The sequence below is a fragment of the Micromonospora sp. NPDC005161 genome (assembly GCF_053599855.1).
Window position 1 is genome coordinate 56,415 of sequence record NZ_JBSFYQ010000021.1, and the last position, 56,647, is coordinate 113,061.

The 56,647-nt window shown below is 71.4% G+C and carries 51 protein-coding genes and 2 pseudogenes (2 of these 53 only partly in view); 28 read left to right on the plus strand and 25 right to left on the minus strand.

Annotation, left to right across the window (positions count from 1 at the left end; all coding sequences use genetic code 11):
• The 7 genes from ACWD5O_RS20665 to ACWD5O_RS20695 form a co-directional block, all read right to left on the minus strand.
• On the minus strand, positions 1–259 hold the start of the coding sequence (locus ACWD5O_RS20665) for a sugar ABC transporter permease (RefSeq protein ID WP_387327798.1). 1,004 nt of this gene lie to the left of the window's left edge; 259 of the gene's 1,263 nt are visible here — the first part of the coding sequence; the start codon lies at positions 257–259; the stop codon falls past the left edge of the window.
• Positions 256–1,080, minus strand: a complete 825-nt coding sequence (locus ACWD5O_RS20670; RefSeq protein WP_354964731.1) for an ATP-binding cassette domain-containing protein — start codon at positions 1,078–1,080, stop codon at positions 256–258. The genes ACWD5O_RS20665 and ACWD5O_RS20670 overlap by 4 nt, the downstream gene beginning before the upstream one ends.
• Before the next feature lie 115 nt (positions 1,081–1,195).
• Positions 1,196–2,290, minus strand: coding sequence for a sugar ABC transporter substrate-binding protein (locus ACWD5O_RS20675; protein WP_354964730.1), 1,095 nt, complete (start codon positions 2,288–2,290; stop codon positions 1,196–1,198).
• Positions 2,291–2,468: 178 nt separating this feature from the next.
• Positions 2,469–2,948: a Cys-tRNA(Pro) deacylase gene (gene ybaK, locus ACWD5O_RS20680; protein ID WP_450086260.1), complete on the minus strand. Its 480-nt coding sequence runs from the start codon at positions 2,946–2,948 to the stop codon at positions 2,469–2,471.
• A gap of 10 nt (positions 2,949–2,958) precedes the next feature.
• A complete protein-coding gene (locus tag ACWD5O_RS20685; protein WP_354964728.1) occupies positions 2,959–4,161 on the minus strand; it encodes a THUMP-like domain-containing protein in 1,203 nt (400 codons plus the stop codon).
• Between the two features lie 43 nt (positions 4,162–4,204).
• Entirely contained in the window at positions 4,205–4,393 is a 189-nt protein-coding gene (locus ACWD5O_RS20690; RefSeq protein ID WP_387327793.1) for a DUF397 domain-containing protein, read from the minus strand.
• On the minus strand, positions 4,384–5,184 hold the full coding sequence (locus tag ACWD5O_RS20695) for a helix-turn-helix domain-containing protein (protein WP_450086261.1): 801 nt from the start codon (positions 5,182–5,184) through the stop codon (positions 4,384–4,386). Before ACWD5O_RS20695 ends, ACWD5O_RS20690 begins: the two co-directional genes overlap by 10 nt.
• Before the next feature lie 336 nt (positions 5,185–5,520).
• Between ACWD5O_RS20695 and groES the strand changes: the two genes are divergently transcribed.
• From groES to ACWD5O_RS20715, 4 genes are all read left to right on the plus strand, one after another.
• Positions 5,521–5,835, plus strand: coding sequence for a co-chaperone GroES (groES, locus tag ACWD5O_RS20700; RefSeq protein WP_084757526.1), 315 nt, complete (start codon positions 5,521–5,523; stop codon positions 5,833–5,835).
• 70 nt (positions 5,836–5,905) lie between these two features.
• Positions 5,906–7,540 (plus strand): chaperonin GroEL, encoded by a 1,635-nt coding sequence (gene groL, locus ACWD5O_RS20705; protein WP_450086262.1) that lies wholly within the window; start codon positions 5,906–5,908, stop codon positions 7,538–7,540.
• A 124-nt stretch (positions 7,541–7,664) separates the two neighbouring features.
• Positions 7,665–9,428, plus strand: coding sequence for a molybdopterin-dependent oxidoreductase (locus tag ACWD5O_RS20710; protein WP_450086263.1), 1,764 nt, complete (start codon positions 7,665–7,667; stop codon positions 9,426–9,428).
• Between the two features lie 61 nt (positions 9,429–9,489).
• Entirely contained in the window at positions 9,490–10,659 is a 1,170-nt protein-coding gene (locus tag ACWD5O_RS20715) for a low temperature requirement protein A (RefSeq protein WP_354964725.1), read from the plus strand.
• A gap of 121 nt (positions 10,660–10,780) precedes the next feature.
• On the opposite strand, the gene ACWD5O_RS20720 is transcribed toward ACWD5O_RS20715, so the two are convergent.
• The 3 genes from ACWD5O_RS20720 to ACWD5O_RS20730 all read right to left on the minus strand — a co-directional run bounded on the left by ACWD5O_RS20720 (position 10,781) and on the right by ACWD5O_RS20730 (position 13,098).
• On the minus strand, positions 10,781–11,524 hold the full coding sequence (locus ACWD5O_RS20720; RefSeq protein ID WP_354964724.1) for an SDR family NAD(P)-dependent oxidoreductase: 744 nt from the start codon (positions 11,522–11,524) through the stop codon (positions 10,781–10,783).
• Between the two features lie 156 nt (positions 11,525–11,680).
• On the minus strand, positions 11,681–12,580 hold the full coding sequence (locus tag ACWD5O_RS20725; RefSeq protein WP_450086264.1) for a LysR substrate-binding domain-containing protein: 900 nt from the start codon (positions 12,578–12,580) through the stop codon (positions 11,681–11,683).
• A gap of 134 nt (positions 12,581–12,714) precedes the next feature.
• Complete coding sequence (locus ACWD5O_RS20730; RefSeq protein ID WP_354964722.1) at positions 12,715–13,098, minus strand: WhiB family transcriptional regulator; 384 nt, start codon at positions 13,096–13,098, stop codon at positions 12,715–12,717.
• A 252-nt stretch (positions 13,099–13,350) separates the two neighbouring features.
• Here ACWD5O_RS20730 and ACWD5O_RS20735 point away from each other — a divergent pair, with 252 nt between their 5' ends.
• Positions 13,351–14,160: a helix-turn-helix transcriptional regulator gene (locus ACWD5O_RS20735; protein ID WP_354964721.1), complete on the plus strand. Its 810-nt coding sequence runs from the start codon at positions 13,351–13,353 to the stop codon at positions 14,158–14,160.
• 141 nt (positions 14,161–14,301) lie between these two features.
• On the opposite strand, the gene ACWD5O_RS20740 is transcribed toward ACWD5O_RS20735, so the two are convergent.
• Positions 14,302–14,718, minus strand: a complete 417-nt coding sequence (locus ACWD5O_RS20740; protein WP_354964720.1) for a DUF5319 domain-containing protein — start codon at positions 14,716–14,718, stop codon at positions 14,302–14,304.
• A 185-nt stretch (positions 14,719–14,903) separates the two neighbouring features.
• On the opposite strand from ACWD5O_RS20740, the gene guaB reads away from it, so the two are divergent.
• Both guaB and ACWD5O_RS20750 read left to right on the plus strand, forming a co-directional pair.
• Positions 14,904–16,466, plus strand: a complete 1,563-nt coding sequence (guaB, locus tag ACWD5O_RS20745; protein WP_354964719.1) for an IMP dehydrogenase — start codon at positions 14,904–14,906, stop codon at positions 16,464–16,466.
• 27 nt (positions 16,467–16,493) lie between these two features.
• Positions 16,494–17,612 carry a GuaB3 family IMP dehydrogenase-related protein gene (locus ACWD5O_RS20750; RefSeq protein ID WP_354964718.1) on the plus strand — a complete coding sequence of 373 codons (1,119 nt, stop codon included), beginning with the start codon at positions 16,494–16,496 and terminating at the stop codon, positions 17,610–17,612.
• Positions 17,613–17,713: 101 nt separating this feature from the next.
• Here the strand turns inward: ACWD5O_RS20750 and ACWD5O_RS20755 are convergent, their stop codons facing one another.
• Entirely contained in the window at positions 17,714–18,835 is a 1,122-nt protein-coding gene (locus tag ACWD5O_RS20755; RefSeq protein WP_450086265.1) for a sugar phosphate isomerase/epimerase family protein, read from the minus strand.
• 392 nt (positions 18,836–19,227) lie between these two features.
• Here ACWD5O_RS20755 and ACWD5O_RS20760 point away from each other — a divergent pair, with 392 nt between their 5' ends.
• Positions 19,228–20,649 (plus strand): M1 family metallopeptidase, encoded by a 1,422-nt coding sequence (locus tag ACWD5O_RS20760; RefSeq protein ID WP_354964716.1) that lies wholly within the window; start codon positions 19,228–19,230, stop codon positions 20,647–20,649.
• A gap of 104 nt (positions 20,650–20,753) precedes the next feature.
• A complete protein-coding gene (locus tag ACWD5O_RS20765) occupies positions 20,754–22,211 on the plus strand; it encodes a M1 family metallopeptidase (protein ID WP_450086266.1) in 1,458 nt (485 codons plus the stop codon).
• A 46-nt stretch (positions 22,212–22,257) separates the two neighbouring features.
• On the opposite strand, the gene ACWD5O_RS20770 is transcribed toward ACWD5O_RS20765, so the two are convergent.
• Positions 22,258–23,376, minus strand: a complete 1,119-nt coding sequence (locus ACWD5O_RS20770; protein ID WP_354964714.1) for an LCP family protein — start codon at positions 23,374–23,376, stop codon at positions 22,258–22,260.
• A gap of 146 nt (positions 23,377–23,522) precedes the next feature.
• On the opposite strand from ACWD5O_RS20770, the gene ACWD5O_RS20775 reads away from it, so the two are divergent.
• Together ACWD5O_RS20775 and guaA are read left to right on the plus strand one after the other, a co-directional pair.
• Positions 23,523–25,220, plus strand: a complete 1,698-nt coding sequence (locus ACWD5O_RS20775) for an FAD-dependent oxidoreductase (protein WP_450086267.1) — start codon at positions 23,523–23,525, stop codon at positions 25,218–25,220.
• Positions 25,221–25,291: 71 nt separating this feature from the next.
• Positions 25,292–26,848, plus strand: coding sequence for a glutamine-hydrolyzing GMP synthase (guaA, locus tag ACWD5O_RS20780; protein WP_354964712.1), 1,557 nt, complete (start codon positions 25,292–25,294; stop codon positions 26,846–26,848).
• 7 nt (positions 26,849–26,855) lie between these two features.
• On the opposite strand, the gene ACWD5O_RS20785 is transcribed toward guaA, so the two are convergent.
• Positions 26,856–27,197, minus strand: a complete 342-nt coding sequence (locus tag ACWD5O_RS20785) for a PspC domain-containing protein (RefSeq protein ID WP_450086268.1) — start codon at positions 27,195–27,197, stop codon at positions 26,856–26,858.
• Positions 27,198–27,340: 143 nt separating this feature from the next.
• Between ACWD5O_RS20785 and ACWD5O_RS20790 the strand changes: the two genes are divergently transcribed.
• The 3 genes from ACWD5O_RS20790 to ACWD5O_RS20800 all read left to right on the plus strand — a co-directional run bounded on the left by ACWD5O_RS20790 (position 27,341) and on the right by ACWD5O_RS20800 (position 30,638).
• Complete coding sequence (locus tag ACWD5O_RS20790; protein WP_354964710.1) at positions 27,341–28,291, plus strand: NUDIX hydrolase; 951 nt, start codon at positions 27,341–27,343, stop codon at positions 28,289–28,291.
• A 158-nt stretch (positions 28,292–28,449) separates the two neighbouring features.
• Positions 28,450–29,355: an NUDIX hydrolase gene (locus ACWD5O_RS20795; protein ID WP_354964882.1), complete on the plus strand. Its 906-nt coding sequence runs from the start codon at positions 28,450–28,452 to the stop codon at positions 29,353–29,355.
• A gap of 344 nt (positions 29,356–29,699) precedes the next feature.
• Positions 29,700–30,638 (plus strand): CDP-alcohol phosphatidyltransferase family protein, encoded by a 939-nt coding sequence (locus ACWD5O_RS20800; protein WP_354964881.1) that lies wholly within the window; start codon positions 29,700–29,702, stop codon positions 30,636–30,638.
• 64 nt (positions 30,639–30,702) lie between these two features.
• Here the strand turns inward: ACWD5O_RS20800 and ACWD5O_RS20805 are convergent, their stop codons facing one another.
• The 3 genes and pseudogenes from ACWD5O_RS20805 to ACWD5O_RS20815 form a co-directional block, all read right to left on the minus strand.
• Positions 30,703–31,956, minus strand: coding sequence for a phosphatidylserine decarboxylase (locus ACWD5O_RS20805; RefSeq protein ID WP_450086269.1), 1,254 nt, complete (start codon positions 31,954–31,956; stop codon positions 30,703–30,705).
• A gap of 520 nt (positions 31,957–32,476) precedes the next feature.
• Positions 32,477–32,725: pseudogene (locus tag ACWD5O_RS20810) on the minus strand (hypothetical protein); the annotation flags it as partial.
• Positions 32,722–34,593: a PspC domain-containing protein gene (locus ACWD5O_RS20815; protein ID WP_450086270.1), complete on the minus strand. Its 1,872-nt coding sequence runs from the start codon at positions 34,591–34,593 to the stop codon at positions 32,722–32,724. The gene ACWD5O_RS20815 and the pseudogene ACWD5O_RS20810, both read right to left, overlap by 4 nt.
• 158 nt (positions 34,594–34,751) lie before the next feature.
• Between ACWD5O_RS20815 and ACWD5O_RS20820 the strand changes: the two genes are divergently transcribed.
• Together ACWD5O_RS20820 and ACWD5O_RS20825 are read left to right on the plus strand one after the other, a co-directional pair.
• Positions 34,752–36,017: a PspC domain-containing protein gene (locus ACWD5O_RS20820; protein WP_354964880.1), complete on the plus strand. Its 1,266-nt coding sequence runs from the start codon at positions 34,752–34,754 to the stop codon at positions 36,015–36,017.
• Between the two features lie 2 nt (positions 36,018–36,019).
• Positions 36,020–36,706: a response regulator gene (locus ACWD5O_RS20825; protein ID WP_172899192.1), complete on the plus strand. Its 687-nt coding sequence runs from the start codon at positions 36,020–36,022 to the stop codon at positions 36,704–36,706.
• On the opposite strand, the gene ACWD5O_RS20830 is transcribed toward ACWD5O_RS20825, so the two are convergent.
• Positions 36,664–36,927 carry a PIG-L family deacetylase gene (locus ACWD5O_RS20830; RefSeq protein WP_354964707.1) on the minus strand — a complete coding sequence of 88 codons (264 nt, stop codon included), beginning with the start codon at positions 36,925–36,927 and terminating at the stop codon, positions 36,664–36,666. The genes ACWD5O_RS20825 and ACWD5O_RS20830 overlap by 43 nt on opposite strands.
• A 432-nt stretch (positions 36,928–37,359) precedes the next feature.
• Here ACWD5O_RS20830 and ACWD5O_RS20835 point away from each other — a divergent pair, with 432 nt between their 5' ends.
• From ACWD5O_RS20835 to ACWD5O_RS20855, 5 genes are all read left to right on the plus strand, one after another.
• Positions 37,360–38,997 carry a peptide ABC transporter substrate-binding protein gene (locus ACWD5O_RS20835; RefSeq protein WP_354964706.1) on the plus strand — a complete coding sequence of 546 codons (1,638 nt, stop codon included), beginning with the start codon at positions 37,360–37,362 and terminating at the stop codon, positions 38,995–38,997.
• Positions 38,998–39,145: 148 nt separating this feature from the next.
• Entirely contained in the window at positions 39,146–40,072 is a 927-nt protein-coding gene (locus tag ACWD5O_RS20840; protein ID WP_354964705.1) for an ABC transporter permease, read from the plus strand.
• Positions 40,065–41,033 (plus strand): ABC transporter permease, encoded by a 969-nt coding sequence (locus ACWD5O_RS20845; protein WP_354964704.1) that lies wholly within the window; start codon positions 40,065–40,067, stop codon positions 41,031–41,033. The genes ACWD5O_RS20840 and ACWD5O_RS20845 overlap by 8 nt, the downstream gene beginning before the upstream one ends.
• Positions 41,034–41,059: 26 nt before the next feature.
• Positions 41,060–42,088 (plus strand): ABC transporter ATP-binding protein, encoded by a 1,029-nt coding sequence (locus ACWD5O_RS20850; RefSeq protein WP_354964879.1) that lies wholly within the window; start codon positions 41,060–41,062, stop codon positions 42,086–42,088.
• Complete coding sequence (locus ACWD5O_RS20855) at positions 42,081–43,097, plus strand: ABC transporter ATP-binding protein (RefSeq protein ID WP_354964703.1); 1,017 nt, start codon at positions 42,081–42,083, stop codon at positions 43,095–43,097. The genes ACWD5O_RS20850 and ACWD5O_RS20855 overlap by 8 nt, the downstream gene beginning before the upstream one ends.
• Positions 43,098–43,258: 161 nt before the next feature.
• On the opposite strand, the gene ACWD5O_RS20860 is transcribed toward ACWD5O_RS20855, so the two are convergent.
• Positions 43,259–43,564: a chorismate mutase gene (locus ACWD5O_RS20860; protein ID WP_450086279.1), complete on the minus strand. Its 306-nt coding sequence runs from the start codon at positions 43,562–43,564 to the stop codon at positions 43,259–43,261.
• Positions 43,565–44,021: 457 nt separating this feature from the next.
• Here ACWD5O_RS20860 and pcrA point away from each other — a divergent pair, with 457 nt between their 5' ends.
• Positions 44,022–46,427 (plus strand): DNA helicase PcrA, encoded by a 2,406-nt coding sequence (pcrA, locus tag ACWD5O_RS20865; protein ID WP_450086271.1) that lies wholly within the window; start codon positions 44,022–44,024, stop codon positions 46,425–46,427.
• A gap of 579 nt (positions 46,428–47,006) precedes the next feature.
• Here the strand turns inward: pcrA and ACWD5O_RS20870 are convergent.
• The 3 genes and pseudogenes from ACWD5O_RS20870 to ACWD5O_RS20880 form a co-directional block, all read right to left on the minus strand.
• On the minus strand, positions 47,007–47,960 hold the full coding sequence (locus tag ACWD5O_RS20870) for a D-2-hydroxyacid dehydrogenase family protein (RefSeq protein ID WP_450086272.1): 954 nt from the start codon (positions 47,958–47,960) through the stop codon (positions 47,007–47,009).
• A gap of 472 nt (positions 47,961–48,432) precedes the next feature.
• A complete protein-coding gene (locus ACWD5O_RS20875) occupies positions 48,433–49,635 on the minus strand; it encodes an ABC transporter permease (RefSeq protein WP_450086273.1) in 1,203 nt (400 codons plus the stop codon).
• Positions 49,632–50,036 (minus strand): annotated as a pseudogene (locus ACWD5O_RS20880) (ABC transporter ATP-binding protein); the annotation flags it as partial. The gene ACWD5O_RS20875 and the pseudogene ACWD5O_RS20880, both read right to left, overlap by 4 nt.
• Positions 50,037–50,070: 34 nt before the next feature.
• Here ACWD5O_RS20880 and ACWD5O_RS20885 point away from each other — a divergent pair.
• Positions 50,071–50,190, plus strand: coding sequence for a hypothetical protein (locus tag ACWD5O_RS20885; RefSeq protein WP_449935092.1), 120 nt, complete (start codon positions 50,071–50,073; stop codon positions 50,188–50,190).
• 172 nt (positions 50,191–50,362) lie between these two features.
• Here the strand turns inward: ACWD5O_RS20885 and ACWD5O_RS20890 are convergent, their stop codons facing one another.
• Positions 50,363–51,130, minus strand: coding sequence for a M23 family metallopeptidase (locus tag ACWD5O_RS20890; RefSeq protein WP_354964693.1), 768 nt, complete (start codon positions 51,128–51,130; stop codon positions 50,363–50,365).
• 294 nt (positions 51,131–51,424) lie between these two features.
• Positions 51,425–52,111, minus strand: a complete 687-nt coding sequence (locus ACWD5O_RS20895; protein WP_450086274.1) for a M23 family metallopeptidase — start codon at positions 52,109–52,111, stop codon at positions 51,425–51,427.
• Between the two features lie 448 nt (positions 52,112–52,559).
• On the opposite strand from ACWD5O_RS20895, the gene ACWD5O_RS20900 reads away from it, so the two are divergent.
• The 4 genes from ACWD5O_RS20900 to ACWD5O_RS20915 all read left to right on the plus strand — a co-directional run bounded on the left by ACWD5O_RS20900 (position 52,560) and on the right by ACWD5O_RS20915 (position 55,762).
• Positions 52,560–52,964: a cobalamin B12-binding domain-containing protein gene (locus ACWD5O_RS20900; RefSeq protein ID WP_074314422.1), complete on the plus strand. Its 405-nt coding sequence runs from the start codon at positions 52,560–52,562 to the stop codon at positions 52,962–52,964.
• A 431-nt stretch (positions 52,965–53,395) separates the two neighbouring features.
• On the plus strand, positions 53,396–54,574 hold the full coding sequence (sucC, locus tag ACWD5O_RS20905; RefSeq protein WP_354964691.1) for an ADP-forming succinate--CoA ligase subunit beta: 1,179 nt from the start codon (positions 53,396–53,398) through the stop codon (positions 54,572–54,574).
• A 2-nt stretch (positions 54,575–54,576) separates the two neighbouring features.
• On the plus strand, positions 54,577–55,464 hold the full coding sequence (gene sucD / locus ACWD5O_RS20910) for a succinate--CoA ligase subunit alpha (RefSeq protein ID WP_354964690.1): 888 nt from the start codon (positions 54,577–54,579) through the stop codon (positions 55,462–55,464).
• A 67-nt stretch (positions 55,465–55,531) separates the two neighbouring features.
• Positions 55,532–55,762, plus strand: a complete 231-nt coding sequence (locus tag ACWD5O_RS20915; protein WP_354964689.1) for a GNAT family N-acetyltransferase — start codon at positions 55,532–55,534, stop codon at positions 55,760–55,762.
• A gap of 9 nt (positions 55,763–55,771) precedes the next feature.
• On the opposite strand, the gene ACWD5O_RS20920 is transcribed toward ACWD5O_RS20915, so the two are convergent.
• Positions 55,772–56,038 (minus strand): DUF4190 domain-containing protein, encoded by a 267-nt coding sequence (locus tag ACWD5O_RS20920; RefSeq protein WP_354964688.1) that lies wholly within the window; start codon positions 56,036–56,038, stop codon positions 55,772–55,774.
• Between the two features lie 201 nt (positions 56,039–56,239).
• Here ACWD5O_RS20920 and ACWD5O_RS20925 point away from each other — a divergent pair, with 201 nt between their 5' ends.
• Positions 56,240–56,647 carry the beginning of a cell division protein PerM gene (locus tag ACWD5O_RS20925; protein ID WP_450086275.1) on the plus strand. Its footprint extends 882 nt past the window's final position, so only the first 408 of its 1,290 coding nucleotides appear in the window; the start codon lies at positions 56,240–56,242; its stop codon lies off the right edge, out of view.

Below are 56,647 nucleotides of genomic sequence, written 5' to 3' on the forward strand. Positions count from 1 at the left end.
GCACGAAGACCAGACCCATCGCGATCAGCGTGACCGCCGCGCCCTGGGTGAAGAGGTTGGCGAAGTTGCCGGCCGACAGGAACGACGACGGCCGCATGACCGCGAAGACGGTGCAGAGCACGATCAGGCCCAGCACGGCCGGTAGCGCGCCGACGTCGCCACCGCGTACCCGGCTCCAGTAGTTGCGGACGTGGCCCCCGACGGTCGGCGCCGGTGTGACGGCCGCGGGGCCGCCCTTCCGCACGGCGGTGGTGGTCATCGGTCGCCTCCTGAGTTCGAGTCGGCCGGCTGTGCGCCGTTGCCGTTGCCGCCTGTGCCCGCGTCGGTGGCGAGGCCGAGCCCGCCCGAGCGCCCGGCCGTGATCAGTTCGACCACCTGGGCGTGGGTGATGTCGGTGGTCTTCACCTGGGCGACCATCTGGCCGAGGTACAGCGCGGCGACCCGGTCGGAGACGGCGAAGACGTCGTTCATGTTGTGCGAGATGAGCACCACGGCCAGGCCGTTGTCGGCGAGACGGCGGACCAGTTCGAGCACCTGGGCGGTCTGTGCCACACCCAGCGCCGCGGTCGGCTCGTCGAGGATGACCAGCCTGCTGTTCCACAGCACCGCCTTGGCGATGGCCACGGTCTGGCGCTGACCGCCGGAGAGGCTGGAGACGTGTTGGCGGAGCGAGGTGACGGTGCGGATGGAGAGCCCGGCCAGCGTCTCGGCGGCGAGTTGTTCCATTGTCGGTTCGTCCAGCACGATGCCGCTGCGCTTCTCCCGGCCGAGGAACATGTTCTGCACGATGTCGAGGTTGTCGCAGAGCGCCAGGTCCTGGTAGACGACCTCGATGCCGAGCGCGGCGGCGTCGCGCGGGTTGCCGATGTGCACCGGTTCGCCGTTGAACAGGAACTCGCCGGCGTCGGTGGGGTGGATGCCGCTGATGCACTTCACCAGGGTCGACTTGCCAGCGCCGTTGTCGCCGACCAGTGCGGTCACCTCGCCCGGGTGGACGGTGAGGGCGACGTCGCGGAGCACCTGGACGGGACCGAAGCTCTTGTCGATCCCGCGTACTTCCAGCAGGGGGGTCGCGGACACGGGGGGTCTCCTTCTCAAGGGAGGTCGGGGCCCGTCCGGCGGGCGCCGCCCGGCACGGGAGGGGTGCTCCCGTGCCGGGCGGCGATGGTCGTCCCGGCGGGTACTGCGGAGTCGGTCAGCTGATGCCGGCGTCGGCGCAGAGCTTGGCGTACGTCCCGGAGCAGACCTCTTCCTTGGTCACGTAGCCGTCGGCGATGACGTCCTTGACGTTCTCCTTGTAGATGGCCTTGGGGGTGAGCAGCACCGAGGGGACGTCCCGGCCGCCCTCCGGGTCCTTCACCGTCTGGCCGGTCTCCTTCTTCTCACCCTTGGCGAGCGCGACGGCCAGGTCGGAGGCGGCCTTGGCCTCTTCCCGGACCGCCTTGTAGACAGTCATGCACTGGTCGCCGGCGAGGATGTTCTGCAGGCCCTCCGGGGTGGCGTCCTGCCCGGTCACCGGCACCTTGCCGTTGAGCTTGTTCTTCTTCAGCACGGAGATGGCCGCGTTGCCGAGACCGTCGTTGGCGGCCAGCACGCCGTCGATCTTGCCGTTGGCCTTGGTGAGCTGCTGCTCGAAGATCGTGGCGGCCTGCGCGTTGTCCCAGGCCGGTACGGCGTCCTCCGGGCCCTTGGTGTATTCCTTGGCGTCGAACTTCGGCTTGAGCACCGAGTCGTAGCCGTTCTTGAACAGGGTGGCGTTGTTGTCGGTGGGGGAGCCGTTGAGGTACGCCACGACCGGGTTCTTGGCGCTCTGGTCGGTCAGGCACTTGACCAGACCTTCGCCCTGGAGCTTGCCGACGGTCTCGTTGTCGAAGCTGACGTAGTACTGGGCCGAGCCGCCCAGGGTCAGCCGGTCGTAGTCGATGGTGGCGACGCCCTGCGACTTGGCCTTGTCGAGCACGGCCTTGCCGGTGCCGGAGTCCAGGTTGACGATCATCAGGGCGGTGACGCCGCTGGTGATCATCTGGTCGGCGATGGTCTGGAAGGCGGTCTTGTCGTTCTGGGCGTTCTGGATGTCGTACTGGACGCCGGCGGCCTTGAACGCCTCTTCCAGGAACCGACGGTCCGCGCTCTCCCAGCGGGCGGAGGACTTGCTGTCCGGAAGGATGACGCCGATCTTGGGGGTCTTGGCGGAGCTGGCCTGGTCGTCGCCGGAGTCGCCGCCACAGGCGGTCATGCTGCCGGTCGTGAGCAGGCCCACGGCGGCGATGGTGAGGAGCCCCTTACGCATGTGCAGGGTCCTTTCGGGGTGGGGGAAGGTGTTCTTTTGTTGTGCCCGGCAACGTATTGCGCCCCGCGCACGGTTCACAAGACCGGCGGAGCGTCAAGTTTGTTGGGAGCGATAACAATTCAGCAACGCGACTGTCACTCCCTGATCATCCAGGGGAAATGACCATGGACGGCAGCCGTCAGCGGGCCTGCAAAGCCGCCGTGCGCGCCTCGGTCAACGCCACCAGATCCGTCGCGGCCACTTCGAGTTGCAGACCGCGCCGGCCAGCGGAGACATAGATCGTCGGCAGGCCCAGCGCGGAGTCGTCCAGCACGGTCGGCAGTCGCCGGCGCTGCCCGAGCGGGCTGATCCCGCCCCGCACGTAGCCGGTCGCCCGCTCGGCGACCGCCCGCTCGGCCAGCGTCGCCCGCTTGCCGCCGACCGCCGCCGCCAGCGCCTTGAGGTCCAGCTCGCCGGTGACCGGTACGACCGCGACGGTGAGCGCGCCGTCGACCTCGGTCACCAGCGACTTGAACACCCGCTCCGGGGGTACGCCGAGCGCCGCCGCCACCAGCGCGCCGTAGTTCGGCGCGTCCGGCGACACCCGGTACGGGTGGGTGCGATGCGCGATCCCGCGCTTGACCAGCAGTGCCGTTGCCGGAGTGCCCTGTCCCGCCACGTCAGCGAACCTAGTCGACCGGCTGACAGATCAGAACGGTCGGTGCCCCGGCGACCCGGGTGAGCACCAGGCTCGCCGCCGCGTCACCGGTCAACCGCAGGTCCCGCCGGAGCTGCTCCGGAGTGAGCGCGGAACCCCGCTTGAGGATCTCCACCCGCCCGACCCGGCGGTCCCGCAGCAGGGCCCGCAGGCGCTTGAGCGAGAACGGCAGCACGTCGGTCACCTCCAGGCAGCGCGCGTACGGGGTGCGGGTCGGGTGATCGGCGTAGAGGTAGGCGATGCTCGGGTCGCCGAGGGTGGCGTCCAGCTCGCCGGCCAGCTCGGCGACGAGGTGCGCGCGGACCACCGCGGCGTCCGGGTCGTACAGGTAGCGGCGCGTCGGGCCGACCGGAGCCTCGGCGGCGCCCGAGCCGGTGAGCTCGTGGCGGCGGGTCTCGTCGCCGTCCGCTCCCTGCCGGTAGAGCGTGGCGCGGCGGGGCACCTCCGCCAGCTCGCCGCACCAGAGCGCGGCCTCGACCAGGTCGCCGTCCACGCCGACCCACTCGGCCTCCGCGCCCGCCGGGATGAGCGCGTGATCCAGGCCCGGCGCCACCTTGACGACGGTGCGTGGCACCCGCTCGGCGAGCCCGGTGACGAAGTCCCACGGCGGCGAGTAGGCGCGCGGGTCGAAGATCCGCCGCCCGGTGCCGGCCCGGCGACGGGCCGGGTCGCAGAAGACCCCGTCGACCCGGGAGACGTCGAACGTGGTGGCGTCGCCGCACTCGACCGTGAACAGCTCGGCCAGCCCGTGCGCCGCGGCGTTGGCGGCGGCCATCGCGGCGGTCACCGGATCGGCCTCCACCCCGTACACCCGGATGCCGGCGCGGGCCGCGGCGAGCGCGTCGGCACCGAGCCCGCAGCCGAGGTCGGCCAGGGTACGCACGCCGGCCGCGCGCAGCCGGGCGGCCCGGCGGTCGGCGACCACCCGGCGGGTGGCCTGCTCCAGCCCGGCGCGGGTGAGGAACATCCCGGCGGCGGCCGGGCCGAACTTGCCGACCGCCCGATGGCGCAGCTCGGCCTGGGTCAGTGCCGCCGAGGCCAGTGCCGGCGGCACACCGGTCGCGCGCAGGGCCGACGCCGCGACCAGCGGGTCACCGCCGGCCAGCCCGGCCGCCGCCGCGAGCGCGGCCGACCCCTCGGGGGTACGCAGCGCCGCCAACTGGTCGAGATCCACCCGAGCATTGTCCCGGGCCGACCGGACTGGCCGGACAGTGGTGTCAGTCGGTGGGCGTGGCGGCGACGAAGGCCCGCCAGCTCGCCGGGGGGAAGGTGAGCGCCGGCCCGGCCGGGTCCTTGCTGTCGCGCACGGCGACCACGCCGGGCAGGTTGTCGGCGACCTCGACACAGGCGCCGCCGTTGCTGTTGCTGCGGGAGGACTTGCGCCAGGTGGCGTGGGTCAGGTCCATGTCTGCACCACTTCCTCGATCAGCCGGGCGGACTGCCGGCATGGCAGCGCCTCGCCGGTCACAGTCTCCCAGCGCCGCTCCAGGGCGGCAACGTCGTTCGGGCTGTCCACGGTCTGCCCCCGGAGCTGGTTGTCCAGGTGGGCCAGCTCGGCCCCGTTCTGGAGCCGGGCCAGGATGAACGGGCCGTTGAGCCCGACATGCCAGGGAGCGTCGGCCGGCACGACCCGGACCTGCACGTTCGGCTCGGTGCCCACAGCCAGCAAATGCTGTAGCTGCTCGCGCATGGTCTCCCGGTCGCCGAGTTGCCGGCGCAGCGTGTGCTCCTCCAGCACCGCGACGAGGTGCGGACGCGGCTCGGCGGCCAGCAGGGACTGCCGGGCGAGCCGGGCGACCACCCGCGTCTCCACCTCGTCGGCGGTCAGCTCGCCGCCCACGCCGAGCATCGCCCGCGCGTACCCCTCGGTCTGGAGCAGGCCGGGGATCACCGTCGGGTCGTACCAGCGCAGCGCCGCCGCCTCCCGCTCATTCTCGTCCCACGGGCGGAACCAGTCCGGCGCGGCGTGGAAGCGGATCAGCTCCAGCATGCCGACGAAGAGACCGCCGGTGTCCAGGGTCGAGTCGATGCGGCCGACGTAGTCCGGCTTGACCGGGCTCTGCCCGGTCTCGACCGCACTCACGTACGACGATGAATAGTTGATCAGTTTGCCCAGCTCCTCCTGGCTGAGCCCGCGCGCCTGGCGTGCGCGGCGTAGCTGTTCGTGCAGGAACGTCAGTGTCGGTATCCGGGACACTCGGCTCCCCTTTCCGCGGCTTCTGGTGGAGGCAACCGACGGTAGGGAGATGGCCACTCTGTGGCGAGGTGTTCCCGGCGTGTTGCGGTAACGACTGGCGGATCTGTGGCGACACGGCGAACGGTGCGTTGGCACTCTCCTTGACGGAGTGCTAGCCACGGAATAACCTGCGATTAGCACTCTCACCCTGAGGGTGCCAGCTTCCGGGTTTCACGACCCGGGTGCGAAACGCCAGGCGGACCGGCACCCGCGACGACGGCCCCGCCCGGTGGCATGTGGCAGATTGACGCTGGTCGGCCCCGCCGGCCAGCAACGAAACCAATACCCCAGGAGGGTATGCCCGTGACTACCGCGACCAAGGTTGCGATCAAGCCGCTCGAGGACCGGATCGTGGTCCAGGCGAACGAGGCTGAGACCACCACGGCGTCGGGCATCGTGATCCCCGACACCGCCAAGGAGAAGCCGCAGGAGGGCACTGTCCTCGCTGTCGGCCCGGGCCGGATCGACGACAACGGCAACCGTGTGCCGCTCGACGTCAAGGTCGGCGACACCGTTCTCTACTCGAAGTACGGCGGCACCGAGGTCAAGTACGCCGGCGAGGAGTACCTGGTGCTCTCCGCCCGCGACGTCCTCGCGGTCATCGAGAAGTAAGCAACCGATCAGTGCCATTGCCCCGGTCCGGCTCGCCGGGCCGGGGCAGTGGCGCTTCGAAGGGACATTCATGGCGAAGATCCTGAGCTTCTCGGACGACGCCCGGCACCTGCTGGAGCACGGTGTCAACGCCCTCGCGGACGCGGTCAAGGTCACCCTCGGCCCGCGCGGGCGCAACGTCGTCCTGGACAAGAAATTCGGTGCGCCGACGATCACCAACGATGGTGTGACCATCGCCAAGGAGATCGAGCTCACCAACCCCTACGAGAACCTCGGCGCGCAGCTGGTCAAGGAGGTGGCGACCAAGACCAACGACGTCGCCGGCGACGGGACCACCACCGCGACCGTGCTGGCCCAGGCCATGGTTCGCGAGGGCCTGCGCAACGTGACCGCCGGGACCAACCCGGCCGGGCTCAAGCGGGGCATCGACGCGGCGGCCACCAAGATCTCTGAGGCGCTGCTCGGTCGGGCCGCGGAGGTCACCGGCAAGGAGTCGATCGCGAACGTGGCGACGATCTCCGCGCAGGACTCCACCATCGGCGAGCTGATCGCCGAGGCGATGGAGCGGGTCGGCCGCGACGGTGTCATCACCGTCGAGGAGGGCTCGATGCTCACCACCGAACTGGACGTGACCGAGGGTCTCCAGTTCGACAAGGGCTTCATCTCGCCGAACTTCGTCACCGACCTGGAGGGTCAGGAGTCCGTCCTTGAGGACGCGTACATCCTGGTCACCACCCAGAAGATCTCGGCGATCGAGGAGCTGCTGCCGCTGCTGGAGAAGGTCCTGCAGAACAGCAAGCCCCTGCTGATCATCGCCGAGGACGTGGACGGCCAGGCGCTCTCCACCCTGGTGGTCAACTCGCTGCGCAAGACCCTCAAGGTCTGCGCCGTGAAGGCCCCGGGCTTCGGCGACCGGCGCAAGGCGATGCTCCAGGACATCGCGATCTCCACCGGCGCCGAGCTGGTCGCCCCGGAGCTGGGCTACAAGCTCGACCAGGTCGGCCTGGAGGTGCTCGGCACCGCCCGGCGCGTCGTGGTCGACAAGGAGAACACCACGATCGTCGACGGCGGCGGCCAGAAGGCCGACGTCGCCGACCGGGTGGCCCAGATCCGCAAGGAGATCGAGGCCTCCGACTCCGACTGGGACCGGGAGAAGCTGGCCGAGCGGCTGGCGAAGCTCTCCGGCGGCATCGCCGTGATCAAGGTGGGCGCGGCGACCGAGGTCGAGATGAAGGAGCGCAAGCACCGCATCGAGGACGCCATCGCGGCGACCAAGGCCGCGGTCGAGGAGGGCACCGTGCCCGGCGGCGGCGCCGCCCTGGTGCAGATCCTCCCGGTGCTCGACGACGACCTGGGCTTCACCGGTGACGAGAAGGTCGGCGTCTCGATCGTGCGCAAGTCGCTGGTCGAGCCGCTGCGCTGGATCGCGCAGAACGCCGGTCACGACGGCTACGTCGTGACCCAGAAGGTCGCCGACATGAAGTGGGGCAACGGCCTCGACGCGGCCAAGGGCGAGTACGTCGACCTGGTCAAGGCCGGCATCATCGACCCGGTGAAGGTCACCCGCAACGCGGTCACCAACGCCGCCTCGATCGCCGGTCTGCTGCTCACCACGGAGAGCCTCGTGGTCGAGAAGCCGGAGCGGGCCGAGCCGGCCGCCGCCGGCGGGCACGGCCACGGCCACCAGCACGGCCCGGGTTTCTGATCCGGTAGCGACACCCGTTCCGGGGCACACCGTCGTACGGCGGTGTGCCCCGGTCCGTCTCCAAATCATTACCGCACCCTGACATGGTTGGCGACCCGCCGAGTTGATCGCGCACACTGGGCCGATGAGCACCACGTCGCGCCGGTACGCCGCGCTGGCCGGAGTCACCGCCGCCGCCATCGCGATCGGGATCGCGGAACCGGTGGCGGTGCTGACCGGGCCCCGGTCGGCGCCGCTGGTCGCGGTCGGCGGGGTGGTCGTCGACGCCGTCCCGGAGTCGCTGAAACAGCTCGCCATCGACATCTTCGGCACCGCCGACAAGATCGCCCTGCTGGTCGGCACCGCGCTGCTGCTGGGCGCGTTCGCCGCGCTGCTCGGGGTGCTGGCGGTGCGCCGGTTGGCCCTCGGCCTGGCCGGGATCGCGGCGTTCGCCGCCGTCGGTGCGGCCGCCGCCCTGACCCGTTCCGGCGCGGACGCCGCCGACGCGCTGCCGTCGGTGGTCGGCGGCGGCCTCGGCGCCCTGGTGCTCTGGCTGTTCATTGCCGGTCCGCTGGAGCTGGACCCCTGGCCCTGGTCCCCACCCAGCCCACTCGCGTCCCATCAGCCGGTGACACCGGCACCGGTGTCGCCAGCCGGCCCTTCGGCGGCGGACGGCCGCGCGGTGCCCGGCACCCCACCGGTGCCGTCCGCCTCGCCGGAACCGGCCGTGCCGCCGGTGTCGTCGGCCTCGCCGGGGGCGGCCGTGCCGCCGGTCTCGTCTGCCTCGCCGGGGTCGGCCGTGCCGCCCCCGGAGTCGGCGGCGCCGGGCGAGGGGGTCGATCCGGAGTCACGGCGACGGTTCCTCACCGGCGCCGGGTTGCTGCTCGGCACGGCCACGGTGGCCGGTCTCGGCGGGCGCTGGCTGGCCGGGCGACGTGGGGTGTCCGCCGCCCGGGAGGCGATCCGGCTGCCCGCGCCGGCTGTCCCCGCACCGGCCCTGCCGGCGGGCGCGGACCTCTCGATGGCCCAGCTCGCGCCGTACGTCACCTCGAACTTCGGGTTCTACCGGATCGACACCGCGCTGGTGGTGCCCCAGGTGGACCCGGCGACCTGGCGGCTGCGGATCCACGGGCGGGTCCGTACCGAGCGCACCTACAGCTACGCCGACCTGCTGGCCCGGCCGTTGGTCGAGCGGTACATCACGCTGGCCTGCGTCTCCAACGAGGTGGGCGGGGATCTGATCGGCAACGCCCGCTGGCTCGGCGTACCCCTGCGCGAGCTGCTGGACGAGGTCGAGCCGGAGGCGGACGCCGACCAGGTCGTCGGCCGGTCGGTCGACGGCTGGACGTGCGGCACCCCCACCGCCCTGCTGCGCGACGGGCGGGACGCGCTGCTGGCCATCGGCATGAACGGTGAGCCGCTGCCCGTCGAGCACGGCTTCCCGGTACGGGTGGTGGTGCCCGGCCTCTACGGCTACGTGTCCGCCTGCAAGTGGGTGACCGAGCTGGAGTTGACGCGGTTCGCCGACTTCGACGCGTACTGGGTGCCGCGGGGCTGGTCGGCCCAGGGGCCGATCAAGACCCAGTCGCGGATCGACGCGCCCCGGGCACGCAACCGCCTGACCACCGGCCCGGTGACCGTGGCCGGCGTGGCGTGGGCGCAGCATCGGGGCATCCGCCGGGTCGAGGTACGCGTCGACGGCGGGCCCTGGCAGGAGGCGGAACTGGCCCCGACGGTGTCGGTGGACACCTGGGTCCAGTGGTCGTGGCGCTGGGACGCCACGCCGGGCGAGCACCGGCTCCAGGTCCGGGCGACCGACGTGACCGGCGAGACCCAGACCGAGCGCACCCAGGGCGTCGTCCCGGACGGCGCCACCGGCTGGCACACGGTCACCGTCACCGTCCGCTGACCGCGGTGGCATGCTGGCCAACCGGGGTCAACCGGACACCAATCCCCGTTAACCTCAGCCGGTGGAGGCAGGGCGTGGCGGCAGGCGCTCCCTGATCCATGGCTACGGTGTTGCGCGCCGAGCCAGCTGGCTGGAGCTCTTCTTCGACCTGGTGTTCGTGGTCGCCGTGTTCCGGCTCGGCCAGCGGCTGGTGGACGATCCGTCGGCCCGCGGAGTGCTGGTCTTCGCCGGTCTGATCAGCGCGATCTGGTGGTTGTGGTTCAGCTTCTCCTATTTCGCCGACCTCTTCGACGACGACCGCCCACCGAGCCGCCTGGCGCAGCTGACCGCGATGCTGGGGGTGCTCGCGTTGGCAGCTTCCCTCCCCGGTGACGCCGCTGCCGACGCCAGCCGCTTCGCGGTGATCTACGGGCTGCTGCTGGCGCTGCTCACCGCGATGTACGCAGTCGTGGGCTGGCTCGATGTCGAGGCACGGGAATTCTGCTGGTGGAACGCGGCCGGCTTCCTGGCCGCCGCCGGGCTCTGGTGTGGCTCGCTCCTGGTGGCCCCACCCGCGCGGTACGGGGTCTGGAGCGTCGCACTCGTCGTCAACGCCACGATCGCCGGACCGCTGGCCTACGCCGTGGTGCGCCGGGCGCCGACGCAGAAGTCCCACATGCCCGAGCGGTTCGGTCTGTTCACCATCGTCGTGCTCGGGGAGGCGGTCCTGTCGGTCGCGAACGGGATCGACGCCACGGGGTGGCGAGGTGTCTCGGTGGCGACCGGGATCGGCGGTTTCGTCATCGCCAGCGGGGTGTGGTGGGTGTACTTCATCGCCACGTTCGACAGCGAGGCGGGAAACCGGGCGCTGCGTGCCGGGCGGCAGGCGGTGGTCCGGAGCTACCTCTACGCCTACGGGCACCTGCTGGTCTACGCGGCGATCGTGACCGCGGGTGTCGCCGTCGAGCTGGCGGCGGAGGAGGCGGCCCACCGGGGGCCCGGACATGACGTGGCCGGGCGGCTGCTGGGCGGTAGTCAGCTGGCGATGATCGCCGGCTGCGTCATCATCTACCGGGGAATCAGCCTGTCGGTCAGCCGCCGGGTGGCGTTGGCTCAGGCCGGGGTGGGCTTCGTCGCGCTGGTGGTCGCGCTGGGGGGACTGCCGCCGCTGGTGGCGGTGTGGCTCATCGCGGCGGCCTGGGTGGTGCTGGCGGTCGTCGAACAGGGTGCCGCGTCGGGCCGGTCACGCTGACGGCCTTCCCGCCGTGGTGCCGCGACCGCTGGTCACGCTCGGGTCGGCCCGACTCGGCTGGCCGCGGCCCGCCCCACGGTTGGAGCACCGTGAAGCGGGCCGCGAGGTGGTGCCGGGCACGTCAGACGGCGATGCGTCCACCGTCGACGGGCAGCACCGCGCCGTGCACGAAGCTCGACCGCTCGGTGGCCAGGAAGGCGACCGCCTCGGCGATCTCCTCGGCCGAGCCGGGCCGGCCGGCCGGTGCCATGGTGGCCAGCTGGTCAAGGTTGTCCCCCATGCCGGCGGTGCCCTCGGTGCGGGTCGGGCCGGGGCTTACCGCGTTCACCCGGACGCCCTGAGGCCCGTACTCGGCGGCCCAGGACTTTGTGAGCAGGACCAGCGCGGCCTTGCTCGACCCGTAGAGGCTCATCCCCGCCTGACCGAACTCGGCGACCATGGTCGTCAGGTTGATGATCGCGCCGTGGCCGCGCTTCGCCATCTCTGGCGCGAGTTCGGCGACCAGGAAGTACGGGGCCTTCACGTTCAGCGCGAACACCGAGTCGAAGTCCTGCTCGGTGGTCTGCTCGGTGGGGCCGAACGGGTAGATACCGGCGTTGTTGACCAGTACGTCCACCTGCCCGACCAGCTCCCTGGTCCGCGCGGCCAGGTACCGGGCCGACGCCTCGTCACGCAGATCGGCGACCAGGAAGTCCGCCCGCCCGCCTGCCGCACGGATCTCCCGGACCACGTCGCCGCCCCGGGTCTCGTCCCGCCCGGAGATCACCACGTGGGCACCGAGCGTGGCCAGCGCCATCGCGGTCGCCCTGCCGATGCCGCTATTGCCACCGGTCACCAGCGCCGATTTTCCTCGAAGGTCTGTCATCGTTTCTCCACCCACATTCAGTTCCGTCAATCGGCGGCTTCGGTCGGGGCTGTCCCGACCAGTGGGTGCAAGTCGTCCAGGGGCTCAGCGTTTCCCATCGCCCTCTGCGGGCTGCTTATGGCCGCCATAAGCACCGCGGTCGTGCAGCTGCCGGAGCTACTCCGGGTCCCGCAGTTCCAGCGCGGCGATGAAATGACCGAGGTCGCGCCGGTGGGAGTCGGCCGGCCAGGCCGCCCAGGTACGCCGGACCAGGGGATGCCCGACCAGCGGTGACCAGGTGACCGGGTCGGGAATCGGTGGTGACCAGTCGGGTGGCGCCAACGCGAAGGCTGCGCCGGCGGTCACCGCGGCGAGCTTCACCGCGGGGATGAGTTCCTGTCCTTCCGGCGCGACAGGCCCGAGATCGAGTCCATGGCTGCGCAGGATCGCGGTGAGTTCGTCGTACCAGGCGGGGCTCCCGGAGCGGGGGAAGCCCACCCAGCTCAGCCCGGCCAGCGCGTCCAGGCGAATCCCGTCGGGCCCGGCGATCTTGGCGGCCGGTTCGGTGGCCAGCAGCACACCCAGCCGTTCCTCGATGACCAGCACAGCGTCCAGGTCCGGGCCGACCGGGCGTTCTCGGACCAGTCCGACGTCGATGTCGCCGGCCCGCAGTGCGGCGACCTGCGCCGCGGTGGACATGTGGCGAGCCTGCACCCGGGTGCCCGGGTAGGCCGCGGCGAGATCGGCCAGCGGTCGGGAGAGTACGTCGGTGGGGAGTTCCAGCGGGATCCCGAGCCTGAGCACGCTGTCGCCGACGGAGGTGTGCCGGGCGACGGCGGCGACCGCCTGGTCGTGCCGGGCGAGCACCGCGCGAGCCTCGTCGAGCAACGTCATGCCCGCCTCGGTGGCCCGCACTCCGGTGCTGCCACGAATCAGCAACTGCACGCCGAGTTGTCGCTCCAAGGCGTTCATGCTCTGCGACAGCGCGGGCTGGCTCACGTGCAATCTGCGCGCGGCCGCGGACAGACTCCTCTCCTCGACGACCGCGACGAACGCCCGCATTTCCCGTATTTCCACCCGCCCATCACATCACGCAGGCCGATGCCCCTCGCGCGGCGAGCCCTCGGGTGCCTGCTCCGCGATGTGCGTCGACGCCGCGCCCCGGTGCAGAGGCGCGGCGTCGCATGTCGGTGTCGCGGAGGTGAGGCCGCTCAGGCGACGTTGCGCTGGGCCGGGACGGTGGACTTGTGCGGGCGGCCCAGCCGGGCCTCCAGGCGGGCCACGTCGACACGGGCCTGCCGGCGGTCCGCCAGGTCCTCCCAGCCGAGGGCGAGGAGCCGCAGCCGCTCCGACTCGCTGAAGCCGCCCCACACGCCGTACGGCTCGCGGACCGACAGCGCGTGCGCGGCGCACTCGGCGCGGACCGGGCAGGCGCGGCAGACGGTCTTGGCGGCGGACTCCCGACGTAGCCGGGAGGAACCCCGCTCGCCGTCGGGGTGGAAGAACTGGGCACTGTCCCGCCCTCGGCAGGCACCGAGCCGCTGCCAGTCCCATAGGTCGACGATGGGTCCGGGCAGTCTACGTACGTTCGACATCAGCACCCCTCCTCCCGCGCGGCACCGCGAGATCCTTTTGGCCGGCTTCCGGGCGGCGGGCCGCGCAGGCGCACCGTTCCCGGCCTGGATGTCTCGGTACCCGGACTTTCCCCGGCTCACACGTCTGTGATCGAGAACGCCCCAGATGTTGCGGCTTTTGTCCTATCTGTCGGAAAAGTTCGGAGGATTGCCCGGAACCCCCTCCTCAGCCGACCCCGTCATGGTCTGCTCGTTGGCGGAGAGGAGATCACAGTGCGTACCGTTCTTGTGTGCGTTCGGACACCACTCGCGGCCCAGCACCTGACTTCGGCCGCCGCGCGGCTGGGGCTGTCCGCGATCGTTCGTACCGCCGTCTCCGATCCCGAGGTGATGCTGCGGCTGGCCGAGCGGCCGGCCGACGTGGTGCTGGCCGACACGGCCCTCACCCGGCCGGACAGCGCGGGCTTCGTCCGCCGGGTCCTGGCCCGCGCGCCGCAGGCGGCGGTCGTGCTGCTCGGCGCCGAGGAGTCCGAGGCGGCGGCGGCGACCATCAGCGCTGGCGCTCGGGGCCTCATCCAGAACGCCGACCATGACCTGACCAGCGCGGTGGCCAAGGCTCTGCTGCTGCTCACCGCGCCCGGCCGGGCGTCCCGGCAACGGATCACCGACCCGGCCCGGGACACCGCGGCGGTCGGCGGGCGCTCCGCGCCGTCGCTGCGCGGCTCGGGCGAGCCCGGCTGGGGCGCCGCGCCCGGCGAGGGCCCGGCGGGTGTGCCGTCGGTGCCGGTGCAGCGGGGCGACGACGAGGTCGAGCCGGCGACCGGTGAGCCGGAAGCGGACCAGACCGAGCCGCCCAGCCCCGCCCCGAGCGCCCGGCCTGCCCGGGCGGTCGGACTCACCGAGCGGGAGCTCCAGGTGCTGCTGGGAATGGCCGAGGGCAAGAGCAATGCGGAGATCGGCCGGGAGCTGTTCGTCTCGGAGGACACCGTCAAGACCCACGCCCGTCGGCTGTTCCGCAAGCTCGGCGCCCGGGACCGGGCGCACGCGGTGGCCGCCGGGTTCCGCGCCGGCCTGGTCGCCTGATCCACCACTCCGACGCGACACGGGCCTGATCGTGCTCGATCCAGGATGTAGTGGCTTCCTCGAACCGGGAAGCCACTGTTTCCTTGTTGCAGCACGATCTTGCCGGCTCGAACACCGGGCCGAACGAGCGGGTGGACCGGGTCAGTCGGCGGCGGGGGTGCCCGGTTCGTCCTCGGTGCCCTCGGTCAGGGTGTCGTGCACCCCGTCGGCGTACCCGCGGGCGTAGTCCCAGGTCACGTAGTGGTCCGGGTCCGGGTCGTACGCCGGCTCGTGCACCCGCGGCCGGCCCGAGTTGAGCAGGTGTCGCAGGTTGCCCCGGAGCAGGTCCCAGTCGAAGTAGTGCGGCTCCCGGCAGTCCTCGCACTCGATCACCAGCCCGCGGACCCCGATGGGCGCCAGCAGCGCCTGGTAGATCTCCAGGTCGGCGAGGTCTTCCAGCACATCCTGCCGCTCGACGTCGGTCAGCGGATCCGGCGTCGCGTCGTCGCCCGGATCGTCCAGCCCCGCGGTCGGGTCGGCCGGGTCGCCGTTGAACGGGTCGATGGGCTCGTCGTGCACCCCCTCACCGTAGACCCAAGTCGGTGGGAGCGTCCGCCCCCGGCCCCGCGCCGGGCCGGCCCGCCACCGGAGGAGTCGCCCAGCTCACTGGGTACGATGGGACGACGCGCCGGCACCGTGGCGCGTTCCGGTGCCCGCCCGCGCCACCTCGCTGAAGCCCATCCGAGCAGCTCAGGGGAGCAATCGTGGAAAATTCGCCCAGCACCGACCTTCCGGCCGGCGCCGAGCACGCCGAGCTGGGCGGCCACCTGCCCGAGCTGCCGGCCGGCTCGGCCCGGGTGGTTCCACTCGGGCTCACCTTCGACGACGTGCTCCTGCAGCCGGGCGAGTCGGACGTGGTTCCCAGCCGGGTGAACACCCGTACCCGGCTCACCCGCACGATCGAACTGACCATCCCGCTGCTCTCCAGCGCCATGGACACCGTCACCGAGGCGCGGATGGCGATCGCCATGGCCCGCCAGGGCGGCATCGGCGTGCTGCACCGCAACCTGTCCCTGGAGGACCAGGCCCTCCAGGTCGACCTGGTCAAGCGCTCCGAGTCCGGCATGATCACCAATCCGGTGACCGCCAGCCCGAACGACACCCTGCGCGAGGTCGACGAGCTCTGCGGCCGGTACCGGATCTCCGGTGTGCCGGTGGTGGACGGGGACGGCCAGCTCGTCGGCATCGTCACGAACCGCGACATGCGCTTCGTCTCCGAGCCGGACACGCCGGTGCACGAGATCATGACGCGTACGCCGCTGGTCACCGCTCGGGTCGGGGTGAGCAAGGACGAGGCGCTGGACCTGCTGCGCCGGCACAAGGTCGAGAAGCTGCCGATCGTCGACGACTCGGGCCGCCTGCGTGGGCTGATCACCGTCAAGGACTTCACCAAGAGCGAGCAGTACCCGGACGCCACCAAGGACGACGCCGGTCGGCTGCGGGTGGCCGCCGCGATCGGTGTCGGCGAGGACGCGTACAAGCGGGCCCGCACCCTGGTCGACGCGGGCGTGGACGTGCTGATCGTGGACACCGCGCACGGCCACCAGCGGGCGGTGCTGGACATGGTCCGCCGGCTCAAGAAGGACGTGACGATCGACATCGTGGGCGGCAACGTGGCCACGTACGCCGGCGCGAAAGCGCTGGTCGAGGCCGGTGCCGACGGCGTGAAGGTCGGCGTGGGGCCGGGCGCGATCTGCACCACCCGGATCGTCGCCGGGGTCGGCGTGCCGCAGATCACCGCGATCATGGAGGCCGCCCGGGCGGCCCGTCCGGCCGGCGTGCCGGTGATCGGCGACGGCGGCATTCAATACTCGGGCGACATCGCCAAGGCGCTGGTGGCCGGCGCCGACACGGTGATGCTCGGCAGCCTGCTGGCCGGCTGCGAGGAGAGCCCCGGCGAGCTGATCTTCGTCAACGGCAAGCAGTACAAGGCGTACCGCGGGATGGGCTCGCTCGGCGCGATGCAGTCCCGGGGCCAGGCCAAGTCGTACAGCAAGGACCGCTACTTCCAGCAGGACGTGCTCAGCGACGACAAGCTCGTGCCCGAGGGCGTCGAGGGTCAGGTGCCCTACCGGGGGCCGCTCTCGCGGGTGGCCCACCAGCTGGTCGGCGGGCTGCGCCTGGCGATGGGGTACGCCGGTGCGGAGAACATCCCCGATCTGCACCACCGCGGCCAGCTCATCCGGATCACCGCGGCCGGGCTCAAGGAGAGCCACCCGCACGACATCCAGATGACCGTCGAGGCGCCCAACTACCACACCCGCTGACCATCCCCCAACAACCTGGAGTCCCCCATGCGTGACGTGGTCGAGATCGGGCTGGGCAAGACCGCGCAGCGCGGCTACCACCTGGACGACATCGCCATCGTGCCGAGCCGCCGGACCCGGGACGTCGACGACGTCTCCACCGCGTGGCAGCTGGACGCGTACCCGTTCGGCATCCCGTGCGTCGGGCACCCCTCGGACGCCACGATGAGCCCGGCCTCGGCCGTCCGGCTCGGTGAGCTCGGCGGCCTCGGCGTGCTCAACGTCGAGGGGCTGTGGACCCGCTACGAGAACCCGACCAAGGTGCTGGAGGAGCTGGCCGGCCTCGACGAGGACGCCCGCGCCACCAAGCGGCTCCAGGAGGTGTACGCCGAGCCGATCCGCCCGGATCTGATCGCTGAGCGGGTCCGCGAGCTGCGCGCCGGTGGCGGCACGGTGGCGGTGCGGGTGTCCCCGCAGCACACCCTGGCGCTGGCTCCGGTGATCCTGGACGCCGGAGTGGACATCCTGGTCATCCAGGGCACCATCGTCTCGGCCGAGCACGTGTCGACCACCGACGAGCCGCTGAACCTCAAGGAGTTCATCGCCGACCTCGACCTGCCGGTGATCGTCGGCGGCTGCACGGACTACAAGACCGCGCTGCACCTGATGCGTACCGGTGCGGCCGGCGTGATCGTGGGCATCGGTGGCGACGAGTGGTCGACCACGGAATCGGTGCTGGGCATCCGGGTGCCGATGGCGACCGCGATCGCCGACGCCGCGGCGGCCCGCCGGGACTACCTCGACGAGACCGGCGGCCGGTACGTGCACCTGATCGCCGACGGCGACATCCAGACCTCGGGTGACATCGCCAAGGCGCTCGGCTGCGGCGCGGACGCGGTGATGCTCGGGGAGCCGCTGTCGCTCTGCGAGGAGGCGCCCGCCGGTGGTGCCTGGTGGCACTCGGCGGCCAGTCACCCGTCGCTGCCCCGGGGCGCGTTCGAGGTCGCCGGTGAGCCGATCGGCTCGATGGAGCAGCTGCTCTTCGGGCCGGCCGACGAGGCCGACGGCCAGCTGAACCTGTTCGGCGGGCTGCGCCGGGCGATGGCCAAGTGCGGTTACCGCGACCTCAAGGAGTTCCAGAAGGTCGGGCTGGTCCTCGACCGCTGACCTGTCTCCCGTACGCCGGAAGGCCGGCCCCGCCACGCTGCGGGGCCGGCCTTCGTCGTACCGGGGGCGTCAGCCCTCGGTGAACTCGGGCCGCGCCGGCGTCACTTCTTGAGGTAAATGGTCAGGTCGGACATGTTGCGGTAGCTGGTCGCCGCGAAGTCGAGCGACTGGCCCCGGTTGGCGGCGCCGCCGGGGGCGGTGTCCATCTCCCAGTTGGCGTGGTGGAAGTCCCGCTCGCCGATGGTCTGGAAGAACTGCTGGAAGTTGAGGTCGCCCTCGCCCAGCGGGGTCATCTGGTAGCCGTTGGGCACGCTGGTGTCCCGGTCGCCGTCCTTGGCGTGGAAGAGCGGGAATCGGGTGGTCCGGTCGGCCACGGTGAGGATCGGGTCGAACAGGTCGGTCACCTCGCGGCCCGCCGGGTCGACGTACTTCTGGTGCTTGTAGCGGGCCACGTAGGCCCAGTAGATGTCGAGCTCGAAGAAGACGTACCGGGGGTCGGTCCTGCCGAAGAAGTACTCCAGCCGCCGGACGCCGGAGGAGCGGGTGGGTCGGCCCTGGTCGTCCAGCGGACCGGAGTCGAGCAGGAAGCTGTACGCGACGTCGTGGTTGTGCGTGTAGAGCCGCATGCCCCGGGCCCGGGCCTGCCGGCCCAGCTCGTTCCAGGTGTCGGCGGCGGCGTCCCAGTCGGCCTTGTACGCGCTGTTGGTCGGGTCGCTGCCGGTGCCGATGTTCTTCATGCCGAGTTCCTCGGCGATGTCCAGCTGCTGCTGGAAGGTGGCCGCCTGGATCGAGGCGTGGGTGCCGTTGGCCGCCAGGCCGTTGTCGTCGAGGATCTTGCGGATCTCGCGGGGCGTGATCTGCCGGCCGAGGATGTCGGTGCTCTGGGTGTAGCCCGCGAACTCAATCTCCTTGTAGCCGATCTCGGCGAGCCGGGCGAGAACCCGCTCGAAGCCGTACGGCACGCCGCTGTCGTCGGGCGCGGCGGTGATCCGGTCCCGGACGCTGTAGAGGATGATGCCGCGGTTCCTCGACGGGATCAGCGGTTCGACCCGAAGCCTGCTCTTCCCCTTGTCCTTGCGGTGGGCGAGCGCCGGGGTGCCGGTGGCGAGGACCGGCAGGCCGGCCGCGCCGAGTGCGGCGGCCGCGCCGGCGGACGCGGCGAGCAGTGACCGACGGCTGAGCCGGCCGGGAGAGGAGGCGTCGGGTGCGGTGTGGTCTGGCATCTGTTCCACCTTTCGCGACGGCGGTTGCCGTCGATGTCGATCAGCAGACGTGCGACGAGGGTCAGGTCGCGGGGCGCCGCCGAGTGACCGTTCCGCATTCCCGGCGGCCGGGAGCGTGCGGGTGCCGCGAGGTCGAAGGGGCAGGTCCACGCCGCCGTCACGGCGGGTGGCAAGGGACGGTCGTCCCGTTCAAGCGCGACCGGCGTGAATGTTCCGAACGCATTACATCTTGGTGACAGACAGTAACGTCGATCGAAGCCGAAAGAAAGTATTGATCAGAGCCAACTTTTGTTTGATTCAACGAAAGCAGCTGATGGTCTTCGATACCGGCTTCCCGCCCGGTGGTGCTGGCTAGGCTCGTCGTGACCCGGGAGGCCGCAGGAGGAGTGTGCATGGTCGTGACCGGACGGACATCGGCCCGCCGCCGGCTCGCCGCCGCCGTCACCGCGCTGACCTGTGCGATCGCGGTGGCCACGGCCGGCTGCACCCACGACGACGACGGGTTCCGGCCCGGTGCCGCCGACGCCGGAGACCCGTACGTCCCGGGCCGTGGCAACGGCGGCTACGACGTCACGCACTACGGCCTGGACGTCCGCTACGACCCGGCGACCGACCGGCTGACCGGCCGGGCCGCCATCACGGCGACGGCCACCCAGGACCTGTCCCGGTTCAACCTGGACCTGGCCGGGCTCGAGGTCAGCGCGATCACCGTCGACGACGCCCCCGCCGAGCACCGCCGCGACGACGGCGAGCTGGTGGTGACACCGCCCGCCGGGCTGCCGCGCGGCCGGGCGTTCACGGTCGCGGTGGAGTACGCGGGCGTGCCCACCGCCATCGCCGACGGGGAGCTGGGCAGCGGCGGTTTCCTGCACACCGCCGACGGAGCGGTCGCCCTGGGCCAGCCGGACTCCGCCGCCACCTGGTTTCCGGTCAACGACCACCCGTCCGACAAGGCCAGCTACGACCTCGCGGTGACCGTCCCGGACGGCCTGTCGGTGCTGAGCAACGGGGTGCCCGGGCCGAAGAGCAGCGCCGACGGCTGGACCACCTGGCGTTGGTCGGAGCGCACACCGATGGCCAGCTACCTGACCACGCTGGTGATCGGCGACTACCGGGTGGTGAGCGGCAGTCACGCCGGCCGGCCGATGGTCACCGCGGTGGCGGCGAGCATTCCGGCGACCGGTGGCGCGGCCGACTCGTTGGCCCGTACCGGCGAGATCGTCGACTTCCTGGCCAGCCGCTTCGGCCCGTACCCGTTCGACTCGTACGGCGGGATCGTCGTCGCCGACGACCGGATCGGCTACGCGCTGGAGACCCAGTCCCGCCCGGTCTACGGGCCCGCCTTCTTCGACGACGACCGGCCCAACCCGGGTGTGGTCGCGCACGAGCTGGCCCACCAGTGGTTCGGCGACAGCGTCTCGCTCAGCAGGTGGGGCGACATCTGGCTCAACGAGGGCTTCGCCAGCTACGCCGAGTGGCTGTGGGAGGAGCACGACGGCGGTCGCACCGCGCAGCGCAACTTCGAGCTCCAGTACGCGGCGACCGACTGGTCGCAGCCGTCGGTCGAGCCGGGCCGGGAACGGATGTTCGGGACCGCCGTCTACAAACGCGGAGCGCTCGCCGTGCATGCGCTGCGCCGGACCGTCGGAGACGACACCTTCTTCCGCATCCTGCGTACCTGGACCGCCGAGCGGGCCGGGGGCAACGCCACCACCTCCGACTTCGTCGCGCTGGCCGAGCGGGTGGCGAACCGGCAGCTGCGCCCACTCTTCGACGCGTGGTTGGTGGGCGGTGCGGCACCCACCCTGCCGTGACGGGGCCGTGATGGTCGGTCGATAGGCTGCCGCCCTGCGGCCGGCGGGCGGACGCCGTTCGCGTGGGGCGGCGCAGGCCGCCGCCGTACGGGGGAGGGCTCGTGATGTGGGTGACGAGGCACAGGCTGCGGGTGTCTGCCGGTCTGCTGGTGACCGCGGCGCTCGTACTGTCCGGATGCGACTCTTCGACCCCGGAGGCGGCGCCGCCCATAGGTGCCTCCCCGACGCCGTCGCGGACGTTCGCCCCCGGCGCGGCCGGGGTCGGTGACGCCTACTTCCCCACCTACGGCAACGGCGGCTACGACGTCGGCCGGTACACCGTCAAGGTGCGTTACGACCCGGCGAAGGACCAGCTGACCGGCAAGGTCACGGTGCAGGCCACCGCGACCGCCGACCTGTCGGCGTTCAACCTCGACCTGGCCGGCCTGACCGTCAGGACGGTCACCGTGGACGGCGCCCCGGCCACCCACACCCGGCAGAAGAACGAACTGGTGATCAAGCCGGCCGCCGGCCTGATCAACGGCAACGGATTCGTCGCCGAGATCGGGTACGAGGGGCAGCCGAAGCCGTTGAAGAACGAGGTGCTCGGCGACGGCGGGTTCCTGCACACCTCGGACGGCGCCATCGCGCTGGGCCAACCCGAGTCGGCGAGCACCTGGTTCCCGGTCAACGACCACCCCTCGGACAAGGCGGCGTACGACTTCGAGATCACCGTCCCGGACGGTGTGACCGCTGTCAGCAACGGCGTACCGGGTGGCAAGACCAGCAAGGACGGCTGGACCACCTGGAAGTGGTCGGAGAAGTCGCCGATGGCCAGCTACCTGAGCACGCTGGTGATCGGCAAGTTCCGGATCACCACCTCCGAGCACAAGGGAAGGCCGGTGTACAGCGCGGTCACCACGAAGGTGGCCAAGGGTGCGGCGGACGCCTCGATCGCGAAGACCGTCAAGGTGGCCGACTACCTGGAGAGCGTGTTCGGGCCCTACCCGTTCGACGCGTACGGCGGTGTGGTGGTCTCCGACAGCCGGATCGGCTACGCGCTGGAGACCCAGAGCCGCCCGGTCTACTCCGCCGCCTTCTTCCGGCAGGGCGAGAACACCGAGGTGGTCGCGCACGAACTGGCCCACCAGTGGTTCGGCGACAGCGTGGCGCTGGCCAAGTGGGAGGACATCTGGCTCAACGAGGGCTTCGCCACGTACGCGGAGTGGCTCTGGGCCGAGCACACCAGGGAGTACACCGCCGAGCAGGCGTTCGACAGCCGGTACGCCCAGGTGCCGGCGCAGGTGTGGACGACGCCGCCCGGCAAGCCCGGGGTGAAGGGGCTGTTCAGCGAGTCGGTCTACCAGCGCGGCGGGATGACCCTGCACGCGCTGCGGGTCGCCGTCGGCGACAAGGCGTTCTTCGAGATCGTCAAGACCTGGGCGGCGGAGAAGCGCAACGGCACCGCCACCACCGCCGAATTCGTGGCGCACGCCGAGCGCATCTCCGGCAAGCAACTCGACAAGGTCTTCGACGCCTGGCTCTACGCCACGAAGAAGCCTCCCACCCCCAAGCCCCTCTGATCCCGCCACGGTCCCCGCGATCCGGTCAGATCGCGGGGACCCCGGGTCAGGTCTTGACGCGCAGCGTGGGGTGGGCGGACAGATAGGCGTCGGCGCGGCCGGCGCGCAGCTCGGAGATGAACTTCCGGCCGACGCTGGTGAGCTGTTCGCCGCGGTAGGCGCTGCCCTTGCCGACGCCAGAGCCGGGCAGGCCGACCAGCACGAACCGGTCCTCCGGCACCCCGCCCAGCGCGTACGCCAGGTCCACGATGCGGCGACCGCCCACGTAGACCAGGGTGTCGCCCAGTGCGGCGACCACCTGGTCGACCCGCTCCGGCTGCCGGGCCAGGCCCTCGTCCAGGATCTTGCGGGTCAGCGCCCGGATCAGCTGCTGCTGGTGGCGCTGCCGGGCGTAGTCGCCGCCGGTGATGTAGCGCTGCCGCGCGTAGTCCAGCGCCTGCCAGCCGTTGAGGTGCCGGTCGCCCTTCTCGTAGACCATCTGCGGTCCGGTGTACCCGCCCGGGGCGCTCTCCCGGTACTTGCCGTCGGGCCGACGGTGCAGTGAGGCGACCCGCTGGTCGACGTAGATGTCCACCCCACCCAGGGCGGTCACCAGCCGGTCGAACCCGGTGAAGGTGAGCACCGCGCCAGCGTCGATGCGCAGGCCGGTGTACCCGCTGACCGTGCTGCGCAGCAGCTCGTACCCCTGGGCGGTGCTCGGCTGTTTGGGCTTGCCCGGCACCCGGCTGCCGAAGCTCATCGCGTGGGTGAGCTTGGTCTTGCCGCCGGCGTAGTCGGCCTTCGGGAACGCCGGGATGTCCACCAGCAGGTCGCGGGGGAGCGAGAAGAGGTACGCCCGGCCCAGTCCCTTGGGCACGTGCAGCACCAGCACGGAGTCGGCGTGCGGCTCCCAGCCGGGCACGCTGACCCGGGTGTCCACCCCGACCAGCAGCAGGTTCAGTGGTCCGGTGATGTTGGCGCCCGGCGGCGGCCCGGTCGGGCTGGGGCTGGGCGTGCCGGCCGGCAGCGCGCTCGGCGAGCCGGCCGGTGCCGAACGGTCCGGCGTGTCGTCGCCGGTCAGCCGGGTGACCACCACCGCCCCGGCCGCGACCAGCGCGACGATGGCGAGGGCCGCCAGCCCCAGCAGCAGCCACCGCCGGCGTGGTGCCATCGATCCGAGAACCATCTTCGAATTCCCTTCCACCCGTATCCGGAACAACGCTCCGACGGGTGCTCCGGGTTGCGGCCGGAAGGCACCGGGTCGGTCGGCCGGAGCATGATCGCGCGAAACTGCCGCTGGCGCGAGCGCTACTCACCGGTAATGATGCGTTCATGCGGTACGACGTGATCGTCATCGGGTCCGGCTTCGGCGGCAGCGTCACCGCGCTCCGGCTGGCTGAGAAGGGCTACTCGGTCGGCGTGCTGGAAGCGGGCCGACGGTTCGCCGACGACGAGTTCCCGCAGACGTCGTGGCGGGCCCGCCGGTTCCTGTGGGCGCCGAAGCTGGGCTGCTACGGCATCCAGCGGATCACCCTGCTCCGTCCGGCCGACCGGCGATCCGGCGGCGGTGTGCTGGTGCTCTCCGGAGCCGGCGTGGGCGGCGGTTCGCTGGTCTACGCGAACACCCTCTACGAGCCGCTGCCAGCCTTCTACAGCGATCCGCAGTGGCGGGACATCACCGACTGGCGCGACGAGCTGGCCCGCCACTACGACCAGGCGAAGCGGATGCTCGGCGTCACCACGTACCCGGTGGACACCGGAGCGGACCGGGCCATGCGGGCGGTGGCCGAGCGGATGGGGGTGGGGCACACCTTCCACGCCACCCCGGTCGGCGTGCACATCGGCCGCCCCGGCCAGCGGGCCGCCGACCCGTACTTCGGCGGCGCCGGCCCGGAGCGCACCGGCTGCCTGCACTGCGGCTCGTGCATGACGGGTTGCCGGCACGGGGCGAAGAACACCCTGGTCAAGAACTATCTCTGGCTCGCCGAGCGGCTGGGCGCCACGGTGCACCCGCTGACCACGGTGACCGCCGTCCGGCCGGCCGCCGGCGGCGGGTACGAGGTGCACACCCTCCGCACCGGGGCCTGGCTGCGTCGCCGTCGCCAGGTGATCCAGGCCGACGAGGTGGTCTTCGCGGCCGGGGCGCTCGGCACCCAACGGCTGCTGCACGAGATGAAGGCCGATGGGGCGTTGCCGGGGCTCTCGCCGCGCCTGGGCGAGCTGACCCGGACCAACTCGGAGGCGATCCTGGGGGCCTCGGTGCCGCGCCAGCGTGCCCGGTCCGAGCGGCTGGACTTCACCGAGGGGGTGGCGATAACCAGCTCGTTCCACCCCGACCCGCAGACGCACGTCGAGCCGGTCCGCTACGGACGCGGTTCCAACGCGATGGGGTTGCTCCAGTCGCTGCTGGTCGACGGGGGTCCGCACCGGGTCCGGCGCTGGCTGGGCAGCATCGTGCGGCAGCCCGGGCTGGCCGCCGGCATGCTCTCGGTGCGTGGCTGGTCGGAGCGCACGGTGATCGCCCTGGTGATGCAGTCGGTGGACAACTCCCTGACCACCCGGTGGCGGCGTGGCGCGCTCGGCCGCCGGCTGGTCACCGGCCCGGGCCACGGCGCGCCCAACCCGACCTGGAGCCCGGCCGGCAACACCGCGGCCCGGCTGCTCGCCGAGGAGATCGGCGGTACGCCCGGCGGCTCGCTCACCGAGCCGTTCGACATCCCGGTGACCGCGCACATCCTGGGCGGGGCGGCGATCGGGGCCACCCCGGCGGACGGGGTGATCGACCCCTACCATCGGGTGTACGGGCACCCGGGGCTGCACGTGGTGGACGGCGCGGCGGTCTCGGCCAACCTCGGCGTCAACCCATCGCTGACGATCACCGCGCAGGCTGAGCGGGCCATGTCCCTCTGGCCCAACAGGGACCACCCCGACCCGCGACCCCCGCTCGGCAGCCCGTACCGCCGGGTGGACCCGGTCGCACCGCACAACCCCGCCGTCCCGGCGGACGCTCCCGCCGCCCTGCGCCCCTGACCCACCCCGGCGGCGCGCTGGGGGCGAGCCGGTGCCGGGGGCGGCGGTGACTGTCGGTAGGCTTTGTGCACATGAGCCTGCCTCGCCCCGTCCTCGTGGTGGACTTCGGAGCCCAGTACGCCCAGCTCATCGCCCGCCGGGTCCGCGAGGCGAACGTCTACTCGGAGATCGTGCCGCACTCGATGCCGGTCGCCGAGATGCTGGCGAAGAACCCGGCCGCGATCATCCTCTCCGGCGGCCCGTCCAGCGTCTATGCGCCGGACGCCCCGCAGATCGACGCCGGCGTGTTCACCGCCGACGTGCCGGTCTTCGGCATCTGCTACGGCTTCCAGGCGATGGCCCAGGCACTCGGTGGGACGGTCGCGAGGACGGGCAGCCGTGAGTACGGCGGCACGCCGCTGCGCCCCCGTCTCCTCGAGCCCGGCGTGCTGCTCCGCGACCTGCCGGCCGACCTGCCGGTCTGGATGAGTCACGGCGACTGCGTCACCGAGGCGCCCGAGGGCTTCACGGTGACCGCCGAGTCGGAGGGCGCGCCGGTGGCGGCGTTCGAGGACCTGGCCGGTCGCCGGGCGGGCGTGCAGTTCCATCCGGAGGTCGGGCACACCGCGCACGGCCAGGAGATGCTGACCCGCTTCCTGTACGACATCGCCGGCATCGAGCCGACGTGGACGGCCGAGAACATCATCGACGAGCAGGTGGCCCGGATCCGCGCCCAGGTCGGCGACAAGGAGGTCATCTGCGGCCTGTCCGGCGGGGTGGACTCGGCGGTCGCCGCCGCGCTGGTGCACAGGGCGGTCGGTGACCAGCTCACCTGTGTCTTCGTCGACCATGGCCTGCTGCGTGCCGGTGAGGCGGAGCAGGTCGAGAAGGACTACGTGGCGGCCACCGGCATCAAGCTGAAGGTGGTCGACGCGGCGGACCGGTTCCTGGGCGCGCTGGCCGGGGTGACCGATCCGGAGCAGAAGCGCAAGATCATCGGTCGGGAGTTCATCCGGGTCTTCGAGGCCGCCGCCCGCGAGATCGCCTCGCACGGCGATGTCGAGTTCCTGGTCCAGGGCACCCTCTACCCGGACGTGGTCGAGTCCGGCGGCGGCACGGGCACCGCCAACATCAAGAGCCACCACAACGTCGGCGGCCTTCCGGAGGACCTGAAGTTCGCGCTGGTCGAGCCGCTGCGCACGCTGTTCAAGGACGAGGTCCGCGCGCTCGGCCTGGAGCTGGGCCTGCCCGAGGCGATGGTCTGGCGGCACCCGTTCCCGGGCCCCGGCCTGGCCATCCGGATCATCGGCGCGGTCGACCGGGAGCGTCTCGACCTGCTGCGCCGGGCCGACCTGATCGCCCGGGAGGAGCTGACCGCGGCCGGCCTGGACCGCGGCGTCTGGCAGTTCCCGGTGGTGCTGCTCGCCGATGTGCGCAGCGTCGGCGTGCAGGGCGACGGGCGCAGCTACGGGCATCCCGTGGTGCTGCGCCCGGTCTCCAGCGAGGACGCGATGACCGCAGACTGGTCACGACTGCCCTACGAGGTGGTGGCCCGCATCTCCACCCGGATCACCAACGAGGTGGCCGAGGTGAACCGCGTGGTGCTGGACGTGACCAGCAAGCCGCCGGGCACCATCGAGTGGGAGTGAGCGCGCCTCACGCGGTCGGTGGATAGGGCGGCGTCGGGGCGTACCCCGGGTCCGGCACGCCGGGCGCGGGCCCGGCGGTGGGCGGCGGGCCCTGCGGCGCGACGCCCGTCGGGTGCGGCCAGGCCGGCGCTCCGGTGGGCTCCTCGGGCATCAGGAACCACATGATCGGGTACGCGAACAGCGCCAACCCGCCGGTGAGCAGGCCGCTGACCGCGAAGATCACCCGGACCACGGTGGGGTCGACGGCGAAGTAGCGACCGAGGCCGCTGGCGACACCGGCCACCATGCGGTCGGTGGTGGGTCGCCGGAGCTGCTTGTACGGGGCGTGGGGAGCGGTGGTGGATGTCATGCCTCCACACTCCGCGCCGGTGCCCGGCCCGACCTCGGTGACCGCCCGGATCCTTACCCTGACCGATCCCTGATCGGGGTCAGACAGTCAGGAATCCGACTCTTTTCCGTTCCGGTAACCCGGCCCGGGGAGAATTTGCTTCCGTGACCACCTTGCTGGAGCCGCTCCGCAGGATCGCGGCATACGCAGTTTGTGCTGACCCAGACGGCCAAGTGTTGCTGGTCCGTGCATCGGAGCGCTCCGGCACACCCGGCACGTGGTCGCTGCCCGGTGGGGCGGTCGACCACGGCGAGGACCCGAACCACACGGTGGTCCGGGAGACCGCCGCCGAGACCGGCCTCTCGGTCGCCGTCTCGGGCCTGGCCGACGTGCTCGCCGACATGCGGGCCCTGCCGGAGCGCGGCATCACGATCCACACCGACCGGCTGATCTACCGGGTGGCGGTGCGCGGCGGCACCCTCGCAGACCGGGTCGGCGAGCGCCCCACCGATCTGGCCCGCTGGTACACCCTCGACGAGGCCCGGCAGCTTCCGCTGCGCTCGTTCACCGCGCGTGCCCTCGGTCTGCCCGCCTCCTCGGCCGACGTGGTGCCCGACGAGGCGCCGGAGTTCCCCTCCTTCTACGCGGTGCCCGGCCCGGACGGGCTGCACCGGGCGCAGCGCTTCGCCGCGTACGCGGTGTGCACCGATCCGGCCGGTCGGGTGCTGCTCACCCGCGTCTCCGACGGCTACCCGGGCGCCGGCTGCTGGCACCTGCCCGGCGGCGGCACCGACTACGGCGAGCAGCCGGGCGCGGCGCTGATCCGGGAGCTGGTCGAGGAGACCGGCCAGACCGGCCGACTGGTCGAGCTGCTCGGCGTGGCCAGTCACCGCGACGCGGCCTCGCTCGGCCCGGAGGGCTACCCGATCGACTGGCACGGGGTGCGTGCGTTCTACCGGGTGGTGGTCGACCAGCCCAACCCGTTGACGGTGGCCGACGTGGGCGGCTCCACCTGCGAGGCCCGCTGGTTCGCCCGCGAGGAGCTGGGCGCCCTCCCCACCCACCACCTCACCGAGGTGACCGCCGAAGCAGTCCAAGCCGCCCAACTCACCTAACCCGCTCCCTCCCTCTCCCACCCCCCTCCCCGGCCCCCCGGACCCGCCCATCCCTGCGTTGATCATGAAGTTATTGTCAGGACACGCCGAGATGGATGGCGATAACTTCATGATCGACGGGGGATGGCGGGGGATGGCGGGGGATGGCGGGGAGCGGGATGGAGCTGCGGCGGGGTGTGGGGGTCTACGGGGTTCTGTGGGACTCGGGGCGCGTGTTGGTGGTGCGGGAGCGGGGTGGGGACGAAGGGCCGGAGGTTTGGCGGGTGCCCGGGGGTGCGGTGGCGCATGCCGAGCATCCGGAGCACGCGGTGGAGCGCGAGGTCGCCGGGCAGACCGGGCTGACCGTGACGGTGGACCGGCTGCGGGCGGCCGTCGCCGACGTGACCACCTACCCGGAGGACGGCATCGCCCTGCACACCGACCGGTTGGCGTTCGAGCTGAGCACGCGTGGTGGCACGCTGCGTGACGCCGGGGACGGCCCGACCGACCGGGCTCGCTGGGTCACCACCGCCGAGGCGGCCCGCCTCCCGCTGGCACCGTTCAGCGCCGAGCTGCTCGGCCTGCCGGTCACCCCGCTCCCGACCGGTGTCCACCGGCCCGCCGAGCCGTTCCCGCCGGCGCACCCCGACCGTCGGCTGCGCTTCGGGGCGTACGGGCTGGTCACCGATCCGGCCGGGCGGATCCTGCTCACCCAGATCGCGCACGGCTACCCGGGAGCGGGCAGGTGGCACCTGCCGGGTGGCGGCACCGATCACGGCGAGCAACCAACCACCGGGCTGCTCCGTGAGCTGGTCGAGGAGGGCGGTCAGCTGGGCCGGGTGGTGGAGCTGCTCGGCGTGGACAATCTGCACAACCCTGCCGCGCTCGGCCCGGAGGGTCGGCCGTTGGACTGGCATGGCGTCCGAGTGATCTATCGGGTGCTGGTGGACGTACCTACCGATGCGGTGGTCACCGAGTCTGCCGGCGGTTCGACGGCCCGAGCCGGCTGGTTCACCCCGGCCGAGGCCGCCGACCTGCCGTTGACCGGGATCGCTGCCTCGGCAATCGGACAGTCGGGTCGATAGCCCCACGCTCGGTGAGCCGAGATGGTGACCCTCCGGTACAGTCGATGGCGGGAATGATGGAGGAAACGGGCGATGAGGCCCGGCATGGGAACAAGAGTGCGGTTCGCGCGGTTTAAGCCAGATATAAGTACCGCCGGCAGCTATCGCCAAGTCCCGTTCCCCTATGCGATGGTGTACTCCGCAAAACGGCTGCCGGGCCACGCAAGGTCCGGCACGAGACAGCCGGACACCCGCCCCACGGCGGCAGCCGATCCGGTGATGGAGGAAACGTGCCGAGAGCCCTATGGCGCCGGCGTCGTACGACTGACAGTCCGCGCCCCGCCGGGCGTCGCTGGGCGGGCCGGTTGCGCCGCAGCAGCACGTTCGCCCGTCAGGTGCTGCTGGTCCGTGTGGGCCGCCGCGACGGCGACCTGCGGACCACCGACCTGGCGCTGCCCGAGCACCGGTACGCCGACCGGCAGCGCCGCCGCTACGGCCTGGACCGCCTCGGCCGCTCATCGCTCGACGTCAGGCGGTCGGAGATCGAGGCCGTCATGCCGGTCAGCCCGGCGCTGCCGCCGATGGCGCACGCCGACGAGGCTTCGGCCCGGTCGATCCCACTGCTCCCCGGCGAGCGCACAGTCGCCCGCCGGATGAAGTTCGGCCTGGTCAACGCGTGCACGCTGGCCAGCCTGATGCTCGGCATGCTCGCCATCTTCCAGGCCATGCAGGGTGAGGTGCGCCTCGCCGCGCTCTGCCTGATCGCCTGTGTCGCCTTCGACGGTCTGGACGGCGCACTGGCCCGCCGGCTCGGTGTGGCCAGCCCGTTCGGCGCACAGATGGACTCACTGGCCGACATGTGCTCGTTCGGTCTCGCCGCGCCGGTCGTGGTCTACGCCTCGCTCGCCGGCTCGGTGTCGACGGCCGCGGCGGCGGTGGCCTGCGCCCTGGTCGCAGCGTGTGCCGCGATCCGACTGGCCCGTTTCAACGTCTCGCCGAAGGACGGCCGCTTCTTCTGCGGGGTGCCCACCACCATGGCGGCCGCGGTGCTCGCCGTGACCGTCGCGATCGGTCTGCCCGTCCCCGGCCTCGTGCTGGTCGCCGGGGTGGCGCTGCTCGCCTTCGCGATGGTCTCCAGCTTCCCGTACGCCAAGCTCGCCCGGCTGGTCAAGCTGCCGCCGTGGCTCTGGCTGGCCCCGGTGATCGGCGCGCTGGTCGACATCCGGCTCACGTTCGCCCTGATCGTGGTGGGTTACCTGGTCAGCGGGCCGGTGCTCTGGCTGCGGCAGCGTCGTACCGCCTGATTCGCGCGCAAAGGAAACGGGGCGCCCGCCGACCGGCGGGCGCCCCGTTTCTCGTTGGACGGGGTCAGCGCCAGCGGGCGATGACCGTGGAACCCCCGACCACCTTGTCGCCCGGTCCGACCAGCGGCTCGGCGGCCTCGGCCGGCAGGTACACGTCGGTCCGGGAGCCGAACCTGATCAGCCCGAAGCGCTCGCCCTTCGCGAGCAGCGCGCCGATCGGCGCGCGCTGCACGATCCGGCGGGCGATCAGCCCGGTCCGCTGGGCGACCACCACCGTGCCGCGGCTGGTGTCCAGCACGGTGTACGCGGCCACGTTGTGCTCGGCGTCCGGCTTCATCGCGTTGACGAAGCCGCCGTCGGCGACGAAGTAGTCCACCACCTTGCCGGCGACCGGCGCCCGGTTGACGTGCACGTCCAGCACGGACAGGAAGACCGCGATCCGCAGCCACTCACCATCGCCGAAACGTTCGTCGTGCAGTCGCTGCACCGACAGGACCTGCCCGTCCGCGCTGGCGACCACGGCCGCCGGGTCCTCCGGCACGTCGCGCTGCGGGTCGCGGAAGAACGCGGCGACCGGCCCGGCGGCCAGCGCCGGCAACAGCCAGAGCTTGGACGACGGACGTGCCACCCGGGCCAGCACGGCCAGGCCCAGCGTGATGCCGGCCGCGGCCACCCCGTTGGAGTCGATGTGCATGCCACGGGTCAGCGGAACGCTCGACGGCCGGTGCGCCGGGGCCAACCGGTCGGCCGCGGCCGGGCTGGCCGCGGTGAACCGCAGCCGGTAGATCCGGACCGGCGGCGAGTTGCGCAGCACCAGGTCCGCGCCGACGCCGTAGAGGGCGTCCTGCCGGGCCAACTCGGCGGCGGCGCCGGTGGTCCGACCGGGCGTGGCGGCGGTGGCGACGCTCAGCACCGCGCCGTCGGCCAGGTGCTTGACCAGGGTCTCGATGGTGCCGCGGGTGTCCTCGGCGGTGCCGGTGAACGCCCCGCCGGCGATGACCACCCCGGCGACCTCCGCCTCGGCCAGCGAGTCGATCACGCGAACCCGGTCGGCGACCCACCGGCCCTGGGCGGTGACGTGCTCGCGCAGCACCGTGACGCCGGACGACTCGGCGGGTACCACGGTGAGCCGGTCACCGGGGAGCAGCGCCTCGATCGCCGCGGCCAGCACCGCGGACTCCGGGCTCGCGCCGACCAGGAGGGCGACCTTGGGATCGTTGATCCGGGCCAGCTCGGTGACGAGCGTACGGGCGGCTCGCTCGCCGATGCGGACCGGACCGGACCGACCGGTGGTACGCACGGCGGGGGACTGGGTCATGTCGGACGGGCTCCTGACGGGGTAGAGACGGGAATCGCGGCGGGGCCCGCCATGGCGGGACGGGCCGGCCGGCGGAGGCGAGATCTCCACCGCTCAGCATATGCGCCTGCCCGCGCCGGCCGCACCGCCGGAGCGGTGGAGAAGGCCGGCGCGGGCAGGCGCCGGGTCAGGGCTCGCGCCGCTGGTCGTCCCGCTCGTCCGCCGGGTGGTCGACCCGGGTCGGCTCGTCGGCCTCCGCCCCGGCCGGGCCGGCGAGGAGGCCGGTGGTCGGCTCGTCGCCCCCGTCGGCGCGCTGATCGGAGACCGGGGTGGTCTCCGGCTCCGACGGCGGGTGGGCCAGCCAGGCTGGGTGGATCACCTCGGCGGTCGGCGTCTCCGGTGCCCGCATCTCGGCCGTCGGCGTCTCCGGTGCCCGCATCTCGGTGGTCGTCTCCGCCACCGGTCCCGGTGTGGGAGCGTCCCAGGTGGAGCGTTCGGCGTCCCAGGACGGCAGGCCCGCGCCGGAGATCGGCGCGGACGCACCGGAGACCGGCACGGCGGACTCGGCGGGGACGGCGTCCTGAGCGGTCGGTCCCGGTTGGGCCGGCCGGCCGGAGCGCAGCGCGCCGACCAGCCCGAAGACTCCGATCAGGATCAGTGCGCCGGCCAGGAACCAGCCGACCGGCGGCAGTGCGAGCCCGAGCAGTTGGGCGAGCAGCCACCAGGCGGACAGCCCCAGGAACACCAACCCGAAGGCGAACGACACCAGGTCCGTACGGTGAGCCTTCACCGGGTCACCTCCAGGTTGCCGGCATTGACGTGGATGTACAGGCGCAGTGTCCCGCCCCCGGGTCCGTCCGCGCCCAGGTCGGTGGACTCGCGCAGGCGCCCGTCCAGCCCGCCGGACCGGTTGCCGAAGATGGTGGCGTCGCCCGCGTTGACGTCCGCCACCGTGGTGACGTCCACGTTCGGGGGCACGACCACGGTCGCCTGGCCGAAGTTGATCGCCACGGTCACCTGGCTGTCCCGCTTCGCGAAGTCGATCCCGCGCAGGTCGAGCACGGCGTCACCGAAGCTGTTCTCGTACCGGTCGGCGAGGTCGCGGTAGTCGGTGGGCGCCCAGGTGACCGCGCCGTCGACGCCGCGGATCCGGTCGTACGACTCGGCCACCGTGGCAGTTCCCAATGCGGCGGCGGTCACCAGGCCGAGCGCGATCAGCCAGCGGGCCCGGCCGAACCAGGTGCCGACCAGCAGCCCCAGCGCGATCGTGGCCAACGCGGCGGCGAAGTACGCCGAGGCGCCGACGTCGAAGACGTCCAGCAGGTCGAGCAGGGCGACGACGCCGAGTGCCAGAAAGATCAGCGAGAACGTCACCGCGCCGAGTGGCGACCGCTCCCGGGGTCGCTTCGGCGGCTTCGGCGGCTTCGGTGGCTTGCGCGGGGGGTACGCGGCCGGCGCGGCGTACGGCCCGTGCGGCGCGAACGGAGGGCGGTATCCGGCCGGTGCCGGTGGCGTGACCGGGTAGCCGGCAGCGGGCGCACCGGTCACCGGCGCCGACGGCCAACCCCCGCTGGGCGTGCCGGTGCTCGGCCAGCGCTGCGTGGTGGACGGTGGTGCCGGCCAGGCGGCCTGCGGCGCCGTCGTGGCGGCCGGGCCCCCGGACACCGGACCCACTCCGGACACCGGCTGCGCGCTGGTGACCGGCTGCGGGGCGGAAGCGGCCGGCGCGTCGTACACCGGGGCGTGCGGGGTCGGCGTCCCGCCCGGAGCCGCGCCGGCGTACGCCGGATCGCCGCTGGCCAGCGGTGCGGTCGCCAGCGGGCCGGTGGGCGGCACGGCGCCGGAGGCCGGCGCCGGCCAGGCGACCGGCGGGACGGGCCCGGGCGGCGTACCCATCGGCCCGGAGGGCGCCGCCCCACCGGGGACACCGGGCTGTGGCCCTCGGCTGTCCCGGTTGAGCAGTAGCGCACCGCCGATCAGGATGGCCGCCCCGAGCAGCACCGCGCGGAAGGCGTCGGTGACGATGTAGCCGAAGCTGGCCGCGACCAGGATGCCCAGGATGATCACGGTCACCGGCGACATGCTGGACCGGCCGCGTCCGAGCATGGACTCCACGGGGGACGCGGTGTCGCCCTCGTTGGGGATGATCAGCCAGGCGGCGACGTACACCAGGATGCCGATGCCGCCGAAGAACCCGAGCACCGCGAGCAGCACCCGCCAGAGCACCGGATCGGTGTTGGTGGCTCGTCCGATGGCCGCGCAGACCCCGGCCAGGTAGCGCCCCTCACGCGGCCGGACCAGCCCGTACCGCGAGGTGAAGCCGGCCCCGCCCAGCGGCGGCGCCGACGGCCCGGGACCACCCGGCCCGGGTGGCGTACCCCCGGCCCCGCCCGCCCCGTAGCCGGTGCCGGCCGCGTACCCGGCGCCGTAGCCGGCGCCGGGCCCGTAGCCCGCGCCGCCGGGCCCGTAGCCGCTGTCCGGAGCGCCCGGTGTGGGGTCGGCGGCCGGACCCGCGTCGAAGCCGGTGGTGGCGCCGGTGGGCGGGCCGAACTGGGTGGGCTCGGCCCAGCCGGCGGGTGTCGCGGCTGGTGAGGGCGGTGATGAACCGCCCGGCTGTGCCGACCCGGGTCGGGGCGGCGGGGCAGCTTCCTCGGTCATGCCTCGATCCTGCTGCCAGGTGGGCCCGAGCGACCTCAGGACCCGACCCTGACCCCACCCTGAGATCCGGGCGGCCGGAATGTCGGGGGCGTCCCCGTGGTCGCGGTACGCCGCAGCGTGTGACGATCGGATCCACTGACCTCGCCCGACCCGCCACCGTGACCAGGGAGCCTCCGATCAGCATCGTGACACCGCCCCCGCGCCTCTACCGCGCCCCCGAGCACCGAATGGCCGCCGGCGTCGCCGCCGGCATCGCCGACCACCTCGGCATTTCGGTGCTGCGGGTGCGGGTCGCGTTCATGGTGCTGCTCGGCCTGAGCGGGCTCGGCCTGCTGCTCTACGCGGCCTTCTGGGCGGTGGTGCCGCTACGGCCCGGTGACACCGCGGTGCCGCGCCGGCGCGACGTGGCCCAGCTCCTGCCGTTCGTGGGGATCGGGCTCGGGGTTCTGCTGATCCAGGTGATGGTCTTCGACTCGGTCGGCGCGGCGGGCACCGCCGGCTGGCTGGTGGCCATCATCGCGGTCGGCGCCGGCGTCATCTGGCACCAGTCCGCGCCCGAGCGGCGGCGGCGGTGGGGCGACACGATGCCGGTGCCCTGGCTCGGCGCGGTGGTCGAGGAGAGCGACCGGCGGGCCTTCGTGCTCCGGTTCATCGGCGGCGGGGTGCTGGTTGCGGTCGGCATCATCGGCGTCGCGGCGGTCTACTCGCCGGCGCAGAACTTCGACGCGGTGATCAACGGCGTGATCTTCGCGCTGGTCGGGCTGGCCGGGGTCGGTGTGGTCGCCGCGCCGGTGCTCTGGCGGACGTACAGCCAGCTCCGCTCGGAGCGCGAGGGGCGCATCCGCGAGCAGGAGCGGGCCGAGCTGGCCGCGATGGTGCACGACCAGGTGCTGCACACGTTGGCCCTGATCCAGCGCAACGCCGGTGACGTCAAGACGGTGCAGCGGCTGGCCCGGGGGCAGGAACGTTCGCTGCGCAACTGGCTCTACAAGCCCACCGCGTCGCCGAACGAGCGGCTCGCGGCCGCGCTCGAGCAGGCCGCGGCCGAGGTCGAGGACACCTTCGCGATCACGGTGGAGGCGGTGGTGGTCGGCGACCGGGAGAACGACGAGCGGGTCGGCGCGCTGGTCGCCGCCGCGCGGGAGGCGCTGGTGAACGCGGCCCGACACGCGGGGGTGCAGACCGTGTCCCTGTACGCCGAGGTGGAGCCCGATCAGGTCAGCGTCTTCGTCCGGGACCGGGGAGCGGGCTTCGACCCGGATACCGTGGAGGACCACCGGCACGGCGTACGCGGCTCGATCATCGGGCGGATGAAGCGGCACGGCGGACGGGCCGAAATCCGGTCCGGCCCGGGGGAGGGGACAGAGGTCCGGTTGATCCTGCCGATCTCCCGGGACTCGTCCGCAGCGGAGAGGAACAGATGACCATGGCCGAGCAGTCGATGGAGCACCTCGACCCGGCGGACGCCCGCCCCGAGCGGCTGCGGGTGTTCCTGGTGGACGACCATGCGATGTTCCGGGCCGGGGTGCGCGCGGAGCTGGGCGCCCACGTCGAGGTGGTGGGCGAGGCGAGCACGGTGGCCGAGGCGGTCACCCGGATCGCCGCGACCGGACCGGACGTGGTGCTGCTCGACGTGCACATGCCCGACGGCGGCGGGCGCGCGGTGCTGGAGGCGATGCGGCGCAGCCATCCGCAGGTCAAGTTCCTGGCGCTGAGCGTCTCCGACGCGGCGGAGGACGTGATCGGGCTGATCCGGGCCGGCGCCCGTGGTTACGTCACCAAGACCATCTCGCCGGACGAGCTGGCCGCGGCGATCCGTCGGGTCGCTGACGGTGACGCGGTGTTCAGCCCTCGGCTGGCCGGGTTCGTCCTGGACGCCTTCGCGGCCCGGCCGGACGCCCCGGTGGCCGACCCGGAGTTGGACCAGCTCACCAACCGGGAGCGGGAGGTGCTCCGGCTGCTCGCTCGGGGGTACGCGTACAAGGAGATCGCGAAGGAGCTGTTCATCTCCATCAAGACGGTGGAGACGCACGTGTCGAACGTGCTGCGCAAGCTCCAGATGTCCAACCGCTACGAACTCTCGCGATGGGCGGCGGACCGCCGCCTCGTGTGACCCGGGTTCCGCCACGCGCAGCCGGTGCATCTCGGCCCGGTCTGTGTCGTCGAATCCGCCGGCGTCGCCCGGGTGATGATCAGAAAAGCGACGTCGGCGCCCTCGTCCACCCAGCCGGCAATCTTGCCTGTGCAGCCGAAGGCGGCATCGTCCGGATGGGCAAAGACGGCCGGCGCGGGCCGGCCGTCGGACAGCACCGGAGCGGACGCGGGAAAGCTCATAGATCCCGACCCCGCGCGCGGCGGCGGTGTCCGGCTGGGCCACGTATTTCCTGCTCAGAGCTGCCCGACCCAACCGGTTTCTGATCATTTTTCAGGTATCGGCAACGTGGCGGGCAACTAACGGCTTGATAACGGCACCTTCACGGAAGCGGCAAGTGAGTGTCACAGTGGCAGCACCTCACCCTCGGTGTGCGGCACTCCGTACGGCCCACGACCACGACCTCCGCTATTTCGCGGCCGGTTCGTGGCTGTGTCGCCTGCGTCGGGTCGTACCTCGTCGGTGGGGGAGCCCGGCGGATCGGAACATCAGGGGTGTCTCCAGCTTCCCTGTGAACCCGGCGACCCGCGCCCCGGGGTGGTCGGGCGGTGTCACCCCCAGACGTGCGTGAAACCCACGACGGAACCAGGTTTAGAAAGAGGAGGCCCCTCGGAATGAGAGTCTCGAAGCGGGCGACGAGCGCGATCGCGCTCAGCGCGGCTGCCGCGCTTGTCGCGAGCGGTTGCTCGAGCGGTGACGGTGACGGCGACGCCGCCGCCAGCAAGGACGGCTCGATCGTTATCCACGGCGTCCAGCCGGAGAACCCGCTGGTCCCGTCGAACACGACGGAGACCGGCGGTGGCAAGATCATCGACTGGATGTGGACCGGCCTGGTCGAGTACCCGAACGACGGTGGGGCCCCGCGCAACGCGCTGGCGGAGTCCATCAACACCACGGACTCCAAGGTCTTCACGATCAAGATCAAGAAGGGTACCAAGTTCCACGACGGTACCGAGGTGAAGGCGAAGAACTTCGTCGACGCCTGGAACTGGGCCGCCTACTCGCCGAACGGTGCGCAGAACGGCTCCTTCTTCTCGGACATCGCGGGCTTCGACAAGACCTACACGTCGGACCCGGACGGCGAGGGCCCGAAGAAGGCTCCGGCGCCGACGGCCGAGAAGCTGTCCGGCCTGAAGGTCGTCGACGACCAGACCTTCGAGGTCACCCTGGCGGCCCCGACCGCGGTCTTCCCGACCAAGCTCGGCTACAGCGCCTTCATGCCGCTGCCGGACGTGTTCTTCACCCAGAAGCCCGAGGAGTTCGGCAAGAAGCCGATCGGCAACGGCCCGGTGAAGTTCGTGTCGTGGGACGACAACGTCCTCATCAAGCTGACGCGCTTCGACGACTACAACCTGCGCGACACCATGAAGGTCAAGGACGTCGACGTCAAGCTGTACCAGGACGAGACGGCGGCCTACAACGACCTGCTGGCCAACAACCTGGACTTCCTGGAGTCGATCCCCACCTCGGCGCTCGCCGGTGACAAGTGGAAGACCGACCTCGGCGAGCGGGGCCTGTCGACCACCACGCCGACGACCGGCCTGATCGCGTTCCCGATCTACGACAAGCGCTTCCAGAACCCGAAGCTGCGTCGTGCCGTGTCGCTGTCGATCAACCGCCAGGAGGTCACGGACAAGATCTTCTTCGGTACCCGCAAGCCGGCCGACAGCTGGGCGAACCCGCTGACCCCGGGTGCCAAGCCGGGTAACTGCACCGCCTGCAAGTTCGACGCCGCCGAGGCCAAGCGGCTCCTGGCCGAGGCCGGTGGCTTCACGGGCGAGATGGTCTTCTACTACAACACGGACTCCAGCCACAAGGACTGGATGGACGCTGTTGCGCAGCAGGTCAAGACCAACCTCGGCATCGAGGCTCGCGCAGAGGGCATGCCGACGTTCGCGGTCTTCCGCCAGCAGGTCAACGCGCACAAGATGACCGGCCCGTACCGCGCCGCCTGGCAGCAGGACTACCCGGACGTGGAGAACTGGATCAACCCGCTCTACGTGACTGGTGGCTCCTCGAACGACGGCCTCTACAGCAACCCGCAGGTCGACACCCTGGCCAAGGCCGCCGGTGCCGCACCGAGCCTGGAGGCCTCGCACGAGCAGTTCTCCAAGGCCGTCGAGCTGGTCGACCAGGACGTGCCGAGCATCCCGGTCTACTTCTACGGCCAGCAGTCCGGCCACTCGGAGAAGGTCAAGAAGCTCGAGCTGAACAACGTCGGCGAACTCGACATCACCTCGGTCGAGCTCTGATCCGAACGGTCTGACCCCGGGTCGGGCTCGCCACATCCGGTGAGCCCGACCCGGGGCCGTTCCGCGAGTGAGTGTTACAACATCCACTCGCCACGTTGTCACCACCGTGTCGGCCGTCCGACGCGCCCCCTGTCTGGAGGACCACCCCATGGGCCGTTATCTGTTGAGACGGCTGCTCCAACTCGTGCCGGTCTTCATCGGTACGACGTTCATGATCTACGCCCTCGTCTGGGCCGTTCCGGGCGATCCGTTCGCCGGCAAGTGCGGTGACCGCCGCTGCCCGGACCAGTACATCGCCTTCATGACCGAGAAGTACCACCTGGACCAGAACGTCTTCGTGCAGTACGCGAACTACATGAAGAACCTGCTCCAGGGCGACTTCGGTCAGACGTTCTCGCAGCGCGAGATCAGTGACATCATCCTGACGTCGTACCCGAACACGCTGAAGCTGGCCCTGGTGGCGCTCAGCATCGAGGCCGTGATCGGCCTCGGCGCCGGCGTGCTGACCGGTCTGCGGCGCAACGGGTTCCTGGACAACCTGGTCCTGGTCTCCACGCTGTTCCTGATCGCGCTGCCGGTCTTCGTCGTCGGCTTCGTCCTTCAGTGGCTGCTCGGCGTGCAGTGGGGCATCATCAAGCCGACCGTCTCCTCCGAGATGCGGCTCTCCGAGCTGATCGTGCCGGGCTTCGTGCTCGGTAGCGCGTCAGTGGCGTACATCGCCCGGGTGGCACGAACGAGCATCGCGGAGAACCGCCGCGCCGACTACGTGCGTACCGCCATCGCCAAGGGCCTCCCGATGCGCCGGGTGGTGGGCGTGCACCTGCTGCGCAACTCGCTCATCCCGGTGGTCACCCTGCTCGGCACCGACCTCGGTGCCCTGATGGGCGGCGCGATCGTCACCGAGGGCATCTTCGGTATCAACGGAATCGGCCGCCAGGTCTTCCGCGCGATCGTCACCAAGGAAAGCGCTACCGTGGTAGGGATCGTGGTCGTCCTCGTGCTGGTCTATCTCGTGATGAACCTGCTGGTTGACCTGCTCTACGCCGCCCTGGACCCGAGGATCCGCTATGAGTGACCCGAGTACCGCATCGATCGTCAGCACCCCTCCCGCGCAGCCGACCGACGCCGGCGCCCCCACCACCGCTGGCCTGCCGCAGAGCAACGAGAAGCCGCGCGGCCTGCTCGGTGACGCCTGGCGGGACCTGCGGCGCAAGCCGCTGTTCTGGATCTCGGCCACGCTGATCGTGATCTTCCTGCTGATGGCGGCCTTCCCGGCGCTGTTCGCCCCGGGCGACGCGGTCAACGGCACGCTGTCCCGGAGCCTCAACAAGCCGTCCGCTGATGGCTGGTTCGGTTACGACGTGCAGGGTCGGGACGTCTACGCCCGGGTCATCTACGGCGCGCGTGCCTCCATCGTGGTCGCCGTGCTCTCCGTGCTCGGCACCCTGCTGGTCGGTGGTGCCATGGGCATCATCGCCGGCTACCGCGGTGGCTGGGTGGACGCTCTGCTCAGCCGGATCGCCGATGTCTTCTTCGGCCTGCCCTTCGTGCTCGGCGCGATCGTCATCCTGACCACGTTCAACGGCTCGAACTCCGGCAACAGCAAGGCCCAGATCATGGGCCTGGTGATCGCCTCCCTGATGGTGCTGAGCTGGCCGGTCGTGATGCGGCTGATGCGTTCCTCGGTGCTGGCCACCAAGGAGGCCGACTACATCGTCGCGGCACGCGCGTTGGGTGCCGGCACCGGCCGGATCATCCTCAAGCACCTGCTGCCGAACTGCCTGGCCCCGCTGCTGGTCTACGGCACGATCATGGTCGGCTCGTTCATCGGCGCCGAGGCCACCCTGTCGTTCCTGGGCGTCGGCCTGAAGTCGCCGGTGGTGTCCTGGGGCATCATGATCAGCGACGGGCAGCAGTTCATCCGGGTCGCGCCGGGGCTGGTGTTCTTCCCCGCCGCGTTCCTCGTCACCGCCGTGCTGAGCTTCGTGATGCTCGGTGAGGCGGTCCGCGAGGCCCTCGATCCGAAACTCCGCTAGGGGAGATCCAGTTGTCCGACATTCTCGTGTCTGAGCAGTCCGCGCCGGGAACCGGCGGCTCCGGACGTCCCTCCGGCCGGCTGCTCGAGGTCGAAGACCTGCGGGTGGAGTTCCGTACCCGGGACGGCGTCGCCAAGGTCATCAACGGGGTCACGTACCACGTCGACGCGGGGGAGACCCTCGCCGTGCTCGGCGAGTCCGGCTCCGGTAAGAGCGTCACGGCGCAGACCATCATGGGCATCCTCGACACCCCGCCCGGCTTCGTCACCGGTGGGCAGGTCCGCTTCCACGGCAAGGACATGCTCCGCATGTCCAACGAGGAGCGCCGCCGCATCCGCGGTGAGGGCATCGCGATGATCTTCCAGGACGCGCTCTCCGCGCTGAACCCGGTCTTCACCGTCGGGTTCCAGATCGCCGAGCAGTTCCGGGTCCGGCGGGGCATGGGTCGCGCGGAGTCCAAGAAGCGCGCCATCGAGATGCTTGACCAGGTCAAGATCCCGAACGCCAAGGACCGGTTCAGCAACTATCCGCACCAGTTCTCCGGCGGTATGCGGCAGCGCGCCATGATCGCGATGTCGCTGGCGCTCGACCCTGAGGTGCTGATCGCGGACGAGCCGACCACCGCGCTCGACGTGACCGTGCAGGCCCAGATCATGGACCTGCTCGCCGAGCTTCAGCGTGAGCGGCAGATGGGCATGATCCTGATCACCCACGACCTCGGCGTGGTCGCCGACGTCGCGGACCGGATCGCGGTCATGTACGCGGGCCGGATCGTCGAGGAAGCCGACGTGTACGACCTGTACGCCAAGCCGGCGCACCCGTACACGTTGGGTCTGATCGACTCGATTCCGCGTATGGACGAGAAGGGGCAGCAGCTCCGGACGATCAAGGGCCTCCCGCCGAACCTGATGAACATCCCGCCGGGCTGCCCGTTCAACCCGCGCTGTCCCATGGCTCAGCCGGTGTGCCGGGAGAAGCTCCCGCCGCTGCTGCAGGTGGGCACCGCACGGGCCAGCGCCTGCCACTTCGCCGAGGAGCTGGTGAACCGTGTCTGAGAACATCATCGAGGTCCGTGACCTGGTCAAGCACTACCCCGTCACCCAGGGCGTGGTGTTCAAGAAGACCGTCGGTCAGGTCAAGGCGGTCGACGGGGTCTCGTTCGGCCTCCGTGCCGGTGAGACGCTGGGTGTGGTCGGTGAGTCCGGCTGCGGCAAGTCGACCCTCGCCCGGGTTCTGATGAACCTGGAGCGGCCGACCGCCGGCAGCGTGGTCTACAAGGGCCAGGACATCTCCAAGCTCTCCGGCGGTGCGCTGCGGCGCCTCCGTCGGCAGATCCAGCTGGTGATGCAGGACCCGTACACCTCGCTCAACCCCCGGATGACCGTCGGTGACCTGCTCGGTGAGCCGTTCGAGATCCACCCGGAGGTGGCGCCGAAGGGCAGCCGTCGGGCGAAGGTCAGGGAACTGCTCGACCTGGTCGGGCTCAACCCGGAGCACATCAACCGGTACCCGCACCAGTTCTCCGGCGGTCAGCGCCAGCGCATCGGCATCGCCCGGGCGCTCGCGCTGCGGCCCGAGGTGATCGTCTGCGACGAGCCGGTGTCGGCGCTGGACGTGTCCATCCAGGCCCAGGTGATGAACCTGCTGGAGCAGTTGCAGGGCGAGTTCGGGCTCTCGTACGTCTTCATCGCCCACGACCTGTCGGTGGTCCGCCACCTCTCGGACCGCGTCGCGGTGATGTACCTCGGCAAGATCGTTGAGATCGGCACCGAGGACGAGATCTACGAGCGGCCGACCCACCCGTACACCCAGGCGCTGCTCTCGGCGGTGCCGGTGCCGGACCCGACCCAGCGGAACAACAAGACGATCATCCGGCTCACCGGTGACGTGCCGTCGCCGATCAGCCCGCCCTCGGGCTGCCGGTTCCGGACCCGCTGCTGGAAGGCGCAGGACGTCTGCGCCGAGCAGGTCCCGCTGCTGGAGATCCGGCGGAGCTCGGATCACCCGAGCGCCTGCCACTTCGCGGAGAAGCGCGAGATCGTCGCGAGCCACGAGGCCGCCTGAGTCACCCGGAACCGCCTGCCGACGTCACCACGACGACGGCAGGCGGTGTCGTTTGTCCCGGGCGCCCGGCTGCCTGCTTCGGAGCCGGACGGTGGCGTCGGCCCGGTCGCAGCGTGGGCCGTTGAGCGGCGGCCACCCGAGCCGGGGCCGGCCCGTGCGGCTCACAGTGGGCCGCGCCCCGCTCGGAGCAGCAGCAGTGCCAGTTGGGTGCCGTCGGCGCCGAGCGCGACCCGGAAACGCTCCAGGATCTCCCGTTCCCGGGAGAGCACCAGGCGCGTCCCGCCGGAGGCCATCCGGGTCGCCCCGACCTCCTGAGACAGCGTGGCCCGCTCGTGCCAGAGCGAGATCAACGCGTTGTCGATCTCGTCGATGCGTTCCCTGATCTGCACGATCCGTGCGGCGGCGGCCGGCTCCGCGGTGCCGGTCCGTGCCTCGGTCGGCCCGCCGTCCTCGGCCGGTGGCGCCATTCCCACCGGGGGCTCGCTCCCGTTGACCGGGGGCTGCGCAGCCCCTGGTCGGACCGGCCCGCCGCTCTGCTCCGCCACGTCTGTCATCATCGGGTACCTCTCGCACTGTCGTGCCCGGTGCCCGGATCCCGGGACGAAAAGGCCCCGGGCTCCAGGAGCCCGGGGCTTTCGCAGGTCTGATCGATCAGGCGCGACCTACGGCTGCCGGACTCCCGGTGCCGTAGTAAAAGTAGTAGCGCTGAGCGAACACGCCGTCGAGTATGCCCATGCACCCGCCTGTGCGCAAGGAGTCGGCGTCAACAGGCACCTCCTCGGCTCCGGCACGTTCTGCGGTCGGGCCCTGGTGTGACCACCAGGTTGCTTCCACCGTCATCGTTCTCCGTCGGGGGGCGGGCGCGCCGGCGACGACACCGCGCGGTCGGGAAGTGTCTGGCCGGCGGCATAGACTTGTCGCGCGATGCATCCTCTCTTCGACATTCCCGCGTCCCCGCCTGCGCCGGAGTCCGCGCCGGCCCGTCCGGACCGGTCCCGGCCGGCCGCCGTCCGCCTCGATCCGCAGCAGTTGCTCGCCGGGCTGAACGGGCCGCAGCGCGACGCGGTCACCCACGCCGGCTCTCCGCTGTTGATCGTCGCCGGTGCCGGGTCGGGCAAGACCCGGGTGCTCACCCACCGGATCGCCTACCTGCTCGCCGCGCGGGACGTGCACCCCGGCGAGATCATCGCCATCACCTTCACCAACAAGGCCGCCGGCGAGATGAAGGAGCGGGTGGCCGCGCTGGTCGGCCCGCGGGCCCGGCTGATGTGGGTGTCGACGTTCCACTCCGCGTGTGTCCGGATCCTGCGGGCCGAGCACGAGCACGCCGGGCTCAAGTCCACGTTCTCGATCTACGACGCGGACGACTCACGCCGGCTGATGCAGCTGGTCACCCGCGAGCTGGACCTCGACCCGAAGCGCTATCCGGCGCGCGGGCTGGCCGCCCAGGTCTCCAACCTGAAGAACGAGTTGGTCGACCCGGAGCAGTTCGCGCAGCGGGCCAAGGGGCCCAACGAGCGGGCGCTCGCCGAGGCGTACACGCTCTACCAGCGGCGGCTGCGCGAGGCGCACGCGCTCGACTTCGACGACCTGATCATGACCACGGTGCACCTGCTCCAGTCTCATCCACACGTGGCCGAGAGCTACCGTCGCCGGTTCCGGCACGTCCTGGTCGACGAATACCAGGACACCAACCACGCGCAGTACACGCTGATCAAGGAGCTGGTCTCCGGCACCGAGGGGCTGGAGCCGGCCGAGCTGTGCGTGGTCGGTGACGCCGACCAGTCGATCTACGCGTTCCGGGGCGCGACGATCCGCAACATCCTGGAGTTCGAGCGGGACTTCACCGACGCGCGGACGATCCTGCTGGAGCAGAACTACCGCTCCACCCAGACCATCCTGAACGCGGCCAACGCGGTGATCGACCGGAACACCTCCCGCAAGCCGAAGCGGCTGTGGAGCGAGGCTGGCGCCGGCGAGCAAATCGTCGGCTACGTGGCCGACACCGAGCACGCCGAGGCGGACTGGGTGGCCCGGGAGATCGACCGGCTGGTCGACGCCGACGAGACCCGCCCCGGCGACGTCGCCGTCTTCTACCGCACCAACGCCCAGTCCCGGGTCTTCGAGGAGGTGTTCATCCGGGTCGGCCTGCCCTACAAGGTGGTCGGCGGGGTGCGCTTCTACGAGCGCAAGGAGGTCCGCGACGCGCTCGCGTACCTGCGTTCGGTGGTCAACGACGACGACACGGTGAGCCTGCGGCGGGTGCTGAACACCCCGCGCCGGGGGATCGGCGACCGAGCGGAGGCGTGCGTCGAGGCGCTCTCCAGCCGCGACCGGATCTCCTTCGGCGCGGCGCTGCGCCGGGCCCGCGAGGCGCCGGGCATCTCCAGCCGGGCGGCCAACGGCATCGCCGACTTCGTGGCGCTGCTCGATGGTGCCCGGGAGCTGGCCGAGACCGGCACTCCGGAGGAGGTCCTGGAGGCGCTGCTGACCCGCTCGGGCTACCTCAGCGAGCTGGAGGAGAGCCTGGACCCGCAGGACGCCGGCCGGGTGGACAACCTCCAGGAGCTGGTCAGCGTCGCCCGGGAGTTCACCGAGCGGATCGAGGCGACCGGCGCCGAGGGCGAGCGGGCCACCCTGGCGGGCTTCCTGGAGCAGGTCGCACTGGTCGCCGACGCCGACCAGATCCCCTCCGACGACCCCGACCATCAGGGCGTGGTCACCCTGATGACGCTGCACACCGCCAAGGGGTTGGAGTTCCCGGTGGTCTTCCTGACCGGGCTGGAGGACGGCGTCTTCCCGCACCTGCGTTCGCTGGGCGACACCCGCGAGCTGGAGGAGGAGCGCCGGCTGGCGTACGTCGGCATCACCCGGGCCCGACAGCGGCTCTACCTCTCCCGGGCGGTGACCCGCTCGGCCTGGGGGCAGCCGGCCTACAACCCTCCGTCGCGGTTCCTGGAGGAGCTGCCGCCGGAGCTGGTGCACTGGGAGCGCACCGAGGGGTCGTACACCTCATGGGCCGGTGGGGGCGGCGGCGTCGGTGGTCGTGCGGACCGCGCGCCCGGCGTGCGGGGCACCTTCAGCGGGGGCACGCCGAAGGCGGCGCAGTTGGCCAAGCGCCTCGGGGTGGACGGCAGCCGACTGACCACGGCCAGCGAGCTGCCCCAGGGGCCGAAGGTGTCGGCGGGCGACCGGGTCAACCACCAGCGGTACGGGTTGGGGCGGGTCGTCGCCGTCGAGGGGCACGGCCCCGGTGCCCGCGCGCAGATCGACTTCGGTGACCAGACCATGTGGCTGGTGCTGCGGCACGCCCCGATCGACAAGCTCTGACCCGGCCGGGCCGAGACGTCGCCCGGCGTATCTGGCCCGCCCGCCCAAGATCGCACTATGTTGCGGAAAGAGTGGCCTCCGGCAGCGCGGACGCCACTCTTTCCGTGATGTCGTGTGGATCAGTACCCGGTCGAGGTGTGACCGGTCCAATCGGCTACTGCGAGCTCACTCTTGAGGTTTTCCTGTAGCTCAGCGAGCTTGGCGGTGACGTCGGCGCGGTGCGCCTCCGCGGGAAAGCGCCGGTGTTGTACGAGAACCTACAGCCGGCAGTAGGTCCTCACCACAGATGTCGGTGATCGGCGTGTGAGCCTGGAGCTCTGCGCTGGTTCTCGGGCCCCCTAAGAGCAGGACGTCCTGCAGCACCTCCTCACCCGCGCCCTCATCCGCTGACCGCTCTGATGGGTCTTCAAGGAGGAGTCTGCACCGGCTGCAGACTCCCACTCACCATCGAGCAGGTGCACCAGCCGCGTGAGCGCGCCGAATCAAGGGGCCGCTGCTTGAATCTCGGACGGGTCGGCTGCCGCGGTGGTGACCGCGTCAAGACCGCTGGCTTCCGGGCCAGGACCAGGGTCGAGTGAGTCAGGTCAGCACGCGGATCGGGCTGCCGTCGAGGAAGGCGCCGATGTCGTCCACGGCGTCGCGGAAGAACGTCGCGCAGTTCAGCTCGCTGACATAGCCGAGGTGCGGCGTGGCCAGCACGTTCGGCAGCGTACGGAACTCATGTCCGGCGGGCAGCGGCTCCTCGTCGAACACATCCAGCCCGGCCCCCGCGATCCGCCCCTCGCGCAGTGCGGACGCCAGGGCGGACTGGTCGACGATCGCCGCCCGCGAGGTGTTGACCAGGTAGGCGGTGGGCTTCATGAGCGCGAGTTCCCGCGCGCCGACGAGCCCGCGCGTCCGGTCGCCGAGCACCAGGTGAACGGAGACGACGTCGGAGCCGGCGAGCAGGGCGTCCAGGTCGGGGGCCCGCCGCGCGCCGCCCTCCTCGGCCCGCTCGCGCGTCAGGTTCTGGCTCCAGGCCAGCACGTCCATGCCGAACGCCCGCCCGACGGCCGCGACCTGCGACCCGATCCTGCCCAGGCCGAGCAGCCCGAGGGTGCGTCCGTGCAGGTCGGTGCCGAGGGTGTGCTGCCAGGGACCGCTGGTGCGCAGCGCGGTCGCCTCGGACACCAGGTGGCGGGCCAGGCCGAGGATCAACGCCCACGTCAGCTCGACCGTCGAGGTCCAGCCGCCGCCCGTGCCGCACACCGTGACGCCGTGCGCCCGCGCCGCCTCCAGGTCGATGGCGGCGTTGCTCATGCCGGTGGTGACGAGCAGCCGCAGGTGGGGGAGCCGGTCGAACACCTCGGCGGGGAACGGCGTGCGCTCCCGCATGGCGACCACGACCTCGCAGTCGCGGATGGCCGCCACGAGCTCGTCGGTGCTCGTGGAGTGCTCGCGGAAGCTGGTGACCCGGACCCGGGACCAGTCCGCCAGCCCGAGCGCCACCCCCTGGTAGTCGTCCAGCACGGCGCAGCGCAGATCAGTGGACATGACGAAGGACCGTACGCCCCCTGCTCCAGCTCATCGCTGCTTTGGCGCTGGAGTCCCGCTTGCGAGCAGGACGGCATATACAGGGGCGAGTCGAAGCGCACACCACCTCGGACCTGCGGTTGTTCCTGTGCTGGTACGCGGAGCGGTGTATCGATCCGCTGCAGGAGCCGCGACCATCTGGTGCGACCGCATCTCGCGACCAAGCCACCGGAACCTGGCCACGTCGGCGCCCAGCTGTAGGTCCTCAGCAGAGTTGTCGGTGCTCGGTGCGTTGGCCTGGAGACCTGCATTGGTTTCTCACTGGCTTGTCGGCAGGTTCTTCTCACCGATCTGTCGGTTTCTTGATGATCTTGATGGCCCACGCACTGCCTGACTGTGATCGTGGCGTTTGGGGTTAGCGGCAGCGTTATCGCAGCCGCTGCGGGGAACGCTTGATTAGCGACCCCGATCGGGACGCCGTCGGCCGGTCGGCTCAGACGCCCGCCAGCGCTTCCGTCGGCGTGAGCCGGGCGGCCCGCACGGCGGGGTAAAGTCCCGCGACCGTGCCGATCAGCAGCGTCGCGGCGAACCCGCCCGCCGTCGCCCACAGCGGCACCACGGCCGGCCAGTCCTGCGTGGCCGCGTACCCGCCGGTCACCACGACGCCGATCAGGATGCCGCGGAGGCCGCCGAGCGCGGACAGCAGCAGCGACTCCACCAGGAACTGCAGCAGGACCTGGCCGCGGGTGGCCCCGAGCGCCCGGCGCAGGCCGATCTCCGACCGGCGTTCGAGTACCGAGATGACCATCGTGTTCGTGACGCCGATGCCGCCGACCAGGAGCGCCACCGCGCCGAGGCCCAGCAGCAGGCCGCTGAACGTGTTCTCGGTGATCGTCCTGGCGGCCAGTGCGTCGGAAGGCCGCGAGACCAGGACCTCGGTGGGCGCCGTCGGTTTCACGGTGCGCGGAAGGGCCATGCGCACCTCGACCACCGCGTCCTCCGCCGTACGCGTGTAGACGGTCGTCGCGTGCCCGTCGAAGCCGAGGTAGGCCGCCGCGGCCGACCAGCCGATGAACACGGCGCGGTCCAGCTCCTCGGCCAGCGGCACCGGCCGCAGCACGCCCACCACGGTGAAGCGTTGCTTGCCGAGCACGATCTGCGGCTGTGCTGCGGCGTCGTCGATGCCGAGCCGCTGCGCCGCGGTCCAGCCCAGCACGGCGGTGGGGAAGTCGGCGGTGGGCAGGCTCAGCCAGCGCCCGCTGACCGGGCTGAGTCCGACCGTTTCCGGCAGGTCGAGGCGGCCCGCATAGACGGCGAGGCTGCCGGTCTGCGCGGGGTTGACGTGCTCGTTGCGGTACGCGTACACGTTGGGCAGCCGTCCGACCGCCGACACCGCCTCCACCGACGCGATTCTTGCGATCATGGGGATCGCCTCGTCCGGTAGGTGCGTCGGCGTGTCGTCCGACGATCTGCCCGGCTCGACAGTCAGCAGGTTGGTGCCCAGGTCGTCCAGCTGCCGGTCCAGTTCGGCCTGGCTGGAGCTGGAGATGCCGACCACGGCGATCATCGCGGCGATGCCGATCGCGATGCCGAGCGCGGACAGGAACACCCGCAGTCGGCGCGATCGCAGCCCGGCCGCGCCGACCCGCAGCACATCGCCCGGCGACAGCCGCCCGGGGCGGGGCGGGGCGCTCATACGGCCGCCCCGATCCGTGTGGCGAACGGCACCACGCCGGGTTCGCGCTCGTCGCGCACGATGAGCCCGTCGGAGACCTCGACCCGCCGCGGCAGCCGTGCCGCCAACTCCCGGTCGTGGGTGATGACCACGACGGTGGTGCCGGCCGCGTTCAGCTCCGTCAGCAGGCCCAGCACGGTCTCGCCCGAGGCGGAGTCGAGGTTGCCGGTGGGCTCGTCGGCCAGCAGCAGCGGCGGATCGCCGATCAGCGCCCGGGCGATCGCCACCCGCTGCCGCTCACCGCCGGAGAGCTCGTGCGGACGGTGGTGCAGCCGGTGGCCCAGGCCGACCCGTTCCAACGCGACGTCGGCCCGCCGCAGCCGCTGCTGCACTGCCGGGCGCTGCAGGCGTTCGGCCGCGCTGGAGTGCCGCGGCCTGCTGCGTGTCGACTTCTTCCTGCCCGCCGACGGCGGCGAGCCGGTCCTCAATGAGGTCAACACGTTCCCGGGGTTCACCGCCGCGTCGCAGTATCGCGCATCTGGCAGGCCGTCGGGATGTCATACCCCGACCTGCTGAACACGCTCGTGAACACCGCGGCGCGACGGCGGCCCGCTCCCTGACCGCCCTGGCCAGGCGGCACCGGGACGCCGCTGGGCCGGGCCACTCGGGGTAGGGCCCGGCCCGGCGGACACCTCGCGCCGGCCCGGGGACGTCGGCCGAAACCGAAAGATCTAGTGAGAACCAGCGCTCAGCAGCCCAGGTCGATGCCGCGCGCCCGCATGAACGGAGCCGGGTCGATCTGGTTCCACATGCCCTGGTGCACCTCGAAGTGCAGGTGCGGGCCGGTGGCGTCGCCGGTGGCGCCCTCGTAGCCGATCACCTGGCCGGCCTTGACCTTCTGGCCCACGGTGACCGCGATGCGGCTCTGGTGGGCGTAGTGGGTCAGGTAGCCGTTGCCGTGGTCGACGAAGACGGAGTTGCCGTACCCGTCGGAGGCGTCACCGGCCTGGACGACCGTGCCGGCGGCCGCGGCGTGGATCGGCGTACCGGAGGGCAGCGCCAGGTCGATGCCGGCGTGCAGGGTGCCCCAGCGCTGGCCGTAGCAGGAGGTGACCGAGGCGCCCGGCATCGGGTCGACCCAGGCCGGCGTCGGCTTCGTGGTCTTCTTCGGCTTGGGCTTCGGCTTCGCGGTGGCCGTCTTCGTCGGCGTGGGGATGGCGCTGGCCGCTGTCGGGCTCGCCGTCGGGCTGGCCGAGGGGGAGATTGGCGTGCTCGACTCGCGGGCGGAGCGGTCCGCCCGGCTGGCGGCCTCGGCCCGGGACTGCGCGTCCAGGGACACGGCGGTGGGCGCCGGGCGGTCCGGGCCGGTGGTGGCGACGGCGACGCCGCCCAGGCCGAGGGCCACCAGGGCGGCCGCGCCGAGCACGATGAGGCGGTTCCGCCGGCCGGCGCGCTGCGGTTGCTCGGCGGCGGTGTCGGGGGTGTTCTCGTTCTGGACGGGGCTGTCTTCCTGCACGGCGGACCTTCACAGTCGAGGGGCACTTGACCTCGAAATACTGGTGTCGGGCCGAGCCGGGGCAGGTACGGGGACCGGGAGGTAGGCCGACGGGTCGGGTACCGCCTGCCCGGATATGACCTGCTTAGGTGTGATCCATCCGGAAAACTGATCTTGTCGGGCAGTGTCGTCGACCACAGTTCGTTCTGTGATCCAGCAGACAATCACCCCGCGCAAGCGACAAAAAACCGCCCGGATTGACGGATCCGGGCGGTCAACGGCCAGTACGCAGCGTCAGGACGCGGCTACCTCGCTTTAGATTGCCTCGACTCCCAGCTTGATGTCCACTCTGCGGTCCTGCAGGAATGGCACGGGGTCGATCGGCTCGCCCTTGACATGGATCTCAAGGTGCAGGTGGGTGCCGTAGGCGTGACCGGTCTGGCCCACCAGGCCGAGCTGGTCGCCCGCCTTGACGTTCTGCCCCTCCTTGACGCTCAGCGCGGAGGAGTGGCCGTAGATGGCCTCGCTGCCGTCGGCGTGCTGGACGATCACCGCGTAGCCGTACCCGCCGAACCAGCCGGCCTTGGTGACCAGCCCGTCGTGGATCGCCACGTACGGCGTGCCCTCGGCAACCACCAGATCCACGCCGGTGTGCATCTTGCCCCAGCGCACCCCGTAGGGAGAGTTGAAGTCGTAGCCCTGCAGCGGCAGCAACCAGAGCTCGGGCTCGGCTTCGTCCGTGCTCCGGCTGTCCCGGGAGGCGCGGTCGGCGTTGTCCGCACGGGCCACGGCGTCCTGGCTGGTGACCGACGCCTGCTTCAGCTCGTCGAGCACCGACGGGCTGACGTCCTTGGCGTCCGGCAGGGCGCTGGCGCCGAGCGCGACGATGCCGGCTCCGACGAAGGCGGTGGTGACGACCGCGGCGTAACGGCTACGCGGGGGGGTGGGTACGCGGCGACGACCGCGATATCTATCGGGCTCAGACGACAGGCGCTGGCGCACGCACACCCTCCGTTGTCGGGGTTCCGAGGCGACCGGTGGACGTTCGTGAAGCTCTGGTGAACGTCCGCTGACCGCGTCGTCACCCGTCCTTGGACTCGATGACAACCGTGGACACGTTAGCCAACCACCAGGCGAGTCACAAGCCAAAGCGCCGAATTGGCGTGTCGATCTGTCCGTTTGCGTCCGTGATTGTCATGCCTCGTGACGTCATTCGGTGCCCTCGTTACTGCCCGTTCGTCGCCGACCGTGACCGGTCCGGCGGAGTCGTCCGGCTTGACGGCGAGGGTCGTCGGCATCCGCCCGCGCGCTCACCCGTACTCCCCGTGACCGAGCCCCCGGCGGTGCCGCAGCGCCGGGCGCGTTTTCCGGCCCGGATTTCCCGGGCCCGGCCGGCCGGGTTACCGTTCGTTCAGGTGAAGGCCGTGGAGCCGGTGAAAGGTGTGCGCTGATGAGCTCTCGTATTCGGGTCGTCGTCGCCAAGCCAGGCCTGGACGGCCACGACCGGGGCGCCAAGGTGGTCGCGCGGGCCCTGAGGGACGCTGGGATGGAGGTCGTCTACACCGGCCTGCACCAGACTCCCGAGCAGATCGTGGAGACCGCCATCCAGGAGGACGCGGACGCCGTCGGTCTCTCCGTTCTCTCCGGCGCGCACATGACGCTCTTCCGTCGGGTGCTGGAACTGCTCGGTGAGCGGGACGCGCGGGACATCGTCGTGTTCGGCGGCGGCATCATCCCCAACGGCGACATCCCCGAGCTGGAGAAGCTGGGCGTCGCCAAGATCTTCACGCCGGGCGCCACCACGCAGTCGATCGTCGAGTGGGTCCGGCAGAACGTCGCGCAGCCGGTCGCCTGAGGCGCGCCGGAACGGGTCGTCGGACGGGGCCGGGCACGGGGGAGGGGCCGGACGCACCCCTCACACGTCCGGCCCCTCTATGCACGATGCCCCGCCGCCACCCCTCGACCGACAGGGCATCGGCCGTCTCCCGTCATCGCGCTGATCAGCGCTCCGACACCTGACTCAACGACGCCCCGACGGCCGGGTTACGCACCCCCGGCAACATCGCCCGGACGGCTGACGCCGCCCGCGCCGCGCCGGGAACCGGCCGTGTCCGACGCCTGGTTGTGCATTACCGCACACCGCGCACCCGCTCGGTTGCCGGTCGTGCCCACCTCGTTAGGCTGCGGCCAATGGCCTGTGTCAAGTGATGACAGGCGTCAAACTGTTTTCTGAACGCTGGTGGCGGCGCGACGGCGCGCCGCGGAGACGGGACGGGACGCGCAATCGTGGACCTGTACGAGTACCAGGGGCGGGACCTGTTCGAGCGGCACGGCTTGCCCGTGCTTGCCGGCGGCGTCGCCACTACCCCGGAGGAGGCCCGCGCGATCGCCGAACGCCTCGGCGGTCGGGTGGTCGTCAAGGCGCAGGTGAAGGTCGGCGGCCGAGGCAAGGCCGGCGGCGTCAAGCTGGCCGAGGGCCCGGATGAGGCGGTGGCCAGGGCCACCGACATCCTGGGCATGGACATCAAGGGCCACACCGTCCACAAGGTCATGATCACGGTGACGGCGGACGTGGCCGAGGAGTACTACTTCTCGTACCTGCTCGACCGGGCGAACCGCACCTTCCTCTGCATCGCCAGCGTCGCTGGCGGCATGGACATCGAGCAGGTCGCCGCCGAGACCCCGGATCGCGTGGTCAAGGCCTCGATCGACGCGAACGTCGGTGTCGACGAGGCCAAGGCGCGGGAGATCGTTTCCGCCGCCGGCTTCCCGGCCGAGGTCGCCGACCAGGTGGTCGAGGTGGCCGTCGGCCTGTGGCAGGCGTTCGTCGCCGAGGACGCCACCCTCGTCGAGGTCAACCCGTTGGCGAAGAACGGCGACGGGCGGATGCTGCTGCTCGACGCCAAGATCACCCTCGACGAGAACGCCGCGTTCCGGCACCCGGACCACGAGGCCCTGGTCGACCAGGCCTCGGTGGACCCGCTGGAGCAGGCCGCCAAGGAGAAGGACCTCAACTACGTCAAGCTCGACGGCGAGGTCGGCATCATCGGCAACGGCGCGGGTCTGGTCATGTCGACCCTCGACGTGGTCGCGTACGCCGGTGAGCGGCACGGCAACGTCAAGCCGGCGAACTTCCTCGACATCGGCGGCGGCGCGAGCGCCGCGGTGATGGCGAACGGCCTGGAGATCGTCCTCTCCGACCCGTCGGTGAAGAGCGTCTTCGTCAACGTCTTCGGCGGGATCACCGCCTGCGACGCGGTCGCCAACGGCATCGTGCAGGCGCTGGCCCTGCTCGAGCAGCGTGGCGAGAAGGTCACCAAGCCGCTCGTCGTCCGGCTCGACGGCAACAACGCCGAGGCCGGCCGGGCGATCCTCGACGACGCGAACAACCCGCTGATCCAGCGGGTCGACACCATGGACGGCGCGGCCGAGCGGGCCGCCGAGCTGGCAGCTGCGGGGGTCTGATCATGGCTATCTGGCTGACCAAGGACTCCAAGGTCATCGTGCAGGGGATGACCGGTTCCGAGGGTTCCAAGCACACCCGGCGGATGCTCGCCGCCGGCACCAACGTCGTCGGTGGCGTCAACCCGCGCAAGGCGGGCCAGAAGGTCGACTTCGACGGCACCGAGCTGCCGGTCTTCGCGTCCGTGGCGGACGCCATGGCCGAGACCGGGGCCGACGTCACGGTCATCTTCGTCCCGCCGCAGTTCACCAAGGCCGCCGTGGTCGAGGCGATCGACGCCGCGATCCCGCTGGCCGTGGTGATCACCGAGGGCGTGCCGGTGCACGACACCGCCGCGTTCTGGGCGTACAACCTTGCGCAGGGCGAGCAGACCCGGATCATCGGGCCGAACTGCCCGGGCATCGCCTCGCCGGGCGCCTCCAACGCCGGCATCATCCCGGCCGACATCACCGGCTCCGGCCGGATCGGTCTGGTCAGCAAGAGCGGCACGCTGACCTACCAGATGATGTACGAGCTGCGCGACATCGGCTTCTCCACCTGTGTCGGCATCGGTGGCGACCCGATCATCGGGACCACCCACATCGACGCCCTGAAGGCGTTCGAGGCCGACCCGGAGACCGACGCCATCGTCATGATCGGTGAGATCGGCGGTGACGCCGAGGAGCGGGCCGCCGAGTTCATCAAGGCGAACGTCACCAAGCCGGTCGTCGGCTACATCGCCGGCTTCACCGCGCCTCCGGGCAAGACCATGGGCCACGCCGGGGCGATCATCTCCGGTTCGGCCGGCACCGCCGAGGCGAAGCAGGCGGCGCTGGAGGCGGTCGGAGTCAAGGTCGGCAAGACGCCGACCGAGACCGCCCGCCTGATGCGCGAGATCATGTCCGGCAGCTGAGCAGACCAGGCAACACCGCAGGGGGTCGACCGGTTCCGGTCGGCCCCCTGCGCGTACCACTGCGTGGTTGCGCTCCGTATGCGAGCGGGCCGCCGGCCGGGGCGTGGCGCGGGCCGCGGTCGAGCAGGTGTGCCATCTGGCCGCCACCGACTACCGGCTCGCCGTGCTCACCGCGGTGACCACCCTCGACAACCCGGCGTCCCAGGCGGTGCTGGCACGCACCGGATTCACCGTGACGGGCGAGATCCGTGGCGACGGCCGCCCCGGCCTGCGGTACGAGCGTCGACTCGTCGGCTGACCAGTCCGCTCAGTCGTTGTTCCAGAACGGGTAGTTGCCGGTGGAGCGCAGGACCGCTCCTCCGATGATGTTGATCACGCCGAACGCGATGGCGAGATAGCCGAGGACCGGCGACTGGTTGTACCGCCGGGCGTCGCGGATGGACAGGTAGCCGAAGACGATGCCGAGGATGCCGCAGCAGATCAGGCCCAGCACGATGCCCAGCACGCCCCAGAGGGTGGTCCGGTCCCGTCCCCTCGCCGGTGGGGGTGGGGGTGGGGGGTATGCGCTCGTCACGGCGTCCTCCCGGCGGTCATGGGCGGTGGGCCGACCTGGACCGCGACCGGCGGACCCGACCCGGGCGGCGGTGACAGCCGACCCCTCGGGGCCGAGGCTAGACCGGGCCGGGCGTCCCGAAGCCGGATTCGGTCAACTCGCCGCCCTTCGGGGTGAGTTAACGGACTGCTCCCGCACCCGCGACGTGCCAGAGTAGAGCCGATGTCCCCCGTCACCCCTGACCATCCCAGCCGTGCCGGCGGTGTGAGCGCCGACGACCGGCCCGTCGGCCGTGCCGCGCCGGCCCGGCGGGTGCCCGCGCCCCGCGCCGGTGGGTCGCCGCGCGGGCGCGCACCACTGCCCGTCGCCGCAGGGGTGGCCGCCGGCTGGGCCGCACTCACCTCGTACCTGCCGGTCGCCATCGTGCTCGGCCTGGTCCGGCTCGGCCCGGATTCCGCGACGTTGAGCGGCACCCTGCGCACCGCGTTGGCCGGCTGGCTCCTCGGGCACGGTGTGCCGCTGCGCACCGAGTCCGGCCCGTTCGCGCTCGCCCCGCTGGCGCTGACCGTGCTCGCGCTCTGGCGGCTCACCCGGGCCGGCGTGCACGTCAGCCGTGCGATCGGCGCCCGC

What these genes read in the sequence shown, in the direction of transcription:
- ACWD5O_RS20675 (WP_354964730.1), bottom strand. Translation starts at nt 2,290, where the DNA reads ATGCGTAAGGGGCTCCTCACCATCGCCGCCGTGGGCCTGCTCACGACC.
- ACWD5O_RS20690 (WP_387327793.1), bottom strand. Translation starts at nt 4,393, where the DNA reads ATGGACCTGACCCACGCCACCTGGCGCAAGTCCTCCCGCAGCAACAGC.
- groES (WP_084757526.1), top strand. Translation starts at nt 5,521, where the DNA reads ATGCCCGTGACTACCGCGACCAAGGTTGCGATCAAGCCGCTCGAGGAC.
- groL (WP_450086262.1), top strand. Translation starts at nt 5,906, where the DNA reads ATGGCGAAGATCCTGAGCTTCTCGGACGACGCCCGGCACCTGCTGGAG.
- ACWD5O_RS20710 (WP_450086263.1), top strand. Translation starts at nt 7,665, where the DNA reads ATGAGCACCACGTCGCGCCGGTACGCCGCGCTGGCCGGAGTCACCGCC.
- ACWD5O_RS20720 (WP_354964724.1), bottom strand. Translation starts at nt 11,524, where the DNA reads ATGACAGACCTTCGAGGAAAATCGGCGCTGGTGACCGGTGGCAATAGC.
- ACWD5O_RS20730 (WP_354964722.1), bottom strand. Translation starts at nt 13,098, where the DNA reads ATGTCGAACGTACGTAGACTGCCCGGACCCATCGTCGACCTATGGGAC.
- ACWD5O_RS20750 (WP_354964718.1), top strand. Translation starts at nt 16,494, where the DNA reads ATGCGTGACGTGGTCGAGATCGGGCTGGGCAAGACCGCGCAGCGCGGC.
- ACWD5O_RS20755 (WP_450086265.1), bottom strand. Translation starts at nt 18,835, where the DNA reads ATGCCAGACCACACCGCACCCGACGCCTCCTCTCCCGGCCGGCTCAGC.
- ACWD5O_RS20760 (WP_354964716.1), top strand. Translation starts at nt 19,228, where the DNA reads ATGGTCGTGACCGGACGGACATCGGCCCGCCGCCGGCTCGCCGCCGCC.
- ACWD5O_RS20765 (WP_450086266.1), top strand. Translation starts at nt 20,754, where the DNA reads ATGTGGGTGACGAGGCACAGGCTGCGGGTGTCTGCCGGTCTGCTGGTG.
- ACWD5O_RS20770 (WP_354964714.1), bottom strand. Translation starts at nt 23,376, where the DNA reads ATGGTTCTCGGATCGATGGCACCACGCCGGCGGTGGCTGCTGCTGGGG.
- ACWD5O_RS20775 (WP_450086267.1), top strand. Translation starts at nt 23,523, where the DNA reads ATGCGGTACGACGTGATCGTCATCGGGTCCGGCTTCGGCGGCAGCGTC.
- guaA (WP_354964712.1), top strand. Translation starts at nt 25,292, where the DNA reads ATGAGCCTGCCTCGCCCCGTCCTCGTGGTGGACTTCGGAGCCCAGTAC.
- ACWD5O_RS20785 (WP_450086268.1), bottom strand. Translation starts at nt 27,197, where the DNA reads ATGACATCCACCACCGCTCCCCACGCCCCGTACAAGCAGCTCCGGCGA.
- ACWD5O_RS20795 (WP_354964882.1), top strand. Translation starts at nt 28,450, where the DNA reads ATGGAGCTGCGGCGGGGTGTGGGGGTCTACGGGGTTCTGTGGGACTCG.
- ACWD5O_RS20805 (WP_450086269.1), bottom strand. Translation starts at nt 31,956, where the DNA reads ATGACCCAGTCCCCCGCCGTGCGTACCACCGGTCGGTCCGGTCCGGTC.
- ACWD5O_RS20815 (WP_450086270.1), bottom strand. Translation starts at nt 34,593, where the DNA reads ATGACCGAGGAAGCTGCCCCGCCGCCCCGACCCGGGTCGGCACAGCCG.
- ACWD5O_RS20825 (WP_172899192.1), top strand. Translation starts at nt 36,020, where the DNA reads ATGGCCGAGCAGTCGATGGAGCACCTCGACCCGGCGGACGCCCGCCCC.
- ACWD5O_RS20830 (WP_354964707.1), bottom strand. Translation starts at nt 36,927, where the DNA reads ATGAGCTTTCCCGCGTCCGCTCCGGTGCTGTCCGACGGCCGGCCCGCG.
- ACWD5O_RS20835 (WP_354964706.1), top strand. Translation starts at nt 37,360, where the DNA reads ATGAGAGTCTCGAAGCGGGCGACGAGCGCGATCGCGCTCAGCGCGGCT.
- ACWD5O_RS20840 (WP_354964705.1), top strand. Translation starts at nt 39,146, where the DNA reads ATGGGCCGTTATCTGTTGAGACGGCTGCTCCAACTCGTGCCGGTCTTC.
- ACWD5O_RS20845 (WP_354964704.1), top strand. Translation starts at nt 40,065, where the DNA reads ATGAGTGACCCGAGTACCGCATCGATCGTCAGCACCCCTCCCGCGCAG.
- ACWD5O_RS20860 (WP_450086279.1), bottom strand. Translation starts at nt 43,564, where the DNA reads ATGGCGCCACCGGCCGAGGACGGCGGGCCGACCGAGGCACGGACCGGC.
- pcrA (WP_450086271.1), top strand. Translation starts at nt 44,022, where the DNA reads ATGCATCCTCTCTTCGACATTCCCGCGTCCCCGCCTGCGCCGGAGTCC.
- ACWD5O_RS20870 (WP_450086272.1), bottom strand. Translation starts at nt 47,960, where the DNA reads ATGTCCACTGATCTGCGCTGCGCCGTGCTGGACGACTACCAGGGGGTG.
- ACWD5O_RS20875 (WP_450086273.1), bottom strand. Translation starts at nt 49,635, where the DNA reads ATGAGCGCCCCGCCCCGCCCCGGGCGGCTGTCGCCGGGCGATGTGCTG.
- ACWD5O_RS20900 (WP_074314422.1), top strand. Translation starts at nt 52,560, where the DNA reads ATGAGCTCTCGTATTCGGGTCGTCGTCGCCAAGCCAGGCCTGGACGGC.
- sucD (WP_354964690.1), top strand. Translation starts at nt 54,577, where the DNA reads ATGGCTATCTGGCTGACCAAGGACTCCAAGGTCATCGTGCAGGGGATG.